The following is a 57,671-nucleotide window of genomic DNA, read 5'->3' as shown; positions in this document are numbered from 1 at the left end:
AACCTGCAATGCCCGAGTTTAAACCTTCACGATGTTGATCATATTCTAAATATTCATTATTATCATTACAATTATAGTTAGCTACCACTTCTGTTTCTTTCCAATCTACTACAATTCCATAATTAGGGTCTGCATAACCATTATTTCCAAAAATTTGATTTGAAAATGTATTTTCTATTCTTTTGATAAGTTGAGGACTTGTAACTGTATTAATATTGATAACCAATAAATCTGTATAACTATCAGCATACAAAGTATTACCAGCAATAGCAATATCTACATTTCCAATAATATTTAAGAAACCAACCTGAATAGGTAAAGAAGGATTAGAATTATCAATAACATGAATACCTTTATTTATTTCATTGACAAATAAATAATCATTATAAAAATATATTTTGCCTACTTTATCTAAAGAACGAGGACTTTGAAGCTCCACAGGAACACTTCTAAACTCATCATAACTCATAAAAATAGGTTCGTAAGCAGTATAAGAATAGCTACAGTCGTCTCGCTCACAACTAGATAAGAAAAAAACAGAAAAAATAGCAATAAAAAAATAGAGACTAGATAGACTGTATTTAGGAATGTAAGAGGATATTCTATACAAAGTAAATTTGTGATACATAGCTTTAGAGGGAAATTATTAGATATAGATTAATGGTAGTATTAATGTGTATTTAATCAGAATTTTGGGGAAATTCACAAGGGTAAAAAGAAAATTTTTTTTAAAATATTCTTTCTATTTGTCTTTACGCAAACTTTTACTAAAATGCTGCATCAATAAAGTAGATTAACTAAGAAAATAGAAACAGTGTGTTAAGCCTTCTGTGTTAAGAAAAACTAAAAATACAGAAAACAAAAACCTTATTACGGAACGAACGTTCTAAAAACATATCTTAATTGGAACGAACGTTCTGAAATTATATCTCACATTAAAATTGTTTTTATTTTTTTATTTAATTTTCAAATCAAAAAAGTTATGAGTAACTCATTGTCAGGAAAAATAGCAGTTGTTACAGGTGGAAACAGTGGAATTGGCTATGCCACAGCAGAAGAATTCTTGAAACAAGGTGCAAAAGTAGTCATCACAGGCAGAAATGCTGAAAAAGTAGAAAAAGCTGCAAAAGAGTTAGGTGTAGAAGGAATTGTAGCTGACCAAGCCAACCTTTCTCATCTTGATTCTTTGGTAGAAAAGATAAAAGAATTACATGGCAAAGTAGATATTTTATTTGTCAATGCAGGCGTTTTTATTCCTTCTTATCTAGGACAAATTACAGAAGAAGTATATGATAATCAAATGGACATCAACTTCAAAGGAGCTGTTTTTACACTTCAAAAATTTTTACCTATTTTGAGTGAAGGTGCATCTGTTATTAATCTTTCTTCTGTAAATGCATATACAGGAATGCCGTCTACTATCATCTATGCAGCTACAAAAGCTGCTCTCAATTCTTTCACAAGAACAGCAGCAGCAGAATTAGCTTCTAAGAATATTCGTGTCAATGCTATAAATCCTGGTGTTACTGAAACTCCTATTTTCAATAAAACAGGAATGAATGACGAACAGGTAGCTGGTTTTAAGGCTTCAGTAGTAGATGGGATTCCACTCAAAAGAATTGGTACTTCAGAAGGAGTTGCCAAATTAGTTACCTTTTTAGCTTCTGATGATGCTTCTTATATTACAGGTTCTGAATATAATATTGATGGTGGAATGACTCTTATTGGTGCATAAAAATTTGAAGGTATTTGTTTAGGCAGATTAGACAAATACCTTCTATTTTTAGAAATTACCATTTATCAGAATACAAAACTTCTCCATTCTGATTGTAATAATAAACGATTACACTTCCATTTTTCAGATAATCTAAGCGAGCAAAGCCATAGTTAGAATAAGCAAAAAAAGCATTCTTGTCTTTTTTATAGTTTCTACTTACAAATGTCTTCTTCGAACCTGCACCACTATTGATTTGTCGCCAATTTTTTTTCGGACTTTTTTCATTGAATCTATGATATTGAAGCGTGTGTTCGTGTCCACAAACATAAACTAAATTCGGATGTTCCTCAAAAATTGAAGATAGATTTTTTTTCATATCTTGATATCTAGGATTCGAAATATCTTGTTCTGAAAAACCTGCTTTTCGCATCAAAACATAAGCTGTACCCAAAATAGGTAAAGGAATATACAGATTTTTCTTCAAATCTACCAAAGGAAAAAGATGAGGACGCAAAGGAAATTTACCCCCATGCGAGCTCTCACTCTCTAACAAATGATGTGCTGCAACAATTACTTTTTTATTCTTATTTGCCATAATTATACTATCCAAACGAGTATAAATCTCTTCATTTGTTTCTAATTCACAGTCAGATAATTTATTTTTCTGAATTAAATACTGTGTATCTAAACAAATCAAAACTACACTGTCTGACAATGCAAGAACTGATGGCGTACTGCAACCATTTTTTGGTAAATAATTATATCCTTTTTGAGTTATATAATTTTGCTCTTCTATTACAAAGGTTTGTTTTTTATTTATTCCCCAATCGTGATTTCCTGATACAAAAATGATATTTTTTTTGTTGTGATTTTCTATAATTTTGAGTTGAGAATCAATATGTTTTTCAGCTTCTTTTCTTTCTTCAAGTAATTTTGGATTTCCTTTTATTTCATTCTTAGGAATTAATCCATAAGGATAAATATTATCTCCCAAAAAAATCAAGGCAGAAGAAGGATTTTTAGCTAATTCTTTTTTTAGAGATAAAAAAATAGGTGTAAGTGAATCGCTATTTCCTGCATCTCCTAACAAAAAAACAGTTTTATCAATTTCATTTTTATTGTAATCAATAGAAAAATCAGGAATAGGTAAAAGGTTAGAAGCACTTTTACAAGAAAAAAGAAAACTACACAGAAAGTAGAAAAAGTAAAGACGAAAGTTGGGTTTTAAAAACAAGAAGATTTTATTAGTTTAGTAAATTGAAAACAGTTAAATCTATATATTTCAATTTTGTTTTAAATATTTTTTGAATAAAAAAGCCTGATTTTAAATTTTCATTAAGAATTTAATCGAAAAGCGTACTATTCATTTGCTTTTTGTCAAAAAAATAAGAATATTGTTTGTATAATCGTAACCACGACTTAAAATAACCCACAACAAAAAAATAAATTATCGCATTATGGAAGCAATTTGGAAACAGCATTATCCAAAAGGAGTCAGAAAAGATATTAATCCAGACCAGTATAATTCATTGATAGAATTAATTGAAGAAAGTATAGAAAAATATGGAGATAAAATAGCCTATATTCACATGGGTGTAGAAATGACTTTTAAACAAATTGGTAATTATTCAGCTAATTTTGCAGCTTTTTTACAAAATGAAACTAATCTAAAAAAAGGAGATAGAATTGCGATACAGATGCCAAATGTAATGCAATATCCAATTGCGCTTTTTGGTGCTATTCGTGCAGGTTTGGTTGTTGTCAATACAAATCCACTTTATACAGTTCGTGAAATGGAACATCAATTTACGGATGCTGATGTAAAGGCTGTGGTTGTTTTGGCAAATTTTGCTGATAGCATTGAAAAAGTATTACCTCATACAAATATCGAAACAGTTATTGTAACAGAAGTAGGTGATATGATGGGCATTTTTAAGCGTTCGCTTACTAACTTTGTAGTAAAACGTGTCAAAAAAATGGTTCCTTCTTATAGCCTTCCTCGTGCAATTCCTTTCCGTTATGCACTTGCAAAAGGTAGAAAATATCCATTTACACCTATAAAAGTAAAGAGTTCGGACAACGCATTTATTCAATACACGGGAGGAACAACAGGCGTAGCAAAAGGCGCAGAACTGACACACAGAAATGTAATTGCAAATGCTGAGCAGATAAAAGAATGGATGAAACCACTTGCTAGAGAAGGGCAAGAGGTAGTTTTGACTCCTCTTCCAATGTATCATATTTTTTCTCTGACTGTAAACACATTTATTTTCTTTGCGTATGGTTGTAGCAATGTTTTGATTACAAATCCTAGAGATTTGCCTGCCTTGATTAAAGAAATGGCTACTCATAAGATTACAATTATGACAGGTGTAAATACACTTTTCAATGGACTTGCAAACCACCCAGATATTAATACTGTTGATTTTACACGACTTAAAGTAGCTGTTGCTGGTGCAACAGCTGTACAGAGTGCAGTAGCCAAAAAATGGAAAGAAGTTACAGGAAACTCTTTGGTAGAAGGTTTTGGTCTTACAGAATGTTCGCCTGTTGTGAGTTGTAATCCTGTTATTGGAGGAGTACAAATTGGAACAATCGGAATGCCTCTTCCAAGTACAGAAATAAAACTTATTGATGATGAGGGTAATGATGTAGAAGGATTTAACAACCCAGGGGAACTTTGTGTAAAAGGACCTCAAGTAATGAAAGGATATTGGCAAAAACCTGACGAAACTTCTAATTGTTTGAGTGCAGATGGTTGGCTCAAAACGGGAGATGTAGCAGTTTTACAAGAAGATGGTTTCCTCAAAATTGTGGATAGAAAGAAAGATATGATTTTGGTTTCAGGTTTCAATGTTTATCCAAATGAAGTTGAAGATACGATTGCAATGTATCCTAAAGTGATGGAAGTAGCTGCAATCGGAATTGAAAATGAGAAATCTGGAGAAGCTGTAAAAGTATTTATTGTCAAGAAAGATGATTCGCTTACAGAAGATGAAATCAAAAAATACTGCAAAGAAAATATGACAGGTTATAAAGTTCCTAAATATTATGAATTTAGAGAAGAGTTGCCAAAATCAAATGTAGGAAAAATATTGCGTCGTGTTTTGAAAGATGCAGAAAAAGAAAAAGCAGCAAATGTCTAATCTTAACGGTATCATATTATAATTTTGAAGAGCGATGCAAATCTATTTTGTGTCGCTTTTTTTATAAAAATAATTATTAATTCAAGTAAGAAAATATTAATTATTTTTTTTTATTTTTGTCAAAATAACTCATATATATTTATCCTTACAACAATGAAATTATTAATTATAACATTTTTAAGTATCTTGTTTTTGTTTACAAATACTAATTTAGCATTTTCTCAATGGAATGATACCTCTGTGGACACTATTTTTTATTCTTATGAAGCAGGAGAAATTACACTTCGTTCAGAAGCTGATTATTATAGAGTAATAGAAAAAATCCAAAAAGATTGGGAATATAGAGAATATTATATGAATGATGTTTTGAAGTATAAAGGCACCTATTCTGATAAAAAGCTTTCAAAACCAAAAGGTTCTGTTTACAAATACGATGAAAAGGGAGTTTTAAGAGAAGAATACAAATTAAATAAAGATAATACTAAAGAGTATGTACAAATTTATTCGAAAGAAGGAAAGCCTCTTTTGGAAAATGGAAGTGCTTTTGTTACAAGTGATGATGGAAAAGAAGGAACATTATATAAAGATTACAAAGTTGTGGAGAACTATACAGTCAATGAAGAGGGTAAAAAAATATATCTTAGAACAGCAGGAGAATCAGCCATGAATAAAACTGAAATAGAAAAATTTTACATACACATTTCTAATACAATGAATTATCCTTTAGAAGCTAGAAGAAAAGGAATACAAGGACGAGTATTTGTACAATTGATTATTGATGAAACAGGGAAGGTACAAGACACAAAAGTTTTAAAAGGAATTGGAGGAGGCTGTGATGAAGAAGCATTAAAAGCTGTAGAAAATTATACCGAATGGAAGGCTGCTACAAATCATACAGGAGAAAAAGTAGCTGTTAAAATTAATATTCCAATTGTTTTTCGCTTAGATTAAATAATTTAATACTCCATAAAAATAAGCACTGTCTCAAATAACGAAGGTTTTTAACTAGTTATTTGAGATTTTTTGTAGTGTAAAACTCTTCAAAAGTTCCCACCAAAATCAAAGAAAGTAGCATTAGAGAAATTCCACTCACAATAAAATTACCTACATGAAAACTCTCTTGAAAGTAATACATCAAAAGAATACGAATAAAAAATAAAAACACAAAACAACTAAAGACAGAAAACCAATAGTTGAAGGAAATAGAATATACAATTTCAGAGGTTTTAGGTAATTTATAAACCCATAAAGCAATACAAATCCCACCTAAGAGCGTACTCAAATGCTGTAAGATCTTAAAAACAGGAATAGAATAGAAAATAGTTTTTGTTTGTAAAACAGAAAAAAGTTCTACAAAAAATCCATAATGATGGGTAAATCCATCCCAAAAAAGATGAGAAAAAGCTCCCAAAAGCAAAGAGGAAATCACAACTAGAAAATGCTTTTTGAAATAATCTATAAAGTCAAAACCTAAGCAATCATTAAAACGAGTTTGCAGAAAAAAAGGAAGGTTTTTGAAAAGTGATTTTTTTACAAGCAAATGAAATACAAAACAGAGAGCAATCCCCAAAGGTAAATCAAACCAAAAAACACCAAAAAGAGTATGCGAAAAATCACTACGCACCCTCAAACGCAAAAAATATTCAAAATCAGGTGTTGTACTTCCAATAATAAGAGCTGTCAGAGAAAAATAACGTTTCCCAACAAAACCGAAAGGTAAAATGATTGCAGGGTGTGAAAATGTGAAGGGCATTTATAAATTTATTTTTCGTAATTAATTATGAAATTTATAAATTTACTTGCTTTATGCAAATAACTATTGGTTAGAAATCAATATATTTATCTACGATTAATGAAATTTAAAGAAAGTATCTCAATTATGCCATACCCTACCTACAATCACCCTTTTACATCTGAACTTATAAACCATAAAGATGAACTTCCAAAAGAAAAAATAGATGAGGGATTAGCTCTTCCTCGTCAAACTTTTATTGAAGATTTAGAAAATTTTATAACTGATTTACAAACTAGAAGAAATGACTACTATCAAGATAATGATTATAATTTGAATTTTCTCATTTATGCGTTGGGCTTTTTATATGTTTTGGAAGCAAAGCAAAGTTTTCCTAAAATTATTGAAGTTTTGGAAGAAGATGAGCAATTTATAGACTACTGGTTCGGACAATTTGTAGAGCCAAGTTATGTGACATTTCTAGCGTATCCTATATTTAAAGATGATTTTGAGACACTATTAGAAATTATAGAACACAACAATCATAATTATTTAGTAAAAAGTGGATTAATAAATATTCCTGCTCAAGTAGCTATTAATGAAACCAAAAGAAGAAAAGAAGCTATTGGTTTTTATGAAAAATTGATAGATTTTGTTTTAAAACAAGACAGGGAAAACCCATTTTTAGAAGGATTTGAAGTAGATGCCTTAATACATTCAGTTTTCTTAATAGAAGGAACAGAGTTAAGAGAAAAAGTTTTGAAACTTCACAATGAAAAATTGACTGATGAAGAAATATGGGATAAAAAATCAACGTTTAAAGAATTTCAGAATTTTGATTATTCTATAAGAAGCGACAAAAAAATAAATCTAGATCTTACTCCCTACGAAATATTTGACAGGTTACTAATAGGCTTTTTTACTTATCCATTGAATGAAGAAGAGCAAGAAAAAGTGAAGAAAGATTTTAGAGAGTCAGCAGCAAATAATGGATTTGTACTAGATGAAGATGATCAAATAATAGAAACAGATCAGCCTCGTAGTAGTTACGACCCAAAAACCAATAAACCTTTATACGGACGCAACGACAAAGTAACAGTCAAATATGAAGACGGAAAAGTGGTAGAAAATGTAAAATACAAAAAAGTAGAAAAAGATGTCAAAGAAGGTAAGTGTATTATTTTAGATGTATAAATTGAGCTTTAGTCTAAGATTATTTTATCTGTCAAGATATTTTAAAGTATCAGACAGATAAAATAATATTTAACTTTTTGGAATACTTCCGAATACTCCCATATTAAAGTTCTTCTTCTATCCATTTTATCATTATATCAATAAATTTTCCTTCTAAAGAAAGGGAAAAATCTTTATCATGATTAATCCAGTAAATAAATTGATTTTCTTTTTCTGTCTTTACAACAAAATAATTTCCAGATCCATCTAAAGCAATCGGAAATATATTTTCTGATAAAAGTTCTTTAAATTCGTATGTATTGTCAAACTCTTCTTTCATTTCTTTAATACCTAATAATCGCACACCCCTTCCATCACATGATATTTCTATTGAAGGATTGTAATCTTTTATAAAAGACCTATAAGGCTCAATTATAGAAGATTGAATATGGTGTTCTAGGTCTAAAATTTCTTTTTCAGAGCTAGACTCTATGCGAAAAAGGGGTTCAAATTCTTCATCATTTTTAAAGAGTTCATTATACTCATCATTCATTTCTTTTAATTTGGGTAGAAGTTTTTCAAAACTACTTTTTAGCTTTTGATAATCAGTATTCATAGGCTATACAGAAAATATAATTTTACTTTGATGTTTTTTTTGATTAAAATTAACGAATTATTTAAGAAACTCAATTTTATAAAATGCTCGTCTTACTCCTCTTCGCTTGTCTTTTTATTTTACTTCTCAAAGGCTATCCTGTTTCTTTTACTTTGGGAGGAGTAGCTGTTTTGTTTGGGATTTATCTTTTTGGCTGGGATTTTTTTAATTTGCTTCCTCTTCGCATCTATGGAACAATGACAAATTTTGTCTTGATTTCTGTGCCTTTATTTGTTTATATGGGCGTGATGCTTGAAAAATCAGGAATTGCAGAACGGCTTTTAGAAACAATGGCTTTGCTTTTGGGTCGTCTGCGTGGTGGACTTGCCATTGCTGTTGTGATTGTAGGTGCGCTTTTGGCTGCTTCTACTGGCGTTGTGGGTGCGACAGTCGTAACGATGGGACTTTTGAGCCTTCCGACAATGCTAAAACGAGGGTACAAACCCGAACTTGCCACAGGAACAATAGCTAGTGCAGGAACTTTAGGACAAATTATTCCTCCAAGTGTTGTGCTTGTTTTGCTGGGAAGTGTAATGAATGTTTCGGTGGGTGATTTATTTATTGGTGCAATTGTACCAAGTGTTTTGTTGGTGGCTTTGTACATTTTATATATCTTTTTTACTGCGTGGAAAAACCCAAAATCTGCTCCTGCTATTTCGAAAGAAGAACTAAAAGAATTTAATGACAAACTCACTTTTGGATTACTTTTTAAGGCATTTGTCTTGCCAATGGTTTTGATTTTGTCTGTTTTGGGTTCTATTTTTTCTGGAATTGCATCGCCTACCGAAGCTGCTGGAGTGGGTGCGCTTGTAGCAACTATCTTAACAGCTTTTGAAGGGAAATTAAATCTCAGAATCATTAAAGAAGTTAATAAAGAAACGATGTATCTTACCTGTATGGTCTTTATTATTTTGGTAGGAGCGACTGCTTTTGGACTTGTTTTTCGTGGAATGGGTGGCGATAAAATTCTGATAGATTTGATTGAAAGTTCGAATCTTAGTCCGTATGGATTCTTAGCATTAGTAATGATTTTGGTTTTTATAGCAGGATTTTTTATTGATTTTATAGAAATTGTCTTTATTTTTATGCCTGTCGTAACGCCCATTTTTGCAGCCTATGGAATGGATTTGGTTTGGATTGCCATTTTGGTTTCGATGAATCTTCAAACTTCTTTTCTTACTCCCCCTTTTGGTTTTTCATTGTTTTACCTTAAAGGTGTTGCTCCTCCAGAAATCAAAACAGGACATTTGTATCGTGGAATTATTCCCTTTATTATCATTCAACTTTTGTTGATGACTTTGATAATTTTATTTCCTCAATTAGTGAGGTTGTTTTGAAAATGTGGAAACATAAAAAAACGAAAATAAGAGTCTGTTCAAATAGATATAATGAATACTCTTTTTTCCGATATGGATTACTAGAAATCAAAAAAATACTCAATAATCCAATGAGTAAAGAAACTAAATTCAATCAGAAAATTAAAGTTTTGTCAATGGAGTGAGGAAATTTTTGTAAGGTCATTTTTAGTAAATTTCATTTTATAGAAAAGATGAAGATAAAAAAAATCCATTAGAAAATAATTTTTCTAATGGATTTCTATATAAACAAATGTCTCGTCCTAACATAGTGTTACACAACCAATTTTATTATGGAACGTACCTATGTAAAACGTACACAGAAAGACTATACCATGCAGTTCAAACTTCAAGTAGTTAAGGAAATAGAACAAGGTCTTTTTACAATAACTCAAGCACAACGGAATTATGGTATTCAATGTCGTCATACTGTTGTGAACTGGTTAAAAAAATACGGTAATTTTGATCATTCTTATAAAGTAATTCGTCCTATGAAAACAGCAGAACAACGTTTAATGGAACAAGAGCAGGAAATTCGTCTTCTTAAAAAACAAAATGCCACTCTACAAGAAGAATTATCTACCTTAGATAAGAAAGCCATTTTGTTTGACATGATGATTGACTTAGCCGAAAAAGAATATAAAATTTCTATACGAAAAAACTCCAACCCCAAGTAGTTAGTTCATTTAGTGAACAGCCTGCAACCAGTATTGAAAAGACCTGTAAATTGCTTGGGATATCTAGACGGGTATATTATTATTCTTTATTTCGGACAGATAAATACAAAGAATTAGCTCAAAAAGTAGTTGATTTAGTCAAAGAAGTTAGACATCGAATGCCACGAGTGGGTACTCGTAAACTTTACCACATTTTAAAAATTCCTTTAAAGGCTTTAAAAGTGGGACGAGATAAACTATTTCGTATTTTGGAAGCTAATCATCTTCTTATTTTACCTAAACGGAGGTATCATGTTACTACAGACTCCTTTCATCGTTTCAAAAAGCATAAAAATTTAATTGCAAACTTGAAGGTAGATGGAGCAGAACAAGTTTGGGTAAGTGATATTACCTATATTGGAACACGAGAAAATCCGATGTATTTGGCATTGGTTACTGATGCGTATTCAAAGAAAATAGTTGGTTTTGATGTTTCTAATAGCTTAGAGACTGTTGGTTGTTCAAATGCTTTAAAAATGGCATTGAAAAACAGAAATTATCCGTTACGAGAATTGATTCATCATTCAGATAGAGGTGTCCAATATTGTAGTGATGAATATCAGACGATTTTAACTAAAAATCGTATTCGTTGTAGTATGACAGAATGTTATGACCCTTACGAAAATGCAGTAGCAGAACGTGTCAATGGTATTCTCAAACAAGAGTTTTTACTAGAAACTCAACAATCGTATTTGACTTGGATGAAACAATTAGTACAACAAAGTGTACAAATATATAATCAAGAAAGACCTCATTTTTCTTTATATATGCAAACACCAGAGCAAACACATCAAAAGGAAAATATTGAAATAAGAACCTATAAAAAAGAAAAATCAGACAATCTTAAGACTGCCTGATATATATTTAATCTATCTAAAAAACTGTAACACTATTTCAGGACTAGACAAAATTTCTTTTGCATTTAAGCAAGTAAAGTAATTATGCTTCTTCTTCCGTTTCTTCTTCTGCACTAGTGTCCATACCACCACCTGTACGAAGTGTACGAGGAATAGTAACAGTTGCAATAGAAACTAAAGGACTATTCATAATTTCATACGGACGTTCTCCGATTTCAGAAAGTTTGATAGATTTTCCTAAGTCTAATTTTGCTACATTTACTTCAATAGTATCTGGAAGGTTAGCTGGCAATGCTTTAACTTTAAGTTTACGCATTTTCAAAACCATACGACCACCTTTTTGCTCGCCTACAGAACGACCAATAAGTTTTACAGGAACGTCGATTTTTACAGGCTTATCTTCTTTCATTGCAAGAAAATCAACGTGCATCATTACATCACTTACTGGGTGAGTTTGATAATCTTGAACGATAGCATTATAAATGTCACCTTCGATATTCAACTCAACTGTATGTACTTTTGATGTATAAATCAAGTCACGGAATAAGATATTTGGCACATAAAAGTGTTTGTTATCTCCTCCTGTTCCGTACAATACACAAGGAACATAGCCTTCTAAACGCAATAAATGAGCAGCTTTTGCTCCCATTTGATTTTCTTTTCGGTAATAACCGATGATTTCTAAAGATTTCATTTTTTGTATAAATTAAATTGCCTAAAGACGATTGCCGACCGTCTCATAAAAATAAAGATGTAAAGTTCCTCTTTTTTTGTCAGATAACCAAACTTTAACAAGCGAGAATTTTAGAATAAAAAACGAAATTTGAACTTTTATCAAATCATAATTGTAAAATTTTCTACTAACTTATCATTCAAATCAATACAATTATGAAAATTGCTTTATTTGCAGACCTTCATGGAAGAATTTTGCTTTCCTTTAAACTCATAGAAAGGCTAGAAAGAGAACGAAATATAAAAATAGACCTAATTCTTCAATGTGGAGATTTAGGAGCTTTTCCCAATCCGTCCAAATTAGACAAAGCTACATTACGACACGCAAGAAGAGAACCTTCTGAACTCGGTTTTTATCATCATTTTACCAAAAAAAATAAGAAGGTAGAACAAGTTTTAGATAAGGTAGAAGCTACCATGTATGCTGTAAGGGGAAATCATGAAGATCATGAGTTTTTAAATAACTTAGAGGGAAAATCTGTTGAGTCATCTTTTCCTATCGATATTTATGAAAAAATTAGAGTTTGTAAAACAGGTCATTTACAAACCTTTCAAAAAGATACTACAGAATTAAATTGGATAGGAATTGGAAGAGTTGGGAGCAGAAAAATATCACAAAAACAGCAAGAAAAATATATTCAACCCTATGAGATGGATGCTCTGAATAAATTACATTCTCAAAAATCCAAAAAACAAATTGATTTGCTCATTTCTCATGATAGTGCTTTGCATTTTACAACAAAAGATTTTGGAATGCAACAAATAAGAGATTTTCTGACAAGACATAAACCTTTATATCATTTTTTTGGACACACAGGTCAGCCTTTTTCACTTTTAGAAGATGAAAATAAGTTTACACAGTCTTGTAAAATAAAAGAATTAGAGTTTGAAAATGATGGTTCGCTTGCCAAAAACTCATTTGTAGTATTGGATTGGAAAACAAATACAGATTTTGATTTAGAAGTAATTTCAGATAAATGGATTAACGAATATACCAATCATAGTTGGGAGTATTTATAATTTGCTTAGATTCTGAATCATTCTGACAAACAAAATTTATTAAATGAGGAAATAATTAGTAAATTAGGCAAAGATAATTTTTTGCTTGTTGTAGCTATTTTGAATTTCTCCTATTTTTTATTTCCTATTTCTAGTTGTATGAAATTTCTGTCTTCCTTTATTTTTTCAAATTCATTTTTCTTTATATTATTTTTTAGCTTTTTATTAGGTACAGCCTGTACGCCTGATAAAATGGAAGAACCTCCAAAAGATTTGGAAAAGTTTATTAAACGTAATGTTTTTCATTCTGATACACTACTTCAAAAAATATATGATGCTGCTAACCGAAGAGATGCCGAAACGGTAGCTACATTTTTATCTCATCCACAAGAAAAATATAGAAAACATGCTGCTCTTACTTTTGCTTCTCTGCAAGATAGTAGCTTTCTGATGCCTTTATTGGAATTATTAAATGATGAAAAATCGTCTGTTCGCCAAGCTGCTGCCACATCAATTGGACAGTTTTGGGCAACAAGTAGTGAAACCTTATTGCTAGAAAAGACCACTCAACTACAAGCGAGTGGAAACTATGATGTAAATGTTCAGCAGCGACTTTTGGAAGCTATTGGAAAAAGTGCAACCCAAAAAGGATTGCAGTTTTTAGCTCTTAAAAATTATGAAAATGATACTCTTAGAGTAGGACAAGCTATCGGAATTTATCGTGCAGCAACCAAACCAAAAGTAAACGAGCGAGTAATTTCAGATTCAGCTACACTTTTAATGCTTGATTTCCTAACTCCTCCTAAGCAAAATTATACAGTTCGTTTGATGGCTTCTGCTTATTTTGCTCGCCTTGGCGATAAAATAATTCCTAAAACAGAAGCTGATTCTATTCAAGAAAAAAAACAAAGTGATTTCTTTGAAATACTAAAAAATAAGGCTGATAATGATTCTCAACTTTTTGTGCGTTCGAATGCTACTCAAGCTCTAGGAGCAATAAAAACAAAAGAAAATGAAGATTTCTTAATTAAAATTTTAAATAAAACAGCTGAAAATTATCTAGTTAAAATATCAGCTATTCGTGCACTTGGGCAGTTTGATGATTCTCCAAAAATCAAAAAAGCAATTGGAAATTATATCAATGCTAAAAATCCAAAGCTTCAAATTGTAGCTTCCGAAACCCTCAAAAACTTGGCTCGTCTGACAGACTATAAACTATATTTGGAATGGATAGAAAAAACAAACAATTACAGAACTCGTGCAAACCTTTTTGCAGGAGCAATCAAAACTGAAAGAAAGGAAAATATAGCTTCTCAAAAAGCAATTTCTGTGTTGGACTCTTCTCAAAATGTCTATGAAAAAATGGTTTTGTTGCAAGCTCTTTCTGAAAATCTTCAAAATATGGATTTGATTTTGGACACACTTCAAACCACACAAAATCACCTCTTAAGAACAGCAGCAACTGAAGCTATTTTTAATGTTTCTACAAAGTTTTTGTCAAATTCTGCTCAAAATATTTCTTCAAAACAAAAAGAACAATTAACCAAAGGTTTTGAATTTGCTATTAAGTCAGGCGATGTAGGAGCAATGGCATTGGCTGCTAATGCATTAATGAATGAAAATTTTAAGAAAATTTACAAATACAAAACAAATTCTCTAACCAAACTGCTTACAGAAGCAAGAAAAAAATTAGAACTACCCAAAGAAATTGAAACCTATCAAGAAATCAGTAAAACAATAGAGTTCTATACAGGTAAAACAGCTCAAAGTCCACCTCCTCCACCTACCAAAGAAATTGATTGGAAACTAATAAATACTTTGAATGCTAGAAATTCGATTATTTTGAATACAAATAAAGGAGAAATAATAGTTTCTCTTTTTACAGAAGAAGCTCCTGCAACAGTAGCCAGTTTTGTAACTCTAGCAGGAACAGGATTTTTTAATCAAAAGAAATTTCATAGAGTTGTTCCTAATTTTGTAGTACAGGGTGCAGACCCAAGAGGTGACGGTTGGGGAGGTATAGATTATACTATTCGCTCTGAATTTTCAACTTTCTATTATGATGATGAAGGATATTTGGGAATGGCTTCGGCAGGAAAAGATACAGAAAGTTGTCAGTTTTTTATTACACATTCACCTACTCCACATTTAGATGGACGTTATACCATTTTTGGAAAAGTAATAAACGGAATGGATGTAGTACATCAACTAGAAGTAGGAGATTATATTGAAATGGTTAGTTTTTGAGTTGAATCCAAGAAAATCAAAAAAAGCAAAACAAAAAAAGCAATTATAAAGGCTGTAATTGCTTTTTTTGAGAATTTATTCTAAAAAGTTGTTTAAGAATGGGATTTGTGGATATTTTTGTTGGTGTCGCTACGCTCAAACACCAACCTTTAGGTTTGCACTAGATAAATAGAATGAAATACTTATCTTGTATTTAAGTATTCATCAAGTAGGTAGAGAACCTGTAACACCAACAAGAACATAGATTCTATCCGTTGAATTAGCCTCTACCTACATTTATTCAATCGCATACTTATATAGAATTCGGAGAACTTTTATTACTCTAAATAATAAAAATTACCTCATTAGATAAGGTTTTAAGTTTGATTGACTAATTGATGAACTACTCTATTAAATAATCACTTAAAATTAACTTTTTATGCAAACTTATCAAACTTTTTTAGGAATCGATGTAAGTCGCAATCATTTAGATTGTACTTTATTGAAAGATGGTGTTATAGTAAGCCAAAAGCAAATTAAAAATAACTTAGCTTCAATAGAGAGTTACTTAGCAAAATTAGAAACTCAAATAGATATTTCTTTTTTATTAGTTTGTTTAGAGCCTACAGGCGTATATATAAATTTTTTATTGACTGCACTACTAGACAAAAAAATGAATGTTTGGGTAGAGAATGCCCTTCAAATAAAACAATCTATGGGCTTTACTAGAGAAAAAAATGACAAAGAAGATGCCTATAGAATAGCTTTGTATGCTTTTCGTTTTCAAGACCGTTGCAAACTGTATACCCCTGTAAGTCAGTCTATTAAGACCTTAAAAACATTGCAATTAGTTCGTAAAAATTTAATCAAATGCAAAAAACAACTGGAAACATTTTGGAAAGAATCTCAAAAATTTGAAACAGAACAACAAAATGAATACTTAACAGAACATCTACAAAAGCCAGTAGAGCAGATAAAAGAACAAATTATAGCAGTAGAAAAAAGCATGAAAAATGTAATTAGAAATGATGAGAAATTAAAAGAACTCTATCGACTCACTACTTCTGTTGTTGGAGTAGGAGATGTAACAGCTATAAAATTACTTGTTGTTACACAAGGTTTTACAAAGTTTAAATCTGCTAAACAACTAGCTTGTTATGCTGGTGTTGTTCCCTTTGAAAAATCATCAGGTAACCACAAAGGAAAGCCAAGGGTATCAAAAATAGCTGATAAATCACTTAAAACATTGTTACATATGTGTGCTTTAGCTGCTATAAAAGTAAAAGGGGGAGAATTAAGTGAATTTTATGAACGTAAAATAAAAGAAGGCAAAAATAAAATGAGTGTTTTGAATGCTTTACGAAATAAAATACTTCAACGTGTAGTAGCTTGTGTACAAAATAACAAAATCTATGAAAGACAAGGAGTAGGATTTCAAAATGCAGCATAAATTTATCCTAAATTTCTAAAGATTAGGCTTGACTTTGTCATAGAATTCAAAGGCTGTGTTATTTTTCCATAGAACTGGGTTTGCAAACCCAGTTCTATGGAAAAATGAAATTCTGTCCCTGTTCTGTCGCACACAGAACATATTTTTTCTATTCTTAAACAACTTCTAATTTTTATTTGAAAACTAAGCTGCTAATGACAATTGTCTTTCCAATAGATTTTTCTTATTTAAGAATAAAGACTGATTGAAAAGTTCATAATAAAAACTGTAGGCAGCAAAAAGAAGTCCTAGAGGAGTTTCATAATAATGATTATGGTCAAAATAAATCCATTCTTGAGACAGATAATCTTCTAATTGTTTTTTGTTTTGAGCAGTGTAAACATCTAAAAGATGAGGTTCTTTTTCTACAATTTCTTTCAAACGAGAACGCATTTTTCGCTCTTCAAAACGAAGTTGTGCCATGTGTTCTTCAATTTCATGAATTTCTAATTGCTGACCAATAAATTGTGATTTTTCTAAAAGAGCTTTATGAAGTAATTCATCAGCTTTCTTTATTTCATTTCTTTCAAAATAATTTTCATACAATTCTTTCAAAACTGTATCATTATTATTTGCTTGAGCTTTTTTATAGAAATAAATAAAAGCATTTTCTTCATTTTGTTGAATTAGCTTTTTGTTGGCTTGTGCTTCATCTTGTAATTCTTGTAAAATAAGTGGCGCATGTTTGACTGGATATTTTATTCCTTCAAAATCAAAAGTTTTGAGTTTGATTTGCTTATCAATAATAGCTTCCAAAATCAGGCAATCATTTTCTAATCCTTGTTGTTTTCGGATAAGCTCTGTATTTTTTTCATTGAAAATATCTTCTAACTCTGTATTTTCAGTAATCAGGACTTTTGAAGAATTCGAATTGATTCGATCAATAATTATTTCCATATTAAATTCTGAAATATCTTTTGAGTTATAAAAATCGTTGTAACGCTCATCAAAAGAATACTTTTGTTTGTAGGCAGAATATTCTTCTTTGAAATTTTCTAAAGAAAGTAGTTTTGGTGTCTGAGAAAATTTTACATCTGCAAAAATATCTTTTGTAAACTTATCTTGCCATTTCTGAGCATTCTCAAAAATACTCCATGCTGTATCTAAAGAAGGTTCTGCATCAAAACCCAAATCTTCTAAATGCTGTACTCTATCGACTGTACTTGGATGCGATTCCCATTGATTTTCAATAACTACCTTACTTCTATCAAATTTATTCAAACTCTCCTTCGTAACAACAGGCAAATTATTTTCTATATCAAGATGACTTTCTTTAGCCAAATAATTCATTAAATAATGATGTTGAGGATAAATATTTTCAGCTATTTCTTCTTTGGCGATTTGTTCTTGATAAAAATTGATTAAAGATTGAAGTGCGTCACTAGCCAATTGAAGACGTAAAAGTGAATCTATCAAAGGTTTTGAACCGACCACAGATGCAGCAATTTGATCAGCTTCAAATTCCATTTCTCTAGAAAGTTCCATATAACGAACATTGACAATGCCGTACATTTTTTGAAGAATCCATTGAATTCCTGTAATAATTGTGATTCCTATCCACGCACAAATCGCAAAACCCCACCAAAAATTTGCCCAGCGTTGTACTAAATTGCTATACGAATTATTGTCATAAAGCATATTATAAATTACTTTATTTACATTATAAACATAACTTCCTACTTTTAATGTTTTCTGACTAAAATGTCCGAATTCGTGAGCCAAAACAGCTTTAAGTTCAGTTTCAGTTACTGCATTGATTAATCCTAGACCAATTTGTAGATTCTTTTTGGTAGGAAAAAACATACTCCAAAAGCTAGAATCGTAAAAAACAGCAGCATTTACATCTCTAGTCAGATAGATTTTTTCAGGAAAATCTGTGCCTACTTCTCTAGTCAGTTCTCTAATTAAAGCAAAAAGACGAGGTTCGTCATTTTCTTTAATTTCTATCATATCCGAACGATCAACTTTGACACGTTTGAAAATAAATTTTATTAAGAAAAAGAAAACCAAACCTCCAATACTAGCCAATCCTATTCCTAGAAATAACGTAAAAAAAGAAGGGCGCATAGCAACAACTCCTATTCCTGCAAATCCAAAACCTATAGTAAGGGCAAAAGAAAGGGAAATAAGTAACAAATAAATAAATAAAAAGAAACCAATTGCCAAAAGTGTTTGCTTGGCTTTGTGTTCGACCTCTATAGTTTTCATAATGTATAAATAGACTGTAAAATAAGAAGAGTGGAAGTGATGATGATAAATGTAAGTGCGTATATTTTTACAAATATAATTATCTATTTCAGATAAACTTACTTACATCAAATAATAGTTCGAAAAATTAGATAAAAAAAGCCTTAGTAATTTCAAAATTACTAAGGCTTTAATTCAACTTTTTCATTTTTGCACAGACTGGGGGAAGTCTGTGATACGTAACTTGCTATTGTTGGTGTTCCAACCATAGCCGTAAGGTTAAAATTCTTATTTTAACTCTGTTCCGTAGGAACTTCATATTGGTAGAATTTATGATATTTAAAGACGAAATGCTACCATTATGAAACTCCTACGGAGTAAATGAGGATGTAGCTTTCTCTTTTTTCTACCAATATACAACTCCTAAAGGAGTAAATAATTCTACTTCATTTATAGACTTACGGCTATGGTGTTCCAACCAATAACATAATATTTAAACTAATTGCTCTAAGGCAATCTCAAAAGAAGTTTCTACTAATCCTGTCTTATTTTTGTTTCTTGAATGTGTTTTTTCAAGTGCATTTTTGATGATAGTTGAAGTATCTTCAAAGATTCCTTCATCAGACATATCTACATCATCGTTGCTCATAAGGTAAGCAAAAACACGAGCCATTCCACAGTTTGCAATAAAATCTGGAATAATTGCTACATTTTTATCAGCATATTCTAATGTTTTACCTAAGAAAATTTCTTTGTCAGCAAAAGGAACATTTGCACCACAAGAAACTACTTCCAAACCACCTTTTATCATTCTTTCAATTTGAGATTGTTGAACCAATCTTGATGCAGCAGCAGGAATAAATATTTCTACTCCAAAATCCCAAATTTTTTGTTCTGCTTCTTCGAAAGAAAACATATTTGTTGCGTTGAGCTGATTTCCGTTTTTATCTAAGAATAATTGCTTGATTTCTTCAAAAGAAAAACCTTCTTCTTTCAGAAGTGCGCCTTCTTTATCCAAAATACCAACAATTTTTACTCCTTTTTGAGCTAAATAAAAAGCTGCTGCACTTGCTACATTTCCCCAACCTTGAATGATTGCTCGTTTTCCTTTATAATCTGCTTCTCCTTTGCCCCAAATATCATAAAAATGAAAAACTCCACAAGCTACACCATAACCTGTTATCATATCAGCAACAGTGTATTTTCTTTGCAGAGAAGGTGTGTAATCTTCGTTTTCCAAAACTTTGACTACACCATAACGAAGTTGTCCGATACGGTTAATTTTTTGTGGTTCTGTTGGCTGAAAGTGTCCTGTAAAAACACCTTCTTGTGGATGCCAAATACCACAATCTTCTGTAATCGGAATTACTTCATGGATTTCATCGACATTCATATCACCACCTGTTCCATAATAATTTTTCAAAAGTGGTGCTACTGCTTTGTACCAACGATTCAACACTTCTTGCTTACGTGGGTCTTTTGGATCAAAATTGATTCCTGATTTTGCGCCACCAATAGCAGGTCCTGAAACACTAAATTTGATTTCCATGGTTTTGGCTAGTGACTCTACTTCACGCTTGTCTAATCCGACACGCATACGTGTTCCTCCACCTGCTGCACCTCCACGAAGTGAGTTAATGACTACCCAACCCACAGCTTCAGTGTGTTGATCGTGCCATTCAAAAACGATTTCTGGATTTTTGTTCTCAAATTTCTCTAGTAATTCTCTCATAAAATTTTGTGTGTTGTAAATTTAAAAAGGTCTTTTCTACTCTTTAGTATTAAATAGATTTTCAAAAATACGAATTTTAGTGGGAAAGAAAATATTAAAAAATATTTTGAGTTTAGCCACAATAATCTAAAAAAATAATAAGAAAGACCTATATTTGAAAAAATTAAGTATTAAAATTATTCTAATTACTTGTTCTGTTTGTTTATGTCTATAAAACAACTACTTCTTAAATATTTACCTTTTAAGATGCAAATCATGAAGCATTTTGCAACTTCTTATGATTTAAAAAACAATCATTTTCTAAGTCAGTTTTTGTCCAAACTTCATTATTATTACCCTCCTAAGATGCCTATAACTACTAATTTTGGTATCTCTCCTAACTTAAAATTAGTAGTTGAACCCTCATCTACAGTTAGTTCTGTATATTTATTTGGGACTCCAATGCAATATGATGGAGAAAGAGGTCCTCTTTATCTGTCTTTGTTATTAATGAACAATAAAAAATACTATTTAGATATAGGTTCTCACTATGGTTATTTTAGCTTCTTTTTGAGAACACATTTATCTGAAGATAAAATAATTCATTACTTTGAACCTAATGAATTGCTTTACTCATTCACAGAAAATGCCATTCAAAGTAATAATTTAAAAAATATTTATGGTCATAAGTTTGGAGTAGGAAAAGAATCTGGAGAAACCATATTTTATATCAATCATACTGATAGTTCTTGTTCTAGTTTAAATGATAATTACTCTGATAAACACCAGTTAGAACAGGTTAAGATAAACGTAATTTCACTAAATAATTTTGTTGAGCAAAGTGATATTAATGCATTTGACTGTGTCATCAAAATTGATGTGGAAAATGCTGAATACTTGATTGAAAAAGGAGCAACAAACGTATTCAAAAAAGTAGATTATCTAATTATGGAGGTATTAGGTCCTGCAATAAATGATAAGTTTATTTCACACATGGTAAATGAATATGGTTTTTATGCTTATTATATAAATGATTTTCAGTTAGAATACTGTCCTGATAAAGAGGAAAGTTATATCTATAGTTCTCCTCAATATAATTGGTTATTTACTAGGAGAAAACCAAATGAACTAAAACAAATCGTCAAAAATAGTCATTTTAGAATAAAGGATGATTATAATCAAAAATAACTTAAATATGAGTAATCATTTACTCTTGCAAATCTAGTGAGTATAGAATATTTTTCAATTCTTAATGCTACACAAGATCTTGTTATGATAAGTAAATTTGCAGATAATATTTTTATAAAAATGATATTTTGAAGAATTTTTTAAATTATGAATAACCATTAAACAATTTATTCACGCAAATTAAATCACAAAAATTGCTTTTGCTTCAATTCTTTACGAACTTTGCACCCAAATTCTAGTTAGTTTGTAATTAGTCTAAATAATTAATTTCTATTTAGAAAATACTTTAGACTTCCTTACTTTATAAATTAACGTTTTTCATAAAAAAGAAAATACTCAAAAATGCTCAATATAAACGACTTACAAGCTAGTATAGATACAGGAACTGGCGACAAAGAAATTCTTAAAGGACTTAATCTTGAAGTAAAAGCTGGCGAAGTTCATGCTATTATGGGACCAAACGGTTCAGGAAAAAGTACACTTGCTTCTGTTTTGGCAGGAAGAGAAGAATACGAAGTAACAGGGGGAAGTATCACATTTGAAGGAAAAGACCTTTTAGATCTTGCGCCAGAAGAGCGTGCAGGAGAGGGAATATTTTTAGCTTTTCAATATCCTATCGAAATCCCAGGAGTAAGCAATGCTACTTTTATGAAAACGGCTGTAAACGAAATTCGTAAATACAAAGGAAAAGAAGAATTAGACGCAGTTTCATTTTTGAAATTGATGAAATCAAAAGCTGCTGAAATGGAATTAGATTCTTCACTTTTGACAAGAGCTTTGAATGAAGGTTTTTCGGGTGGAGAGAAGAAAAAGAATGAGATTTTCCAAATGGCAATGTTAGAGCCAAAATTAGCTATCTTGGATGAAACAGATTCAGGACTTGATATTGATGCGCTTAAGATTGTTGCAAATGGCGTTAATCGTTTCAAAAATAAAGATAATGCAGTTATTGTAGTAACTCACTATCAACGACTTTTAGATTATATCGTTCCAGATTTTGTTCACGTTTTATATCAAGGTCGTATCGTAAAATCGGGTACAAAAGAACTCGCTTTAGAATTGGAAGCAAAGGGCTATGATTGGATAAAAGAAGAAGTTAATTCAGTTACCAGTAAGTAGTAATCAATTACCAGTATTCAGAATTTTACCTCGTTGATAGTTTCATTTGAACCTCAACGACGGTTTATTTAACAAACTTCAAATTTTCCTGCTGTTGTTGGTGTTTTAGCGAAGCGACACCAACAACAAAAAACCACCATTTATGACAACTACTTTAGACGATATAAAATCTACTTTTTTAGCTCCTTTTGAAGAGTTGGCTGAAAAAGTAAGTGAAAGTAACGAGACAGATAAATTTTCTGTAACCAAAAAGTCAGCTTTAGAAGCTATCAAAAACAATGCTTTTCCGACAACAAGAAACGAAGAATGGAAATTTACAGATATAAAATCCATTCTTTCTAATAAATTTGAATTACAAAGTGAAAATAGTTCTTTAAATTCTGATTTAGATTTGAATGAATTAAACTATTATTTGAATAGTAATAAAGATTTAGACTCTCATGTTCTTGTTTTTATTAATGGTCATTTTTCTGATAAACATTCTAATATAAAAGAAACTAAAGATAAAATTTCTATAAAATCGCTTTCAAATACTGAAACTTCTAGTTCTGCTTTTGAGAAATTTCTTGATAGGTTTCCAAGTACATTTGATAAGGATTCGGTTAGTATTTTTTCTGATATCAATGCAGCTTTTGCTACTGATGGTTATCTTATTGAAATTGCTAACAATCAAGAATTAGAGCTTCCTGTTTTTGTTTATTTTGTAAATGATGCAAGTCAGAAAAACATACTTTCACAGGTCAGAAATTATATTTCTGTGGGAGAAAATAGCCGTTGTACAGTTGTAGAAAACTATATTACAAAAGGCGAAAATCCAAATTTGACAAATGTTTTGACTTCTGTAAATGTAGAGAAATATGGAAATGTAAAGCATTACAAAATACAAGCAGACGCAAAAAGTCAGTTTCAAATAGGAAGCACACATGCAAAGCAAGCTGATAATAGTAGTTTTACGAACACCACAATTTCTTTGGCAGGAAAATTAATCCGTAATGATTTGAGAATTATTTCTGGAGAACATTGTGAGTCGTTTATGAATGGACTTTATTTGTTGAACGAAAAAACACACGTTGATAATCATACCGTTATTGACCACACAAGACCAAATTCGTACAGTAACGAAACTTACAAAGGCGTTTTGGATGGCAAATCAAGAGCTGTTTTTAACGGAAAAATATTTGTTCGTCAGGCTGCACAAAAAACAAATGCTTTTCAGTCTAATAAAAATGTTTTGCTTTCTGATGATGCTATTCTGAATACAAAACCACAACTTGAGATTTGGGCAGATGATGTAAAATGTTCGCATGGCGCAACAACTGGAAAACTAGATGAAGAGGCTTTATTTTATTTGCAAGCTAGAGGAATTCCAAAACAAAAAGCAAAATCATTATTATTACAAGCCTTTGCAGAAGAGGTTTTGAATAGTATCGAAATTGATGTTTTGAGAGAGTTTTTGGTTGGTGAAATTGAAAATCGTTTGAGCGTTTAATATATTTTAAACACAGAGTTCATACAGAACATGAAAAATAAAAATTCCTTTTTGAATATATTGTTTTGAGCAACTTATTTGAAAAGGAGTTTTTTATCATTAATTATAAAAAAAGAGGTAAAATAACAATTAGGACTTTCATAAAGTTAAATTCATAGGGAATAAAATTTGACTTTTTCTAATTGAACAGGGTTTCAACCCTATTTATTTCAGATTTTAATTATCAAAACAAATAAAATTTTGTCTGTAATACAGTTTGCGAAAATCCTAACAATGATAATCGGTATTTTAATTTTCTGTTTAGTATCTTATTTTTTGATTGATTGGCTCTATTTTCTCACCATGCGATCTCATTATAATGAAATTAGGAACAAAGTTATCGAACTTGGTTTTACTGTAACTAAAATAGAGAATAGAAAATTCAAAATCATGAGGGATAAAGAAAAGTACACTTTAAAACTAATTCCATCTAAGCATCTGAATTTAATTCTAACTTCTGAAGACGATGGAATAAGCATTACAATTGATTCTATGAATGAATTGGTAATACTCCTTTATCAGACAAATAAATCACAAATACCTTTTGAATAAATTGCTCAAAACAACATATTTAGAATTGAGCATTTGGTTAATTTAGAAAAAAGTCTCTCTCAACTAGACAACTAAAAAAAACAGCAGTACAAAAAGCCTAAGAATTACTTTAAAATTCTTAGGCTTTTTTTAAAACTAAAATTTTGTGTTTTCTAACTTCTCACACTAGAGCGCAAATAAGCGTGACGAATTTCTACCTCTTTTTCAATTACTTTACAAAAACTAGCAAAAGGTTCATGTTCATTGTCTATGAGTTTAGAGACTGTATTGAAAAACTCTGAATGTTCTTCGTTTTCATATTTAGCTTCTGCTACCGAAACTTCATATTTGCCTTCATTATACATGCGAAGTGATAGACAATCCAAATTATCATCTACTAGTACGACTGCACCACCATGAAAGCTTTGCTGTTCAACTGTATCAACAACCCAACCTCCATCATTGTATACTTTTACAGCTTGTGGAAATCCTCCAAATGTCATCATTTTTTCAAAAGGTTTGTGAGTATGTCCAAAAATAAAGCTCAAATAAGGAGGGATTTGTCCCATTTCATCTTTCATTTGTGATAACACAGGCTTTTCAATAAAATCGGTTAATCCTGCTTTTGTTTTGTCGTCTAATACTTTATGAGGCACTCCACGTTCAGAGTTTGCAATTTTTTCAAAGACTTCTCCCAAAATCCATTTTAATGCTCCTTCTGTTGCTATTTCTTTGATTTTGTTTTTCTGCCAACGTTCTGCAATACTTTCAGATAGATTATCAGTTAGCTTTCGGACTTCTTTTGGGTCTTGCATTTTGTTATAAATTGCTTCAATATCTTTTCCTACTTCTCCAGAACGACCCATTGTCGACCAAAAAAAATCTATCCAAGCAAAATTTTCAGCTTCGATATCCCACATATCTTGAGGACGCAAACGGTCAGGAAAAATCATTGTTTTTAGGTCTGACATAAGCGTATAAAGCGATTCTATATAATGCCCGTGTGAAAAAATTACGCCTTTACTTTTATTTTCATTGGTTACAATATAACTTGGATAGATAGTCGAAACACAAACACATGCCTCTTTCAAATGTGGTTGTCTGTGCATAATTCCATTCATAAAATAATCAGGAATGGGATTTGGGTTATACATTTTGGTAGTGTGCCAAGGAATAGGCAAATAACTATCTGGTGTTAACGTTTCAATATAATTAATATATTGGGTTTCTCTAGCTTTTTCCCACAAATGATGGTCATGATTTCCAGGTAGAAAATGCAATTCTGTATCAAAAACCCACTCTTCTTGAGCTTTATCAGCAGGAAAAATTAGTTTGATAAACTGTTCGAAAGCCATTGCTGTTTCATTTGTATTGGAAAGAGCAAGTTCCATTATATCTCCATTCAAAATGAGTTTTGGCTTTTTTGTACCCTTTGGATTGGTTTCAGAAATAATTTTATCCATACATTTTACCCATTCTGCAAGCGTTGGACTGGGTTTTTGTGGGTCAATTCGAAAGCTATTTGGATTGACATAAGTCATCAAACTTGAAGCAGCACCTAAATGTAGGTCAGAAACACAAACATAATTTATCATTGTAATAAGGTAGTTAAGTAATTGAATGCTAATTTTATTTTCCTTGTAAAATCCAAAAATAAAATGAGTTTTGCAAGATTTTGAGTGAAGTCATTTCTTATAGATTTTTTTTCGATAAAAATTAGATTTTTAATGAAAAAATACTTGTTTTTTGATAGAAAGCCGTATCTTTGTGGTCTTAATCAAAAAGTTAAAATCAAGTGAAAGACTTACGCACTTTCGAAATTGACATTATTGCGCTCAAATTAGGTTCGCATTCTTTTACATTCAAATTAGACAATGAATTCTTTGCTTATGTCAAGGAGCATCTAAATGGATTTATTGAAAAAGGAGATTGTAATGCAGAAGTCATTCTCGAAAAAAACGAACAACTTATTCGTGCTACTTTAATTATTGACGGTACTGTAGAGCTGGTCTGTGACCGTTCTTTAGACGAGTTTGATTATGAAGTAGATGTCGAAGATACAATTCTCTATAAATATAGTGAGGAAGAGCGAGAACTTACTGAAGAGATTGTTTTGATAACTCGTAGAACACCAAGCATTAATGTAGGTGAGCTTTTGTATGAGTTTTTGATGTTGGATATTCCAATGAAGAAGTTGCACCCTCGTTTTTGGGAGGAAGAAGATGGATATTCGGATGATGATTCAGATGAATATACAGAAAGTGGAGATTTGGATAATTTGGATGACGAAGAGTCAGACAAAAAAGCAAAAAAAATCAATTTCATTTACTCTTCTGAAACAGATAAAAAATCAGAGGACAAATCAGGAGATAAAAAGGATAGTAAGAATAAAACTACACCTTCTTCTGAAGACGAAAAAATAGACCCACGTTGGAGTATTTTGAAAAACTTAAAGAATAATCAAAATTAGATTTTTGATGTTTTTCAAGATATAGAAACAGGTCTTTAAAAATATTGTTGAACCTTAAATAGAAAGATATAGATGAGAAAAAAAGTGAAAATAGAGAGAAAACTAGCTTTTAATTCTGTTTTTACACAAAAAATTTTCATCTTTGCAGTCTTTCTTTAAAAATTTAGTAAAAATCTTATGGCACATCCTAAAAGTCGAATTTCTACAACACGCCGTGATAAGCGTCGTACGCACCACAAATGTGAGGCTAAATCAATCTCTATTTGTCCAACTACAGGCGAGGCGCATTTGATGCACCGTGCTTATTATCACGAAGGTAATCTTTATCTTAAAGGTAAAATGATTGCAGAATTTGCAAAAGAAGTAGTAGTAGATGAAGACGAAGATTAATATCTAGTCCTTATTTTATTATCTCAAGAAGCTAACCTTATTTTTTATTGAAACAAAACAATAGAAAATAAGGTTTTTTTGTGGATTCTAGTTTTTTAAAATTACTTACCATTTCTTTAAATTAAAATGCTCAAAATTGCTTTTGCTCCTATTTATGCACATCCATTACCTCAAAGTCATCGTTTTCCAATGGAAAAGTATAATTTGTTACCCAAACTACTTCTTGAGGAAGGAACTATAATCCAAGAAAATTTTTTTGAAGCAATCCCTATTTCAGAAGAAAAAATTCTCAGAGCACATACTTTAGAGTATTGGAACAAATTAAAAAATGTTTCTATAACACGAAAAGAAGAACGATTGATTGGTTTTCCAATCTCTAAAAGGCTAATCAGGAGAGAAATTACAATTGCAGGAGGAACAATCCAAAATACAGAATTTGCCTTGAAATATGGTATTAGTATGAACATTGCAGGAGGAACACATCATTCTTTTACCGAACATGGAGAAGGTTTTTGTCTTCTAAATGATATTGCCTTAGGGGCATATCATTTGATGGACGAGCATAATTTTGATAAAATTTTGGTGGTAGATTTGGATGTGCATCAAGGAAATGGAACAGCAGAAATTTTTGAGAATGAAAAACGAGTTTTTACTTTTAGTATGCATGGTGCAAAAAATTATCCTTACAAAAAAGAAAAATCAGACTTAGATATTGAGCTAGAAGATGGGACAGATGATAAAACCTATTTAAAAATTTTAAAAGAAATTTTACCCAAACTTATCGAAGAACAAGAACCTCAATTTATATTTTTTCAATCAGGTGTAGATATACTTGAAACTGATAAATTAGGGCGTTTGGGAATGACTTTGAAAGGCTGCCGAGAACGAGATTTGTTTGTTTTTGAGCAGTGTAAAAAGAACACTATTCCTGTTTGTGTCAGTATGGGAGGAGGATATTCACCAAATATTACTGATATTGTAGAAGCTCATGCAAATACATATAGATTGGCTCAAGAAATTTATTTTTAACAAAGTAGAGCTTTCAAAAAGCTATTCGCTTAGGAACAATTACGAATTAAAAATTACGAATTGTGAATTTAATGCATTGATTTTCAGTAAGTTATTTGTTGTAAAATAGTTGTTTATTTAATTTCTATTAGTTATCAAATTTTATGTCGTTATTTCTTTGGTATACTATATCTGACCGATTTATCAATTCTAAATCTCAATAAGTTTGAATACAGGATTTAGTTTTGTGCTAATTTTCTACTAAAACAAAATGAAACAATTTTATTTTGAAAACTGCTCTTATTTTTCAAACTTTGGATAAAATATAATCTTTTTACTCAGATTATAAAAAAGTTACAAACAAACACGTAAATAAACATTAAAAATGAATAAAGTCTATCCCAACGCAGAGGCTGCCCTTGAAGGCATTGAAGACAACATGACACTTATGTTAGGTGGTTTTGGTCTTTGTGGAATTCCTGAAAATTCTATTACTGCCCTTGTTAAAAGTGGCGTAAAAGGTCTTACTTGTATCTCAAATAATGCAGGTGTAGATGATTTTGGTATTGGACTTATGCTCCAAAAACGCCAAGTAAAGAAAATGATTTCTTCGTATGTAGGAGAAAATGCCGAATTTGAAAGACAACTTCTATCAGGCGAATTAGAAGTAGATTTAATCCCACAAGGAACTCTAGCCGAAAGATGCCGAGCTGGTGGCGCAGGAATTCCTGCATTTTTTACGCCAGCAGGATTTGGAACAGAAGTAGCCGAAGGCAAAGAAACTAGAGAATACAATGGTAAAATGTATGTTTTGGAGGAAGCTCTTTATGCAGATTTTGCTTTTGTAAAAGCGTGGAAAGGTGACAAGCAAGGAAACCTTATTTTCAAAGGAACAGCCAGAAATTTTAATCCAATGATGGCAATGGCTGGAAAAATTACGGTTGTAGAAGTAGAAGAATTGGTAGAAAATGGAGAATTAGACCCTAATTTTATCCATATCCCAGGAATTTTTGTACAACGCATTTTTGAAGGAAAGAATTATGAAAAACGTATTGAAAAGCGTACAGTTAATGAAAAATGATGAATTGAGAATGGTAAATTATGAAAGAATTACTATTCTAGTATCATTTATAAATTAGTTTCTCAATTATCAATTTTCAACTATCAATTAAAATATTATGTTAGATAAATTTGGAATCGCAAAACGCATTGCACAAGAGTTGCAAGATGGTTTTTATGTCAATTTAGGAATCGGAATTCCTACTCTAGTTTCTAATTATGTACCAGAAGGAATTGATGTAGTTCTTCAATCTGAAAATGGGCTTTTAGGAATGGGACCTTATCCAACTGAAGAAAATGTCGATGCAGACCTTATCAATGCAGGAAAAGAAACGGTTACAACACTTGCAGGTTCTTCAATTTTTGATTCTTCTATGAGCTTTGCCATGATTCGTGGTGGACATGTCGATTTGACTGTTTTGGGAGCTATGGAAGTTTCTGAAAATGGAGATATTGCCAACTGGAAAATTCCTAAAGTAATGGTAAAAGGAATGGGGGGTGCAATGGATTTGGTAGCTTCTGCTCAAAATATCATTGTTGCTATGATGCACACCAACAAAAAAGGAGAATCAAAAATCTTGAAAAAATGTAGCTTGCCTATTACAGGATTAAATTGTGTCAAAAAAATTGTTACTAATTTGGCTGTGTTAGATGTTACAGAGGAAGGGTTTGTTTTGCGTGAGCGTGCGCCAGGTGTAAGTGTAGAAGAAATTAAGGCTGCAACAGAAGGGAAGTTGATTATTCTTGATAATGTGCCTGAAATGAAGATATAGGTTGTTATTATTGACATTTCATCAATAAAAATAATATGGTCAGTTTTTTTCTATTATTTTTGTAAATAATTTGGAGAAAAACTGACTTTTTTTGATAGTTTTATTTACAATAATATTTTATTTTTTTTCTATGAAAAATATTTTCATACTACTTATTCTCATTTCATTTTTATTGCAATCTTGTGATACAAATAATTCTACCCAAAATGAAAGTCAGTTGATCGCAAACATTACTGACAATGAAGATACTATAAAGGATGAAGATACTACCAACCTTTCAAGTACAGAAAAAGCAATAAAAAAAAATAAAGCTTTAGACAAAAGGCTAATTCCTCCTACCTTTGAGAGCAAACTACCTTGGCATCCAGCAGGAGAAAGGCATAATTATTCTATGCCTGATTTTAATAGAATATTTATCAATCCTTACCTAAAGTTTGTAGAATTTACCTTTTCTATTTCAGAAGCAGTAGAGGATTCTCTCAGCACGAAAAATCTATTTCTTAAAGAGAAAGGAACAACAAAATTACCAGATGATATTATAAAACTCAAAAATCTTGAAAGATTAACTGTTGTGGGAGCTAATTTTTCTGATTTTAGTAAGGATATTGAAAAATTAGCACAGCTTCCAAATTTAAAAGCATTGAGCTTAAAGAGTTGTAATATAACTTCACTTCCTTCCAATATTAATTTACTACAACAAGTAGAAGCGATTGGCTTAAACTTCAATAATATAAGAGTTTTGCCTAACGAAATATGTGAACTCAAAAATTTAGTTTATATAAGTTTACTCAATAATCCTTTATACAAACTGCCTGATAATATAGGAAATTTAAAAAACTTAGAAGTTCTTGAAGTTGGGGGAACAAAAATAAGTACCTTTCCAGAATCTATAGGTGATTGTGATAGGTTATTACACATCACAGCAAATGCATGTAGATTAGAAAAACTACCTGAGTCATTTGGAGATATGGAAAACCTAATGGATTTCAATTTTGGTTATAACAAAATAAAAGAATTACCTAATACTTTCGTGAATTTGCCACGTCTTAGAATTGCTGACTTAGGAGGCAATAAACTAAAATCGCTCCCTGAAAATTTTGCTAAATTAGAAAATCTAATTACTTGTAATTTAAATGATAATCTATTTACAGAATTTCCTATGCAGCTTTTGGAGCTTAAAAATCTTTTGGGAATGAGTTTTAATAAAAATCAAATTAAATATATTCCTTTGCAAGTAACTGAAATGAAATATATGGATCAAATAATTTTTGATTCTGTGGATATTCGTCAGAGTAATTTAGATAGTATTGCTGTTTTGAATCCAAACATAAGATTGTGGAAACATTAATATAATTTGATAAATCAAATTACTACATTTGCTATACGAACATATATTTCTGATAAGTTTAAAAGAAAGAAAACTCAATGAAACAAAAATCAGTAGAACCCTTACGCCCTCTTGTACTTCTTTTTTATATTACTTGCATTTCACTCGTAATAATGGTGCTTTCGCCTGTCGAAATTCCTATGAGTGAGAGTTTTACAATGAATATTTTTACGCTTGATGATTTAAGTCCACTTCCTGATACAACTAAAAAAGAACTTGATTTTATTGCAGATATTCAGAGTAAAGTAGAAAATGCAGAAACTGTTCTTGTCGATACATTAGATTTTTCAGATGAAGATTCATTAAATTATGTCCAAGTAGAAGATACTGTTTTGCAAGAAGAGCGTTATGAGCCAGTTGTTCCTGCTCGTCAGGCAATAGAATTTCCACCCAATAATCCTGATGCACTAAATGCTTTTTTTGCTTCTTTGCAATCTCTTTCTAAAAAGCCTAATCTGATTCGAATTCTTCATTATGGAGATTCACAGATTGAAGGTGACCGTATTAGTTCCTATTTAAGAGAACGTTTTCAACATCGTTTTGGAGGTTGTGGTGTGGGACTTGTTCCTGTGTATGTTCGTGGAAATGTACGTGCTACACTTTTTACTAGTTATTCTCCCAATTGGACAAAATATGCTTATATAGACCAAAAGAAAAATCCTCGTCATAATAAATTAGGACTTCTGACAGAATACGACCGTTTTACAAATCCTACTGCTCATGAAGATTCTCTGCATTCAGAAATGAAACACGCTTGGGTTCGTTTTACTGATCCAAAACTAGGACACAAAAAAGCAACAACTATTGAAAATGTAAAATTTATTTATCGTTCTCCTTCTGCACCTTTGGCTTTTCAACTCAACTTGAATGGAGATGAAGTAATTGATAAATTAGACCTTCCAACAAATGAAAATTTGGCTATTCATAAAGTTCCTTTAAAAACTAATTTTAATAAAATACAGGTTCATTTGGGAAGTAAAGGAAATCCTGAAATTTTGGGAGTTGCTTTTGATTGTAATACAGGGGTTGCTTTGGATAATGTTTCTATTCGTGGAAGTTCGGGCTTTGAGATTCCTCGCATGAATCGTGATTTTATGAAGCAACAAGTAGAAGCTCTTCAAGTAAAGTTGATTGTTGTACAGTTTGGTGTCAACATTAGTGGAGAAGGGAATTATAGTTTGTCGTATTATGAAAGAATGTTTTATCGTCAGTATAATTATTTAAAATCTTTGCATCCTGATGCTTGTGTTTTGGTGGTAAGTGTTTCGGATAGGGCCAGAAAAAAAGGAACTCATTTTGAATCATATCCAAGTGTAGAAGTAATCAGACAAGCTCAAAAGAATGCAGCTATGAAAGCAGGATGTGCATTTTGGGATTTGCGTGATGCTATGGGAGGGCAAAATTCGATGAGTTCTTGGGTAAATAATAAACCTTCATTAGCTCAAAGTGATTATACACATTTTAATGCAAGAGGCGCAAAACTAGTAGGCGAAATGCTTTACAATGCTCTCAATAATGCCTATGATGATTATAAAAAGCAAGTTCAGTAAAAAGTAGGAACAAATCGTATTGCGAAACAAAAAACATTTCATAGATTCCTATTTTTTGAGTTTGATAATTGACTGAATCTACTTTTCAATATCCTTCTGTTCCTCTAAAAGTAGGAATTCTAATTTCTAATTTCATATTTTAACCGTAAACGAGGCTTGAAACCGTCGTTTAGGAGAGGTAATGGCTTTTGAAATTACAGCAGCAAATAAGGCTGATAATAACCACAATCTACTCAAAAATTTATTAAAAAATTTGAAAGGAAATTGCTTTGGTGATAAAGGGTATTTGACAAAACTTTGGGAACAACTCTATGAAAAGGGAATTAAAATGATAACTAAAACAAAAAAAAATATGAAGAATCAACTCATCACATTGAAAGAAAAATACACACTTAGAAAAAGAGCCATTATTGAATCTGTAAATGATATTTTAATTTCCGTTTTTGACGTAGAACATTCTAGACATAGGAAGCCTATAAACGCATTTACGCATATGGCAGCTACAATAGTAGCTTATCATTTCTACCCAGAAAAACCTAGAATATTTGTACCTAAATAATACCGAGTTCACGTTAAATAACAAATCACTCTCTATCCTTCAAATATTTAAGCAAATCCACCAAATGCTGTTCAGCATGACTACGCATAAATAATTCAAAATACCATAAAGCTTCCTCTACATTTGTATTTTCAAAATACCATTTTACTTTCAACATATCTATAATTATATCTTTCAAATCATCAATGGCATCTCCTATTGCTAGATTACTTTCTTTCCATGTTTCATTTATTTCTATCGTAGTGCTATACCAACCCAAATTTGGAAAGTTACTCTCTACAATTTCTCTTGTTTCTTTGTAATCAAAATTAGGTGGTTCAATTTCATTATCATCTTTATCATCTTCTTCCAGTTGAGAAGAATTACTATTTAGATAATGAGCATAAATTTCTACCAATAATTTTTTGAGTTCAAGAATTTTATCTTCACATTCTACTTTTGGATTTGTTCCAAATTCTGTAAGTCTATTGATTAAATTTGTAAGGTTATTTAGATTCATTTTTGTAAAAACTAAATTGGTAGAAAAAAAATAAATAAAGGAAAATGGAAAGGCTTCAAATCACAATACGAACAAGCGCATTATTTGTATTTGGCTGACTACCTTTCAGGAATAAAGGGATAACTAAATATACCTATTTTCGTATCTAATAATTTTACAGTTGTGCCAAAATTCAATAAAACAAGTCAAGAAAATGAAAGAGTTATTTAGATATATATACAAGAATAAAGTTGTTTCTGTACTCTTTAAGTTATTTGTTGTAGTTTTTTTATTGTATGCAATTTGTGTAATCTTATTATATACGATAGGAAATCAAATTCCAGATATATTATGTGTAGGATTACTGTATATTGGATTTTACTCTTCTTTCGCAGTTGCAGGTTTTCTACTATTACTAATTATAGCTGTAATTTTCAGAATAGTTCGATATAAAATAGTTAAAAAACCGTGTGGTGGATTGCCTGAACATAGAATGTTAGATATTGAATAATTTTCATAAAAACTTTGTCAGTAGTTTTTCGGTAATCCGAAATAACTCTGACAATAGTTTAAAAACACTACAATTCATACGAAAAATGAATTACATCAGCAGCTTTTCCACCTGTCTTTTTATAAAAATCAATGGCATGTTCATCTTCCAAATCTGCTTGTACAAAAAGTTCTTTATAGCCTAAATTTTTAGAATATTCTTTCAGGTTTTCCATTAACTTCGTTCCAATTCCTTTTCGTTGAAAATTTAGATGCACGCCCAAATCGTATAGATACATTTCAGAACTAGCATAATAAACTGAAGGCAAAATATAACCTCTCAATCCTCCAATTACTTTTTTAGTTTTATGTTCTTCTAACATAACTACCCAAAAAATCATACTTTCATTGTCTAAAAGACTTTGTAAATGTGTATCATTTGGTAAAACAAAATCTTCCATTTCAAATACGACTTCAAAAATTTGGATGAGTTCTTTCAGTAAAGGTAAATCTTGATTTGTGAGTTTTTGATAATTGATGCTCATAGAATTTGTATTTTTTTAGAATTGTAAACTGATTTTCAAAACGGTATCTTTGTAATTTAATTCTTAGTTCAAACGTCGACGCTTGAACCAGACATATAATACAAACCCAAAAACATGTCTTTACATTCCCTCAAAAAAAACAAAAAACAGTTTTTCTTAGCTGTTTTTTTACTTTTTAGTTTGAATATCTCGTGCATTCAAGCGCAAGATAAAATTAATAACACTACAAAAGTAGCTTATCATTTTGATTTTTCTAATCGTGTGCATCACGAAGCAAAAGTTACTTTGTCTATTCCTAAAGTTCCAAAAGAAGAGTTTTTAAAATTGCGTATGAGTAGAAGTTCGGCAGGACGTTATGCGCTTCATGAGTTTGCTAAAAATGTCTATTCTGTAAACGCTTTTGATGCAAAAGGAAATAAATTAGAGGTAACTCGTGTTTCGCCTTATCAATGGAATGTAATGAAACCGACTGATAATATGAAAGTTGAATATACACTTTTTGCAGATTATGCAGATGGTACTTATTCAGGAATTAATACCATTCAAGCACATTTAAATGCTCCTGCTACTTATTTATTGGTTGATAATTTTTATAATGAAAACTTTGATAAAGATGCTTCTATCAGAAGAGCTAAGGAAAATAAATCAGCTAAGACAATACAAGTTACTTTCTCATTGCCTCAAAACAACAATTTTCAAGATAAAAATACTGATAAATGGACAGTTGCAACACAGTTACCACAAATCAATGATTCTACTTTTTCTGCACCCAATTATTATTATTTGTTAGATTCTCCTGTTTTGATAGGAAATTTATTTTGGAGTGAATGGAAAGAAGACAATCAAAACTTTAGAGTTGCCTTAAATAAAACAGGCACAGAAACAACAGACCAAGAAGCAAATGAATTTGTAGAAAATATCAAGAAAATTGTAAGAGAAGAAATTGCTCTTTTTGGCGAAGCTCCTACTTTTGATTATGGAACGTATACTTTCCTGTTGAATTATCAGCCAACAGCACATGGCGATGGAATGGAACACCGAAATTCTACCATCATTACTGAATCTGAAAAATTAGATTTTCAACATTTGTTTACAGTTGCTCACGAGTTTATTCATGCTTGGAACATCGAACGTTTAAGACCACAATCATTAGAGCCATTTGATTTTTCTAGTACAAATATGTCTTCTGAACTTTGGTTTGGAGAAGGTTTTACGACTTATTACACGTATGTAGTTATGCGTCGTGCTGGTCTTGTCGATGATGCTATGTTTGCAGATTTAATGAACGGACAATTAAATTATGTTTTGAATTCACCAGGTCATAATTTTCATTCTCCTGCACAGATGAGCCAACAAGCAGCTTTTGCTGATGCAGCAACGGCAAATGATCCACTTTCTCATCATAATACATTTATTTCTTATTATCCGTATGGCGCAGTCATCGGTTTGGCTTTAGATATGGAAATGAGAAAACGTTTTGATAAAGGACTTGATGAATATATGCAGGCAATGTGGAAACAGTTTGGAAAACCTGAAAAGCCTTATACTATGGCAGACCTTCAAAATATGCTCTATGAAGTAATAAAAGACAAAGAATTCTCAGAGCAGTTTTTCAAAAGATATATTTTGGGACACGAATTACCAAATTATAATGAGCTTTTAGCTACTGTTGCTATAGACAATCAACTCAATCAAAAAGGTAAAATGTGGTTTGGAAAATTAGGACTTGACATCATTGATGAAGATAAAAAAGAATCAACAAAAGCAGTCATTTCAAATTATATGCTTTTTGATTCTCCGTTTTATAATGCAGGATTAGAAAAAGGCGATATTTTGATAAGTATCAATGACAAAATGATTACTTCAATAAATGATTATAGAGAAGTTATTCCTACTTTAGAAGAAGGAAAAAAGGCGACTGTTACCTTTGAAAGATTTGGTAAAAAACATGTGGTAGAAGTTTTGCCTACTCAAATTCCTTATCGTTCACTTGTATATTTGAATGCAAATGATACCAACTCCAAACAAATAGAAGAACGTAAAAAATGGCTTTCTACCAAGCAGAAGTAAAAATGGTAATTTGCCATAAATTAGGGTTTTCAAATCTTACTTTATACTAAAATAGCACTTCTAAACAAACATTATTGACACAAAAAAAGTTAGAGATTTAGATGGTACAATTGTACTATCTTATTTTTCTAACTTTTATTTTTTACCTCAATTTTAAGATTATGAGTGTCAATAATTTGTATAATAACGAAGCAAAAGCAAAAATTAAAGAACTCGCAAAGTCAATTGATTTTGCCATGTTAGCAACAGATTTGAAATCTGAACCTTTTCATACTATTCCTATGAGTACAAAAAAAGTAGATGACAATGGTTCTATTTGGTTTTTGAGTGGACAAGATAGCGACCACAATGCAGACATCAGAAAGGAAGGACGAGCGCAACTTATTTATTCACAACCAAAAAATATGGAATTTATGACCGTTTATGGTCAGGCTGTCATTACAAAAGATAAAGCAATTTTGAAAGAATTGTATCAATCTACTGACGATAATTGGTTTGATGGAGTAGATGACCCAAATTTGACAGCTATCGAAATCAGACCTCAAGAAGCACATTATTGGGACACTAAACACGGAAAACTTGTTTCGATTTTAAAAATGGGTGTGGGTGCAGTTACTGGAAATGAACCTGATTTGAGTGAAGAAGGAGATTTGAAAGTATAAATTTTATGTTTCCATAAAATAGTTCCTTTAACGTTTTTAAAGTTTTGAATTAAACCTTTGGGTTTTAGTAGTATCTAAGTGAGAAAAAATATTAAATTCTTACTTATTTTACTACCAAAACCTTTTTTTTATGAACTATTCAAAGTTAAATCTTCAATTTCTTTCTAAAGCTATTTTTTTATTTTCTCTAGCTTTATTTTTTACATTTTCTTCTTGCAAAAAAGACGAAACTGAGCCAGATGATAATACTGACACAGAAATAACAGAAGTTCCAAGTGTCTATAAAAAAATATATGGAGCATCAGATATTTATTTGGAAGGAGAGTTTGTAGTTATCAAAACTAATGGAACACCTGACCATACATCACCCTATTATACAGATGCTTCTAAATACGAAGAATATAATGGCACAAATCCAAATTGGAATCAAAATCCAAATAAGATTGCTTCCTTTAATCTTACTTTCAAAATCCCTTTAAATCCTGTAAAAGCAAGCAATAATGCAGCAACTCCTTTGGGAATAATGGGAGTTTCTTTGAATGGAGTAGCCTTTTTCAATCAATATGCAGGACCAAATAATCAACCTCTGACAAGTGAAATAAATTCTTTTGACCAGTACAATGGACACCCAACAGGAACGAGTATGTATCATTATCATGTAGAACCTCTTTTCTTGACGGCTGCAAAAGGTAAAGATGCACTTTTAGGCTTTCTTTTAGATGGGTTTCCTGTTTATGGAGTTATTGAAAATGGTGTTGCTGTTGATAATTCGGATTTAGATGAGTTTCACGGACATACTCACACAACAGAAGATTTTCCAAACGGAATTTATCATTATCATATTACAGATGCAGCTCCGTATATCAATGGAAATGGTTTTTATGGAACGGCTGGAACGGTTACACAGTAAAATTTTATGTTTAATTTGAAATTTCCTTTTTTCTTTTTTGTCATACTATTGAATTTATCCTTGTTGATTTTTTCTTGCCAAAATTCTGTGTCAGTTAATTCTGTTTCCCTTACAGAAAAGATTTTTTCTGATAGAAAAATTGATGCAGAAGGCAAGAATATCAAATCTATAAAGTCAAAGCAAGGTTTCCTCTATATCAATGATTCTATTTTCTCAGGAATGATTTATTATTTGTATCCCAATTCAACAGATACATTGAAGATTGAAAATTATTCGAATGGAAAAGAAAATGGATATTGGTTTCACTATTATCCAAACCATATTTTGAAAGAAAAGCGTTTTTTTACTAATGGAAAGAAAGAAGGGGAACATATTGGTTTTTATAAAAATGGACAAAAAAAGTTTCTTTATCATCTCAAAAATGATGTTTATGAAGGAAATAATAGAGAATGGACAATTGATGGTATGTTGGTAAAAGATATGAATTATCAGTTGGGACAAGAACAAGGTTCTCAAAAAATTTGGTATGACAATGGAAAAATTAAAGCAAATTATGTTATCAAAGATGGAAGGCGATATGGATTACTTGGCACAAAAAACTGTCAAAATGTTTCAGATAGTGTTTTTAATGTTATTACTAGGAGGTAGTTTGTTTTTTATTTCTTGTCAGAATAAAGAGAAAAATAAGCAAGAAGAAAATACTAACTCTACTCAAAATATCAATTTACCCTATTACAACACGCCTGATTTTACCCCTATTTTTTTAGATAATAAAGCAGAAATTGATTTAAAAATTCCTCATAAAATTTCTAATTTTTCATTTCTCAATCAAGATAGTTTACTTATTTCTGAAAAAGTGATTGAAGGAAAAACTCATGTAGCAAATTTTATTTTTACTTATTGTGGAAGTATTTGTCCGATGATGACAGAAAATATGAAAATAGTCGAAGAGCAATTTTTAGATGATGAAAATGTAGTTTTTCTATCTTTTTCAGTTACGCCTTGGATAGACAAACCCCACGTTTTGAAAGCCTACACAGAACGAAAAGAGATAAGAAATAAGAATTGGCACTTTCTGACAGGCGATAAAGCTACTATTTATGATTTAGCTAGAAAATCTTATTTTGCAGAAGAAGACATCGGTTTTACCAAAGACAGTACCGAATTTTTACACACCGAACATTTTATTTTAGTTGACCAAAACAAACGCATCAGAGGGATTTATAATGGAACACTTCCTTTAGAAATGAAACAACTTGCTAAAGATATTTTGGCTTTGAAAGAGGAGGATAGTAAACAAACTAGATGATTTTTTATAAAATAAAAATTTGTTTTGAAATTCTTAACTTACTATGTATTTGATTGATGAAGTAATTTAGGATAGTTGTATCTAAAAGATGAATAGTATATTTGAAATAAAGTAAGGCAATAATTCCTAAGCAAAAACAAAAATCTCGTTTAAATCATTTCCTTTTTTAGAATTTACACTTACCTTATTTTGATTTGGAATATAAACCGAAAAAGTAGTTTGTACAAAAGGAGTAGAGTTACAAAAAACACTTCCTTCTAATTTATTAACAGCTTTTTTGACAAGATAAAGTCCTAAACCACTTCCTATTGAACGTTCCGAAGAGCGAACAAACATATTAAAAATAGAACTCAATAAATCAGCAGATATTCCTTCTCCATTATCACTTACTTCTATCAAAACTTGTTCTTTTTCTACTTTAATAAATAATTCTACAATAGGTTTAGTATTCATATTATAATAAATAAGAGAATTTCGAAGTAGATTAATTATAATCAAACGCAGCCATTTTTTATCTGTAATAAATGGCGCATGGGTTTCAATTGTTGCTTTTATAGATATTCCATTAGGTGCATAATCATAAGCAGCTGTTTTTGCTTCTTCTACAAATAAGTACAAATCATCTATCTCTGTAAAATAAGATTCTTCTTCTATAAGGTCATGAAGTTGCATCAACCTTCGAAGCATAGTATCCATTTGCTTTAAAGTGGCATCAAATAATTCTATGTAGGTATGAACTTCGTAAATAGATTGCATATTCTCATCATTTTCTAACCCTTTTGTAGACATCTTTAAAAGATTATTTAATCCTTCCAAACGCACTAAAGGCGCACGTAAATCATGTGAAGCTCTATACATAAAACTATCTAATTCGTGTCTTACATCAGCTAAGTTTTCTATACTTCTTTCTAATTCTTGTGTCCTTTTTTCTACTTTATCATTAAGTTTTAAATTAAGAGCAGCAATTTTTTCTTTTTGGGTAATAAGTTGAGTGTTTTGGTCTGCTGTTTCTTTATTTTTTTCAAGTAATTTTTTATTGAGTTGCTTTTTTTGTTGATTTTGATATAATAAGAGTGTGAGGAAAAATATGGCTGCAAAAAGCCCTATTGTAGTTGTCCAAATTGTTATTTGTTTGTTTTTATTCTCTTGTTCCAATATTTTTACTTGTGTTAGTGCTTGTCCATTCTCAAAAGCTGATTGTACGGCTGCTAAATTAATAGCTATTTCACGGTGTGTAATAGAATCAAGAATTGACTTTGCTTGTCGTTCTAAATAAAGAGCTGTTTGAAAACTATCTTTTTTTACAAATAATTTAGCTTGTTCCTCATAAATAGAAGCAATTGTTTTACGTAAGTTATTTTTTGAAGCAATCTTATAAGCATTATCTAAGTACACACTAGATTGAGAAATATTTTCTTTCTCTCTATATATTCTTCCTAACAAAACCAAAGCATTAGCTGCACTCCCCCAGTTTTTATATTGGCTACTCAAACGAACATCTTCTTCTAATAAGAAAACAGCCTGCTCATAATTTTTCTTTTTATAAAAAATTTCGCCAATATTTCCAGAAGCCAAAGCCAAGGCAATTGTATCTTGTGTCTGTTTAGCGACTTGTTTGGCAATATTATAATAATAAAGTGAAGAGTCTAATTTTTGGATTTCTCTATACGCCACCCCCAAATTATTAGCTATATAGCGTTGTTCCCACACAAAATTATTTTTAATAGCATAATTATATCCGTAGTTATAATTTTTTATAGCTTCCTGATAATTTTCCACCTGAAAATAAATATCTCCAATTGTATAGAGCAAAACTACTTTATTTACTTTATCATCTATCTTTGTAAAAATCTGTGAAGCATCTAAGGCATAAATAATGGCTTGTTCTTCCAAACCAAGCCGAATATAATTACTAGCCAAAAACTTGGCTGAAAAAGCTCTTTCTTTGAGTAAATTATTATCTTTGGCTAGTTTATATGCTCTCAGATTTCGCTCTAATGAAAGTCCTCGCTTTCCAATGTTTTCATAAAAATCTCCTTCTAGCCAATGACTATAGATTTTTATAGCCATTGGGGTTGTTTCCTTTATTTTTTCTTGTAAGGAATTGATTCTTTTTTGATTTAACTTTTCATTTCCTTCACTGATTAAATCAGAGAGCTTTTCGTATGGTGTTATATCTTTTGGCGAAGAAAGAAAAATCAACTGTGTTTTGTTCCACTCTTCATCTGCTGTCTCTGATTGAGCAAATAAAAAGGGGAATATAATAAACCAAAAAAATAGCAATAGAAGCCATTTTTTCATAGTAACCTCAAAAAATTTGGAATAAAAAAAATAAGTGGAATAATACGTTGTATTTTAAGCTCTACAAGTTACTAATTTAAGAAACAATTACTTATTTTCATAAGAATAATTATTTATCTTTTTGAATATTACCTCTTATTACTTATTTCTGTATCTGGTCTAATTGGAATAAACAAAAATTACATTTAACTCTTCAAAATTAGAGAACAATTTTGAAATCTCTATTTTTTTGAGAATATTTGTATTCTCTTTCCTTGATTTCTTTTGATAACATCTAAAAAAGATATGTATAAGTTCAGAATAACTACCCCATAAATACAAAAATTATCCCTTCAAGAAGTATATCAAAGCCTGTTAATTCCTCTATGAAAAAAATCTACTTTTCTATTTAATTATTTTAGTTGCTCTTCATAAATACATTGGTCTAATATTATCTAGCTACCAAAATTTGAATTTAGTTTGTTTTAAATTCTAAAATGCTAATTTTGTAATTGGCTTATTATTTATCAATGCCTTTTATTCTGAAAGTTGTTGGTGTACTCACTGATGATGGATTTGAAAAATATGATTAAATAGAAATTCTATTTCAAACTATAAAATTGAATAGAATCAATACGATAAAATACGATAACTCTTTTAGATACAATTACTTATGCAGCGAACCCATTTCGCCCAATCCGTTTATAGTTTGCGTTCTGCAAATTTTATATATTTTCGTTTTCTTATTCATAGTATAACATTGCTATTTATTTTTGGTGGTATTTCTGTTTTTTACTCCTCTGTAAATAGTGTTTTTGCCCAAGATACGACGGTAGTAAATAATATAGATTCACTTCTATTTTATGACCAACAAATAAAATCAAGCACTACTGAAGGAGAAACTCAAAATCCGATGTTAGAGCCTGATTTGTCGTCGCCACTTTTACAACTTCCAGACCCAAGAAGTCTTGATGCTGTCTACCGATTAGATGATACAGGAGAATTTTATGATGTTTTACGTCGTGATGGACCTAATTCTTACACACCTTTGGGTAGAATTTCAGTTGAAGATTACACAAAGCTCAAAACCTATTACGATGACGTAGCTTATTATAAAGAAAAAATACAAGAAGAAAGCAATGAACAAGCAGCCGAAACCAGTAAAGTTCCCAAAATTGAAGTGGCTTTACCTTCTGGTTTGGGAAGAGTTTTGGGAGGAGATAAAATTGAAATCCAGCCAACAGGTTCAGTTCTTTTAGATTTTGGAGGAAAATGGCAAAGAATCGATAATCCACAAATTCCTGTTCGCCAGCAACGCAATGGAGGAATTAATTTTGACCAACGTATTCAGTTTTCAATTTTAGGAAAGCTAGGCGAAAAAATGCAACTCAATGCAAACTTTGATACAAAAGCAGCTTTTCAATTCGAAAATCGTTTTAATCAAGGATATACAGGTTATGAGGAAGATATTGTTCAGCAAGTTCAGTTTGGAAATGTGAGTTTGAATACTACCAATACACTTATTACAGGAAGTCAGAATCTAATGGGTGTAACTACTCGTCTTCGTTTTGGTAGATTATGGCTCAATACACTTATTGCAAATCAAAGAGGAGTTTCTGAAAGTATTACCATTAGAAATGGGGCGCAGGGAAAAGAATTCGAAATTCGTGCAGACCAATATGAAGCTAATCAACACTTTTTCTTAGGACAATTTTTTAGAGATAACTATGAAGAGGCTTTGCGTGCTGTTCCAAGTGTTGTTTCAGGAGTCAATATTACTCGTGTTGAGGTATATGTAACCAATCGAAATAATGATACACAAACACTGCGAAACATTATTGGTTTTATGGATTTGGGAGAAGGTGCGCCATACAGAGAACGATTTAATGGAATAGGAGGAGCAGCTAGAAATGGTGCAAATAATTTATTTCAACAAGTAAAAGACCTTACAAGAACACCAGACCAATTAACACAAATCTTAGAAAGTGGTGCTTTCAATCTTGAAAACGGAACAGATTATTCTTTCCTTCGCTCAGCAAGAAAATTAAGCAATAATGAGTTTACTTTCCACCCACAATTAGGTTATATTTCATTACAACAACCCCTTAGAAATGATGAAATTTTGGCTGTTGCATACGAATACACCTACAATGGACAAGTTTTCAAAGTGGGAGAAATGACAGAAGACTACCAAAATAGAGATGCAAATGCAGCTATTTTTATGAAATTATTAAGTCCTCCAACCATCAGAACTGATTTGCCTTTGTGGGATTTAATGATGAAAAATATTTATTCCTTACAAGCCACACAATTACGTCCAGAAAACTTTCAACTTCAAGTTATTTATCGTGATGACATTACAGGAATTGATAATCCAAGTTTACATGAAGGTTTAAGAACTGAAGATGTTCCCTTAGTTCAATTGACCAATATGGATAGATTGAATCCAAATCTTGACCCACAAGTAGATGGAAATTTTGATTTTTTAGAAAATATTACTGTTCAGTCTGACCAAGCAAGAATTATTTTCCCAGTTGTTGAGCCATTTGGAGATAAACTTCTTACTTATTTCGACCCTATTTCTGAAGTGCAATTCATTGATAAATATGTCTTTAATGAACTTTATGACGGTACACAAGCTGATGCCGTTTTGTATGCCAATAAGAGTAAATATTTCTTGAAAGGTTCGTACCAAAGTGCAGGAGGAAATGAAGTTGTTTTACCAGGAATTAATATTTCGGAAGGCTCAGTTATGGTTCGGGCAGGTTCGGTTATGCTTTCAGAAGGCGCAGACTATACTGTTGATTATCAGTTTGGTAGAGTTCGTATTTTGAATGAAGGAGTGTTGGCTTCTGGAAAAGATATTACCATTCAGTATGAAAGAGCCGATTTATTTAGTGTTCAGCAGCGAAATATTATGGGGCTTGATGCCGAATATATTTTGAATAAAGATGTTAAATTTTCAGCTACACTTTTACACTTAAATGAACGTCCTATTATCACTCGTGTTACAACAGGTTTAGAACCTGTCAGAAATACAATGATAGGTGCAACAGCAAGTATTCAGAAAGAATCAGGGTTTTTGACAAGAATGATAGATGCAATTCCAGGGCTTGATACAAAAGAAAAATCGACAATTACGTTTAGAGGAGAATATGCACAGCTTATCCCAGGAGAAAATAATGTTATTAAACGAAATGGAGGAGAAGCAGCTTCCTATGTAGATGATTTTGAAAGTAGTGAAATTCCGTATGACCTTACTCGTCAGCCTGTTACGTGGAAGTTGGGAAGTACACCAAGACTTTTCCGTCCAGAAACAGGTTTTGATGGTCTCAATTATTCTTATAAAAGAGCTAAGCTCTCATGGCATACAGTAGATGTAACAGCATTTTTTACAGGTGGTTTGGCAAGTCAAGTTCCTGATAATATTACTGACCAAGACAAGGAAAACCATTATGTTCGTCAAGTTGAATTTAATGAAATTTTCCAGCAGCGTGATAATCAGCAAATCAATCCACCCGAAATTACTTTTGATTTGGCTTATTATCCTTCTTATCCAGGACAGTATAATTATAATCCAGAACTAAATGTAGATGGAACACTTCGCAATCCAAAAGAAAACTTTGCAGCCATCTCCAAAGGAATTACTTACAATGTCGATTTTGATAATATAAATATTCAATATATCGAATTTTGGTTAATGGATCCATTTATTCAAGGTCAGAATGGACGAGTAGAAACGCCAGACGGTGCAGGAGTTTCGAATACAACAGGAGGAAAATTTTATATCAACTTAGGAAATATCTCAGAAGATGTAATTCCTGACAGAAGACACGGTTTTGAAAACGGTTTGCCTGTCACTGATGCAGATTTGAACGATGTAGAAGAAACTATTTGGGGAAAAGTAACCAATCAACAATATTTGACAGATGCTTTCTCAGCAGAAGATGGAGCAAGAGCTAAACAAGATGTTGGACTTGATGGACTTAGCGATGAAGACGAGCGTTTTCAATTTAGAGATTACTTAGCAGCCGTTCAACCTCGTTTGAGTGCAGCAGCTTTTCAGCGTTTACAAGCCGATCCATCAAAAGATAACTTTAGATATTATTTGGGAGGAGACCAAGATGATGCCAATAGAAAAATTCTAGGACGTTATTTTGATTTTAATGGAACAGAAGGAAATTCGCCTGAAAATGCAGGTACAGCTTCTTCGACAACATTACCAGACAATGAAGATTTGAATAGAGATAATACACTTTCAGACTTAGATGGGTATTATCAATATGAGGTAGATTTGAGACCCAATCAATTAGAAAATAACAAATATGTAGTTGATGAGGTAACTGTTGAGCGAAATGGCGATAGAGTGAAATGGTATCAATTCCGTATTCCGATTCGTGAATTTGATGATAAAATTGGAAGTATTGATGGCTTTAAGTCTATTCGTTTTATTCGTTTGTTTATGACAGATTGGGAACAACCTGTGGTGATGCGTATGGCACATTTTCAGTTTGTAGGAGCGCAATGGAGACCTTATTTTGCGTCATTGCAAGATGAAGGTTTAGCTCGTCCTGTTGAGCCTTACGACCCTCAGTTTATTATTTCTACTGTTAATATTGAAGAAAATGGAAGTGATGCAGGAGCAAATTCGAATGGAATTTCATATTCTGTTCCTCCGAATTTTCAGCGTGATACTGACCCAACTTCAATTACTCAAGCTCGTCTGAATGAACAATCTTTACAGCTTTGTGTAGAAGATTTACAAGATGGAGATAGCCGTGCAGCCTATAAAAATATTATTTATGACTTTGTTTTTTATAAGCGTTTGAAAATGTTTTTGCACGCAAATAGTGCAACAGCAAATGACGGAGAAGTTACAGCATTTTTACGTTTAGGAACAGATTTTAAAGAAAATTACTATGAAATTGAAGTTCCTTTAAAAATGTCAGCAGCAGGTTCTTCTCTTCCAAATCAAATTTGGTTACAAGAAAATGAAATTGATTTGCCTTTTGATGCACTTTACGATACCAAAACAGAACGTAATGCAAGTGGACTTAGTGTAAGAGTTCCGTATGAGCGAATTTTTGAAAAGTATAAACTTAGGGTTGTAGGTAATCCAGATTTGAGTAGTGTTCAGCTTATTATGATAGGAATTCGGAATCCAAAAACAGCAGACGAACAGCCAAAATCAGTTTGTGTGTGGGCAAATGAACTCCGTGTAACCGATTTTAATAAAGAAGGTGGTTGGGCTACAAACTTACAACTACAAACACAATTAGCAGATTTTGCCACTGTAAATGCAGCACTACGATACAGTACGCCATTTTTTGGAGGAATTCAAGACCGAATTTCTGATCGTTCAAGAGAAACAAATTTATTTTATGATGTTTCGGCTGCTACGCAATTAGATAAAATATTTTTGAATCGTTTGGGAATTGCACTTCCTTTATTTGTAGGTTTCGAACAGACACGAGTAACACCACTTTTCAATCCTCTTGATCCAGATATTCGATTAGAACGTTCTTTAGAAACTTCTTTTGATAATGAAAATGCAAGACGAGATTATAGAAATTTAGTCCAAGATAGACTCACAAGGCGAAGTATAAACTTAACCAATATTCGAAAACAGAGAGTAAATCCAGATGCAAAAGAAGATTTTTGGGATATCGAAAACTTTGCTGCTTCAGTTTCTTATACCGATTCGAAACGAACAAATATCAGACTAGCAACCGATGAACTACGAGAAACCAAAGTAGGCTTAGTCTATAATTATGGATTTGATGTAAAACCATTTGAGCCATTTAAGAAAAATGAATTATTAAATGCTCCTTATCTTAAATTTATCAGGGATTTTAATTTCAATTATTTACCAAATAATATTACAGTTGCAGGACAGGTAAACAGACGTTTTGCCAAAACTCAATATCGAAATGCTCAGTTGACAACAGATGGAGTTTTACCATTCTTTCAAAAGTCATTTTTCTTTGATAGAAATTATACGGTTCAATGGAATTTCACCAAAAGTTTGTTAGCAGATTATAATGCGACAGCTTCGGCAATTATTGATGAGCCAGCAGGCGAACTCAATACACAAGAAAAACGAGATTCTGTTTGGTCAAATATTCAATCTTTGGGTAGAATGAAGTATTTTACACAAGCTACCACACTGAATTATCGTATTCCTTTAGATAAATTTCCTGCAATAGATTTCTTGAATGCAGATGTTCGTCGTTCTTCCAATTATACATGGACGGCAAATGCTGTTGGTATAGCTGATACACTTGGAAATATGGCAAGGAGTAGCAATCAGTTTTTGATAAATGGACAAATTGATATGCAAAAATTGTATAATAAAAGTCCGTATTTGAGAGAAGTAACTGCGCCAAAACGACAAGGCAGAGATAATCAAAATAATGCTACTTCTCGTCCGACCGAATCGCCAAAGCAAAAACGTTTGGAATATAGAATTAAGAAATTTAGAGATAAAAAAGAACGAAAAAATAAAATTCGTAATATCAAACTAGATAGATTGGTAGATTCTGTTTTTATTGATTCTGTAATGATTGCTCAAATAGATTCTTCAAAGCAAGAAAAAATCAATGAAAAATATGATAGAAAAGTTGCCAAACTAGACAAAAAGCAGCTTCGTATTCAAGAAAAGCTAAAGGCTGAAATGGAAAAGCAAAAAGGCAAAAAAGGAAGTTCTTCTGGTGGTGGAGTTGGAGAAGGTGCAGTAAAAGCACTTTTATCTGTCAAACGAATAACAATTAATTATTCTGTCAATGGAAATACCATGCTTCCAAATCTTTTGACTACACCAAAATATTTTGGATTAGACCAAAATTTTGCTGCCCCTGGTGTGCCGTTTGTTTTGGGAAGTCAGAGCCGAGATAATATTTTGGATATGGCAAATAATGGTTATCTATCAAGGTCACAATCACAAACAAATCCGATTGTTCAAGACCAAGCCAAAACGCTAAGTATTCGTATGGATATTGAACCGTTGAAAGATTTTCAGTTACAGATAGAAGGACAACGAACACAAGGTGCAAATTATTCGGAAGTGCTGCGTTACGATCCTTTTAGTGATGATTATGTTTCTGAAACTGCTGTAAGAACTGGTAACTATAATATTTCATATTTTAGTTTATCAACTGCTTTTTCAAAAGATGATGAGTTTGGAAACTCTCCTTTGTTTGATGACTTTATAGCCAATAGAGCGACTGTAAAAAGTGCTTTAGATGCCGAAAATCAAGCAGGAGACTATGATATTGGTTCGCAAGATGTTTTGATTCCTGCCTTTTTATCAGCCTATTCAGGTAGAAATACGACTTCAGAATTTCCAAAAATTCCATTACCAAATTGGCGTTTGACATACAATGGCTTGACTAATTTGGGGATTTTCAAAGACCGTTTCCGTTCTATTAGCATTACTCATGGTTATCAATCTACGTACGCAGTTGGAAGTTATACATCTTCACTTTTGTATGATTTCTCCTATCTGAATTTGGGAATAACGGAATACAATGTTCCTTTGGCAGACCTAATTGACCCAGAAACTGGAAATTTACAACCTGTTTTTGTTGTCAATCAAGTGAGTATTAGTGAGCGTTTTAGTCCACTTATCGGAATTAATATTCGTACAAATAATGATATTACCTTCCGTTTCAATTTCAATAAAGACCGTACTTTATCTTTAAATCTTTCAAACTCTCAACTTGCCGAACAGAAAAATAATGATTTTGTTTTTGATGTTGGTTTTGTCAGAAAAGGCGTGAAAATTCCGTTTACTGATGTAGTTTTGAAAAACGATTTGACGTTCCGTTGTGCTGTAACGCTTAGAGATACAAAAGTGATTCAGCGCAAAATAGACACTGACGGAACACAAGACAGCGATTTTACAGGTGGAAATTTCAATTTACAGTTCAAACCAACACTTGCCTATATGGTCAATAAGCGTGTGAACTTGACAGCTTATTTTGATAGAGCAATTAATAAACCACGTCTTAGTAATTCCTTTCCAAGATATAATACAGCGTTTGGTGTGCAGGTAAGGTTTAATTTGGCGCAGTAGTATTATTTCCAAACCTATAAGGTTTTCAGAAACCTTATAGGTTTATTTGCTATTTATTTTTTATTTTTAGAAATGAAATATCAAGATGCTTTCGAAGCTGATACATTTTATCACGTTTTCAATCATGGTGTGGGAAGCGAAAATCTTTTTCGCAATGATGATAATTTTCGGTATTTTCTCAAACGTTATAGTCATTATATGAGTCCAGTTTGGGAAACCTATTGTTATTGTTTGATGCCCAATCACTTTCATTTTTTAGTGCGTATAAAAGAGGAAAGCGAACTTGCTAAACTTCCAAAATACAAAGGAGACACACACAAGCTAGTAATGCAACACCTTAGCAATTTTTTGAATAGCTATGCTAAATCTTATAACATAAAATACCAACGAAAGGGCGCACTTTTCTTAGATTTTACCAAACGCAAAGCTGTAAGAGAAGAAAGCTATTATACTACGCTTATCAACTACATTCATCAAAATCCTGTCCACCACAAATTTTGTAAAACTACTGATGAATGGATATATTCGTCTTACGATGCTTTTGTATCACAAAAATCTACCAAAATAAAGAGAGATGAAGTATTAGATTGGTTTGGAGACAAAAAAGCCTTTCAATAATTTCATAAAGAACACACAGCAGCATTAAAAGAAGAACTAGAATTTGAATAAACAAACCTATAAGGTTTCTGAAAACCTTATAGGTTTAATTTGCCACAGTAGTTTTTTTATTTGTTAGTGTTCTTGTGTATCACAGAACAGAGAGGTAGAATAAGAATTTTAAAATTAATTTGCTTAAAGTACACTCTATAATAACTATATAAAAAAAGTTTTACTATCATAGTATTTAATTCATTTTGTTTAGGATCTTTTTCTTCTAATTCTTTTGGTCTAGGAAATAAACTTGATACTTTCTTTCCAATAATATTACGATCAAATGAAGATGCTGTTTCTTTTACTGACTTAATATATATATAAATTAGCAAGTCAAACTCTCCAATAATTCTTATATCATCACTATTAATTGAATCATTATCTGTTAATGGTAGTTTTAGCCTTCTTTCCAAGTCTTTAATTTGCTGATTCTCTTGATTATTTTTTAAATCAAGCATAATAGTTTCAGAAACAACAGTTGCGACTAAGACTATCTCTACAGAATCGGAAAGTAAAAAAGTAGTAGATTTACAAAATGAGGTAGAGCGATTAAAAGCCATGATAGCTAAACTGCAAAACTTTTCAGATAGAGATAGCACAGATGTTACACTATTAGAAGATGGTGACTATCTTACAGAGATTAAAGAACGGAGCGAAGCATATTTATATGACATACTCCAAAAATTATATCCTTCACATATAGTAAAATGGTTAAATTATAATTCTGACACACGAAGTTTCAATGAAAGCTACCAGCATCATGATTTTGAAATTTTAGATAACAATAGAAATGTTGTACATTATATTGACTGTAAGGCTACACCACATCAAAAAAGGACTTTCTATTTGACTACTAATGAATGGGACTTTTTTTTGGATTGTGTAGCAAAAAGAAAAAGCTATCAAATTTATAGAGTTTTTAATTTAACGTGAACTCGGTATTATTTAGGTACAAATATTCTAGGTTTTTTTGGGTAGAAATGATAAGCTACTATTGTAGCTGCCATATGCGTAAATGCGTTTATAGGCTTCCTATGTCTAGAATGTTCTACGTCAAAAACGGAAATTAAAATATCATTTACAGATTCAATAATGGCTCTTTTTCTAAGTGTGTATTTTTCTTTCAATGTGATGAGTTGATTCTTCATATTTTTTTTTGTTTTAGTTATCATTTTAATTCCCTTTTCATAGAGTTGTTCCCAAAGTTTTGTCAAATACCCTTTATCACCAAAGCAATTTCCTTTCAAATTTTTTAATAAATTTTTGAGTAGATCGTGGTTATTATCAGCCTTATTTGCTGCTGTAATTTCAAAAGCCATTACTTCTCCTAAATGATTGATGACTAAGTGAAGTTTAAATCCAAAAAACCACCCCATTGACCCTTTTCCTCGTTTTGCAATGTCTTTGAACACTTTATGAGAGTGAATACGACGATTATCAGAAACAACTATTTTCTTAGAATCAATGAAGTAAGTACCTGTTTCTTCACTTTTAGCACACAGGAGTTTGGCGAGTACATACATAGGTAAACTTACTCTTTTTATTAATTCTAAAAATCGGTTATAGGAGCAAAGTTTAGGAAAATAAGGGACTAAATCGTTACACACAAAACGTTGATACTAGTATTGAAAATTCTTATAACCTGAGTAATTATAATATACTAAAATAGTCATTATTTCACTAGCTGATAACTGGGGAACACGAGTAGGAGAAGGGGTGAAAGTGGAACTGCTTTTTGTTCCCACCCATTTACTAGATACATAAGATTGAGCTTGTAAACAGAACTCATCTACTAAATAAAAAATACCAATTAGGTGGTCTTCGTCGAATTTTATAGTTTTGTCAAACATAAGGCTAAAGAGGTTAAAGTTGAGTAGAGCTATTCAAAAATAACCTTTTTTAGCCTTTTTTGACAAAAATAACTGAAATAAGTAAATAAAACACTGAAAGTCAATTAGTTAAAACCCGAGTTCACGTTATTTATGAAGTGGATTTCTCCATAAACCATTCCCATAGAAACATCAGCATTTTCAAGTTTAGTTGTGCCAATTAGTTCATTATTCAGTTTAACAAAATACATAGTAAATTTGCTTAAATAGTTGAAAGGTAAAGAGTGATTTAATATCTTTTGCTGAATATTTATTTTTCATTATTTGTGTGGTTTGGTAGGTTAAAGGCTTGCCTTTAACAAAATAATATAAAGTAATCAATATTTATCAAGTCAAAGGCAAGCCATTTGACCTACAAGTAATACATTTTATGGTGTAAAAAATCTATCATCTTCCCAATTTTCAATATTTTTTTGAATATAATTTGCAATTTGTTGATATGACTTTTCATTTCTAATAATATGGTCATAAAAACGAATTTGCCAAGCAGATTCTAACCCTAAACGATTGACATTTTTGGTAACACCAGATTTAAAACCTCCAATGATAGATGAAATAGTATCTTTTCCTTGATTTTGAAAACGCCCTGTCGTAAAATCATTATTTTGCAGTTCTTCGATTAACTCTGTTTCTACAGGTTTGTCTATAGTAATTATTGCGTGCAAATGGTTTGGCATTATCACAAACTCTTCTAATTCTAAATAAGGTCTATACATTGGAAGTTGATGCCAAAGCACATCTACAATTACTCCAACATGAGAAAGATACATTTTTTTATTTTTTATTTCTCCAAAGAAATGCTCTTTATTTTTGGTGCAAATGGTGATAAAGTATGCTCCATTCCAACCATAATCCCACCATCTAGCTCGTATAATAGGTTTTCTATAGTTTTTGTTTTTCATTCTGTATAGCAAGTTATAATATTAATGTAGGTTAAAGGCTTGCCTTTAACAAAAACATTTACAGATAAAATCTAATGTTTATAAGGTCAAAGGCAAGTCTTTTAATCTACAAATAATATGTTTTCTTTATTTCTCCACATAATCCAATCCAAGTTCTAAAAGAAAATCCAACGTAAAACCAAACACCATCCCAAAACCAAAACCATACTGAACAAGTCTGTCAAAATATTTCTTAGCAAAAGAATTAAATAAGGCTTCTATTTCTTTTGGTGGCATCTGCGAAACTTCGGCAATAACAATGTCTTTTATCGGAATAGAAGCTAAAATATGAGGTAACTCTTCTTGTAAAGCCTCCAAACCTGCATTCAATAAAAGCTCAACTACAAAATCTTTGCTTTCGTTTGGAATATTTTTGAGTGTTGGAAGAAGATTTTTTTGGATAAAATGAGATAAGGCTTCCTCAAAAAGCTGTTTGTTTTTGGGTTCGTCTAGCTGTTTTTGAATAGCTTTTGCAAGATCTTGTTCCAAAATCTGCCAATCTACAAACTCATCAGCAGGAATTTTCTTTATTCTTTCAAATAAAAGTGCTATCACTCTTCGTCCTTGTGCATCTAGCGCAGCCGAATTTAAAATCTGTTTACTGACTTTTTCAATGGTTTGATTGAGTGCATTTTTATCGATTCGTTGCCATAAAGCTGTATTCGAACTCAAATTATTTTCTTGATTTTCGAAGCTATTTTTTTGTAAGATAGATTCAATTACACCAATAATAAGTTCATTTGGCTTTTCTTGTAACTGTGTTCTGTGAGAAAAATAATGCGTTCTTAGATGTTTTCCTGCTAGTTTTAATTCTGTTTGAAGCAAGTTTTGTAAATCTTCTAGCGAATGAATATCAGTAACAGAAATAAATGTTGAAACTTTGGTTTGAAAAAGAGTATTCAAAAGTTGATTTGTCAAATCTCTCACAGCTTTTTGAGTCGTTTCATTTCCTAAAAGATTAGAAACTGTTTTTTCTAAATACGAATTATTGAGTTTTATGCCTACTTCTCCTAAAGAAACTTCTCCAATTCGTTCTACTTCATTATGAACCAAACGGTTTACACTTTCAATTTCTTTTAATAAAAATTTCGGAATTCCTTCTGTGGCAAGTTCTTTCGCTGTTTTTTTGATTGCTTTTTTATAAATAAAAGCTGCTTTTTGCTCAGAATAGACTTTTTCATACACTTGATTTGCCACTTCTTCACTATTGGAAGTGAGCCATTCTGCGCCTGTTTCTATCATTTTTTGAATAATAAAGTCAATATTATTTGTCAGAAGACTAAGCAAAGAGCCATCGAAGAGTTGACCTATTTTTTTCTCATCAGCAATTTCTGTCGAAATATGTTTATCAATAAATTCAAATACTTTTGCTTGTGTTTTGGTATCTTGAAGCTGCTCAACTAAATAATCTGATAATTTTGTTTCTAAATTACGAGTTTGTTTTTTACTCAAATAACTCTGAATAGTTCTTTCAGTTGCTTTTTCTGCAAATTCTGAATTAAGCTGTTTTATTAAATAATTGATTTGCTCGTCGCTATCTATTTTTTCAAAAAACGAATCCATTTCTAAGCTAATCCAGTTTTTGATTTTGTCATACAAAACTGTTCTTACAGATTGTGGCAGCGCATCGCCTAATGTTTCGTGGCTTTTTAAATAACTTTTAATTTGCTCAAAAGCTGTTTCTGAAACCAAACTAGAAAGCGAATCATCTTGAATATATTTTAAAACGGTACTTTCGAAAGAAGAAGTATCAATGTCTTCTAAAGTAAATTTCTGATAAGGCTGAATTCCTTTTTTTAATAAATTAGATAATTTACTTTCTTGATTTATCGTATTTTTATCATTTTCTTTTGTGAAGTTTTCTACCAAATTCCAACCCAAACCAGCCCCTTTTTGAGCAATGAAAGCCTTATAATCTTCTGTATATTCATAAATTTTGGCATAATTATCAGACTGAATCCAATTTTTAGCACCGTTTAGAATTTTATCTTTATTTGTATCAAAGGAAGTTCTCAAACCTTCTTCATTCATCAATTTATTACCCACAAAATTTCCCATATTCTCAGCAAAACGACCTCTATTTTTGATGACAATCCCTGGAGTAAGAGGAACAGAAACAGTTTTTCCAGTCAGAGGAAAATATTTTTTTTCGTAAGGTTTAAAAATCATTTGCAGTGCAATCCAATTTGTACCCAAACCAGTTGCGCCATACGCAAGTGCAGGAACAGTATATTTCAATGCTAAATGATTAATTTCAGGCATTCCAGCCAAAGCACCACCAGCAATTCCACCCCAAAGTGCACCCAAAGCTGTAATTGGTTTGAGTTCTTTTCCCATAAATTTTTCTACCATCGTTCGGATAGTTTCAGGCGATTGTTGGCTCAAATTAAGCTGAACAACCTCTTCTATTCTCCCCTCAACAAGTGTATCCAAATTTTGAACTAAAAATTTGTGTAGCGTTTTGGATAAATCTTCCGAAATACTAGGAAACTGTTTTAAAGAAGTTAAATAATTTTTGACCTCATTATTTTCTACATTTTTCAGAAATTCTATAGTATATGAATCTGCTCTTTCTGTAAGTGCAATGGCTAACTCTTCGATTTGGTCTGCCGAAATAAGGCGACTAATTGGTTGCTCATTTACTCTTGCCGAAATATGTTTTGAAAGAAATTCAGCTATTTCGGTATGATGATTTTGAGACTTTTCTACTGCCCACTTTTCAAAATTGATAGCTAGTTTTTTGCGCTGTTCGGCTGCAATAAGTTCATTTAAAGGTGTTTCTAAAACTTTATCTACCCTTTTTGTGAGTTCATTGGTAAGACGCTGAGAAAATTTAGGATTAAAAATAAGAGTCTGAACAGAATCTTTTCTAAATTTATTCAGATTAGCAAGCAAAAATGGAATTAGCTTTTCAGTAGGAATAAATTCTCCAATTTCTTTTTCTAAAAATAGATTTGCTAGTGGCATTACATCCATACGATTGAGTGCATCGCCCACATTTTTACGTAAAATTTTGGTCAGAGAAACAACTGTATTTTGGGTTTTGAGTCCTGATACAATTTCGCCTATACTTTTGCTTTCCAAATATTCGACAACTTGCTGGGTAAGTTCTTTTG

General features: G+C 31.4%; 47 protein-coding genes (2 of these 47 running past the window's edge). 30 read left to right on the top strand and 17 right to left on the bottom strand.

Annotated elements, in window-relative coordinates; all coding sequences use genetic code 11:
* A protein-coding gene (locus V9L05_RS02730) for a hypothetical protein (RefSeq protein WP_338814290.1) crosses the window boundary here: on the bottom strand, positions 1 to 628 show its 5' end (the start). Its footprint begins 650 nt before the window's first position; only the first 628 of its 1,278 coding nucleotides appear in the window; its start codon is at positions 626 to 628; its stop codon lies beyond the left edge, outside the window.
* Between the two features lie 354 nt (positions 629 to 982).
* On the opposite strand from V9L05_RS02730, the gene V9L05_RS02725 reads away from it, so the two are divergent.
* The gene (locus V9L05_RS02725; RefSeq protein ID WP_338814289.1) at positions 983 to 1,735 is read left to right on the top strand and encodes a glucose 1-dehydrogenase; all 753 of its coding nucleotides are present in this window, start codon (positions 983 to 985) and stop codon (positions 1,733 to 1,735) included.
* Positions 1,736 to 1,790: 55 nt separating this feature from the next.
* Here the strand turns inward: V9L05_RS02725 and V9L05_RS02720 are convergent, their stop codons facing one another.
* Positions 1,791 to 2,951: a metallophosphoesterase gene (locus V9L05_RS02720; protein ID WP_338814288.1), complete on the bottom strand. Its 1,161-nt coding sequence runs from the start codon at positions 2,949 to 2,951 to the stop codon at positions 1,791 to 1,793.
* A 223-nt stretch (positions 2,952 to 3,174) separates the two neighbouring features.
* Between V9L05_RS02720 and V9L05_RS02715 the strand changes: the two genes are divergently transcribed.
* Together V9L05_RS02715 and V9L05_RS02710 are read left to right on the top strand one after the other, a co-directional pair.
* Positions 3,175 to 4,863: an AMP-binding protein gene (locus tag V9L05_RS02715; RefSeq protein WP_338790455.1), complete on the top strand. Its 1,689-nt coding sequence runs from the start codon at positions 3,175 to 3,177 to the stop codon at positions 4,861 to 4,863.
* A 153-nt stretch (positions 4,864 to 5,016) separates the two neighbouring features.
* Entirely contained in the window at positions 5,017 to 5,814 is a 798-nt protein-coding gene (locus tag V9L05_RS02710) for an energy transducer TonB (protein WP_338790456.1), read from the top strand.
* Between the two features lie 58 nt (positions 5,815 to 5,872).
* Here the strand turns inward: V9L05_RS02710 and V9L05_RS02705 are convergent, their stop codons facing one another.
* The gene (locus tag V9L05_RS02705) at positions 5,873 to 6,616 is read right to left on the bottom strand and encodes a DUF4184 family protein (RefSeq protein WP_338814287.1); all 744 of its coding nucleotides are present in this window, start codon (positions 6,614 to 6,616) and stop codon (positions 5,873 to 5,875) included.
* 126 nt (positions 6,617 to 6,742) lie between these two features.
* Here V9L05_RS02705 and V9L05_RS02700 point away from each other — a divergent pair, with 126 nt between their 5' ends.
* Positions 6,743 to 7,789 (top strand): DUF1186 domain-containing protein, encoded by a 1,047-nt coding sequence (locus tag V9L05_RS02700; RefSeq protein WP_338814286.1) that lies wholly within the window; start codon positions 6,743 to 6,745, stop codon positions 7,787 to 7,789.
* Positions 7,790 to 7,892: 103 nt separating this feature from the next.
* Here the strand turns inward: V9L05_RS02700 and V9L05_RS02695 are convergent, their stop codons facing one another.
* Positions 7,893 to 8,384 carry an SMI1/KNR4 family protein gene (locus V9L05_RS02695; RefSeq protein WP_338814285.1) on the bottom strand — a complete coding sequence of 164 codons (492 nt, stop codon included), beginning with the start codon at positions 8,382 to 8,384 and terminating at the stop codon, positions 7,893 to 7,895.
* Positions 8,385 to 8,467: 83 nt separating this feature from the next.
* Between V9L05_RS02695 and V9L05_RS02690 the strand changes: the two genes are divergently transcribed.
* From V9L05_RS02690 to V9L05_RS02680, 3 genes are all read left to right on the top strand, one after another.
* Entirely contained in the window at positions 8,468 to 9,760 is a 1,293-nt protein-coding gene (locus V9L05_RS02690) for a TRAP transporter large permease subunit (protein ID WP_338814284.1), read from the top strand.
* A gap of 311 nt (positions 9,761 to 10,071) precedes the next feature.
* Positions 10,072 to 10,455 carry a transposase gene (locus V9L05_RS02685; RefSeq protein WP_338811880.1) on the top strand — a complete coding sequence of 128 codons (384 nt, stop codon included), beginning with the start codon at positions 10,072 to 10,074 and terminating at the stop codon, positions 10,453 to 10,455.
* Between the two features lie 50 nt (positions 10,456 to 10,505).
* Positions 10,506 to 11,351, top strand: a complete 846-nt coding sequence (locus tag V9L05_RS02680) for an IS3 family transposase (RefSeq protein ID WP_338811879.1) — start codon at positions 10,506 to 10,508, stop codon at positions 11,349 to 11,351.
* Positions 11,352 to 11,433: 82 nt separating this feature from the next.
* On the opposite strand, the gene V9L05_RS02675 is transcribed toward V9L05_RS02680, so the two are convergent.
* Complete coding sequence (locus V9L05_RS02675) at positions 11,434 to 12,045, bottom strand: 50S ribosomal protein L25 (protein ID WP_338790461.1); 612 nt, start codon at positions 12,043 to 12,045, stop codon at positions 11,434 to 11,436.
* 194 nt (positions 12,046 to 12,239) lie between these two features.
* Here V9L05_RS02675 and V9L05_RS02670 point away from each other — a divergent pair, with 194 nt between their 5' ends.
* The 3 genes from V9L05_RS02670 (at position 12,240) to V9L05_RS02660 (ending at position 16,758) form a co-directional block, all read left to right on the top strand.
* Positions 12,240 to 13,103, top strand: coding sequence for a metallophosphoesterase (locus V9L05_RS02670; RefSeq protein WP_338814283.1), 864 nt, complete (start codon positions 12,240 to 12,242; stop codon positions 13,101 to 13,103).
* Positions 13,104 to 13,241: 138 nt separating this feature from the next.
* A complete protein-coding gene (locus V9L05_RS02665) occupies positions 13,242 to 15,329 on the top strand; it encodes a peptidylprolyl isomerase (RefSeq protein ID WP_338814282.1) in 2,088 nt (695 codons plus the stop codon).
* A gap of 418 nt (positions 15,330 to 15,747) precedes the next feature.
* Positions 15,748 to 16,758 (top strand): IS110 family transposase, encoded by a 1,011-nt coding sequence (locus tag V9L05_RS02660; RefSeq protein ID WP_338789949.1) that lies wholly within the window; start codon positions 15,748 to 15,750, stop codon positions 16,756 to 16,758.
* Positions 16,759 to 16,941: 183 nt separating this feature from the next.
* On the opposite strand, the gene V9L05_RS02655 is transcribed toward V9L05_RS02660, so the two are convergent.
* Both V9L05_RS02655 and V9L05_RS02650 read right to left on the bottom strand, forming a co-directional pair.
* Complete coding sequence (locus tag V9L05_RS02655; RefSeq protein WP_338814281.1) at positions 16,942 to 19,005, bottom strand: M48 family metallopeptidase; 2,064 nt, start codon at positions 19,003 to 19,005, stop codon at positions 16,942 to 16,944.
* Positions 19,006 to 19,477: 472 nt separating this feature from the next.
* Positions 19,478 to 20,716 carry a Glu/Leu/Phe/Val dehydrogenase dimerization domain-containing protein gene (locus V9L05_RS02650; protein ID WP_338814280.1) on the bottom strand — a complete coding sequence of 413 codons (1,239 nt, stop codon included), beginning with the start codon at positions 20,714 to 20,716 and terminating at the stop codon, positions 19,478 to 19,480.
* Positions 20,717 to 20,971: 255 nt separating this feature from the next.
* On the opposite strand from V9L05_RS02650, the gene V9L05_RS02645 reads away from it, so the two are divergent.
* From V9L05_RS02645 to V9L05_RS02630, 4 genes are all read left to right on the top strand, one after another.
* A complete protein-coding gene (locus V9L05_RS02645) occupies positions 20,972 to 21,883 on the top strand; it encodes an FkbM family methyltransferase (protein ID WP_338790466.1) in 912 nt (303 codons plus the stop codon).
* Positions 21,884 to 22,225: 342 nt separating this feature from the next.
* Entirely contained in the window at positions 22,226 to 23,002 is a 777-nt protein-coding gene (gene sufC, locus V9L05_RS02640) for a Fe-S cluster assembly ATPase SufC (protein ID WP_338790467.1), read from the top strand.
* 142 nt (positions 23,003 to 23,144) lie between these two features.
* Positions 23,145 to 24,491 carry a Fe-S cluster assembly protein SufD gene (sufD, locus tag V9L05_RS02635; RefSeq protein ID WP_338814279.1) on the top strand — a complete coding sequence of 449 codons (1,347 nt, stop codon included), beginning with the start codon at positions 23,145 to 23,147 and terminating at the stop codon, positions 24,489 to 24,491.
* Positions 24,492 to 24,833: 342 nt separating this feature from the next.
* On the top strand, positions 24,834 to 25,082 hold the full coding sequence (locus V9L05_RS02630; protein WP_338814278.1) for a hypothetical protein: 249 nt from the start codon (positions 24,834 to 24,836) through the stop codon (positions 25,080 to 25,082).
* A 152-nt stretch (positions 25,083 to 25,234) separates the two neighbouring features.
* Here V9L05_RS02630 and V9L05_RS02625 read toward each other — a convergent pair whose 3' ends face one another.
* Complete coding sequence (locus V9L05_RS02625; RefSeq protein ID WP_338814277.1) at positions 25,235 to 26,656, bottom strand: metallophosphoesterase; 1,422 nt, start codon at positions 26,654 to 26,656, stop codon at positions 25,235 to 25,237.
* 200 nt (positions 26,657 to 26,856) lie between these two features.
* Between V9L05_RS02625 and V9L05_RS02620 the strand changes: the two genes are divergently transcribed.
* The 8 genes from V9L05_RS02620 to V9L05_RS02585 all read left to right on the top strand — a co-directional run bounded on the left by V9L05_RS02620 (position 26,857) and on the right by V9L05_RS02585 (position 34,257).
* Positions 26,857 to 27,531 (top strand): YceD family protein, encoded by a 675-nt coding sequence (locus V9L05_RS02620; protein WP_338790471.1) that lies wholly within the window; start codon positions 26,857 to 26,859, stop codon positions 27,529 to 27,531.
* A 177-nt stretch (positions 27,532 to 27,708) separates the two neighbouring features.
* On the top strand, positions 27,709 to 27,921 hold the full coding sequence (gene rpmF, locus V9L05_RS02615; protein WP_338790473.1) for a 50S ribosomal protein L32: 213 nt from the start codon (positions 27,709 to 27,711) through the stop codon (positions 27,919 to 27,921).
* 126 nt (positions 27,922 to 28,047) lie between these two features.
* Entirely contained in the window at positions 28,048 to 28,950 is a 903-nt protein-coding gene (locus V9L05_RS02610) for a histone deacetylase (RefSeq protein ID WP_338814276.1), read from the top strand.
* Positions 28,951 to 29,314: 364 nt separating this feature from the next.
* Positions 29,315 to 30,010: a CoA transferase subunit A gene (locus tag V9L05_RS02605; RefSeq protein ID WP_338814275.1), complete on the top strand. Its 696-nt coding sequence runs from the start codon at positions 29,315 to 29,317 to the stop codon at positions 30,008 to 30,010.
* Between the two features lie 94 nt (positions 30,011 to 30,104).
* Positions 30,105 to 30,761 (top strand): CoA transferase subunit B, encoded by a 657-nt coding sequence (locus V9L05_RS02600; protein WP_338815408.1) that lies wholly within the window; start codon positions 30,105 to 30,107, stop codon positions 30,759 to 30,761.
* Positions 30,762 to 30,891: 130 nt separating this feature from the next.
* Positions 30,892 to 32,109 (top strand): leucine-rich repeat domain-containing protein, encoded by a 1,218-nt coding sequence (locus tag V9L05_RS02595; RefSeq protein WP_338814274.1) that lies wholly within the window; start codon positions 30,892 to 30,894, stop codon positions 32,107 to 32,109.
* A gap of 77 nt (positions 32,110 to 32,186) precedes the next feature.
* Positions 32,187 to 33,698: a GDSL-type esterase/lipase family protein gene (locus V9L05_RS02590; protein WP_338814273.1), complete on the top strand. Its 1,512-nt coding sequence runs from the start codon at positions 32,187 to 32,189 to the stop codon at positions 33,696 to 33,698.
* A 181-nt stretch (positions 33,699 to 33,879) separates the two neighbouring features.
* The gene (locus tag V9L05_RS02585) at positions 33,880 to 34,257 is read left to right on the top strand and encodes a transposase (protein ID WP_338814272.1); all 378 of its coding nucleotides are present in this window, start codon (positions 33,880 to 33,882) and stop codon (positions 34,255 to 34,257) included.
* A gap of 25 nt (positions 34,258 to 34,282) precedes the next feature.
* Here the strand turns inward: V9L05_RS02585 and V9L05_RS02580 are convergent, their stop codons facing one another.
* Both V9L05_RS02580 and V9L05_RS02575 read right to left on the bottom strand, forming a co-directional pair.
* Positions 34,283 to 34,756 (bottom strand): hypothetical protein, encoded by a 474-nt coding sequence (locus V9L05_RS02580; RefSeq protein WP_338814271.1) that lies wholly within the window; start codon positions 34,754 to 34,756, stop codon positions 34,283 to 34,285.
* A 557-nt stretch (positions 34,757 to 35,313) separates the two neighbouring features.
* Complete coding sequence (locus tag V9L05_RS02575) at positions 35,314 to 35,769, bottom strand: GNAT family N-acetyltransferase (RefSeq protein WP_338814270.1); 456 nt, start codon at positions 35,767 to 35,769, stop codon at positions 35,314 to 35,316.
* A 114-nt stretch (positions 35,770 to 35,883) separates the two neighbouring features.
* Here V9L05_RS02575 and V9L05_RS02570 point away from each other — a divergent pair, with 114 nt between their 5' ends.
* From V9L05_RS02570 to V9L05_RS02550, 5 genes are all read left to right on the top strand, one after another.
* Positions 35,884 to 37,839, top strand: a complete 1,956-nt coding sequence (locus V9L05_RS02570; protein WP_338814269.1) for a PDZ domain-containing protein — start codon at positions 35,884 to 35,886, stop codon at positions 37,837 to 37,839.
* 161 nt (positions 37,840 to 38,000) lie between these two features.
* Positions 38,001 to 38,501, top strand: coding sequence for a pyridoxamine 5'-phosphate oxidase family protein (locus V9L05_RS02565; protein ID WP_338790487.1), 501 nt, complete (start codon positions 38,001 to 38,003; stop codon positions 38,499 to 38,501).
* 130 nt (positions 38,502 to 38,631) lie between these two features.
* On the top strand, positions 38,632 to 39,411 hold the full coding sequence (locus tag V9L05_RS02560) for a YHYH protein (RefSeq protein ID WP_338814268.1): 780 nt from the start codon (positions 38,632 to 38,634) through the stop codon (positions 39,409 to 39,411).
* Positions 39,412 to 39,498: 87 nt separating this feature from the next.
* On the top strand, positions 39,499 to 40,059 hold the full coding sequence (locus V9L05_RS02555; protein WP_338814267.1) for a toxin-antitoxin system YwqK family antitoxin: 561 nt from the start codon (positions 39,499 to 39,501) through the stop codon (positions 40,057 to 40,059).
* Entirely contained in the window at positions 39,944 to 40,720 is a 777-nt protein-coding gene (locus V9L05_RS02550) for an SCO family protein (protein WP_338814266.1), read from the top strand. The genes V9L05_RS02555 and V9L05_RS02550 overlap by 116 nt, the downstream gene beginning before the upstream one ends.
* A gap of 126 nt (positions 40,721 to 40,846) precedes the next feature.
* Here the strand turns inward: V9L05_RS02550 and V9L05_RS02545 are convergent, their stop codons facing one another.
* Positions 40,847 to 43,021: a tetratricopeptide repeat-containing sensor histidine kinase gene (locus V9L05_RS02545; RefSeq protein ID WP_338814265.1), complete on the bottom strand. Its 2,175-nt coding sequence runs from the start codon at positions 43,019 to 43,021 to the stop codon at positions 40,847 to 40,849.
* A gap of 652 nt (positions 43,022 to 43,673) precedes the next feature.
* On the opposite strand from V9L05_RS02545, the gene sprA reads away from it, so the two are divergent.
* Both sprA and V9L05_RS02535 read left to right on the top strand, forming a co-directional pair.
* The gene (gene sprA, locus V9L05_RS02540; RefSeq protein WP_338814264.1) at positions 43,674 to 51,074 is read left to right on the top strand and encodes a cell surface protein SprA; all 7,401 of its coding nucleotides are present in this window, start codon (positions 43,674 to 43,676) and stop codon (positions 51,072 to 51,074) included.
* A 72-nt stretch (positions 51,075 to 51,146) separates the two neighbouring features.
* Complete coding sequence (locus V9L05_RS02535; protein ID WP_338814263.1) at positions 51,147 to 51,692, top strand: hypothetical protein; 546 nt, start codon at positions 51,147 to 51,149, stop codon at positions 51,690 to 51,692.
* Positions 51,693 to 51,799: 107 nt separating this feature from the next.
* Here the strand turns inward: V9L05_RS02535 and V9L05_RS02530 are convergent, their stop codons facing one another.
* Positions 51,800 to 52,285, bottom strand: coding sequence for a hypothetical protein (locus tag V9L05_RS02530; protein ID WP_338814262.1), 486 nt, complete (start codon positions 52,283 to 52,285; stop codon positions 51,800 to 51,802).
* Between V9L05_RS02530 and V9L05_RS02525 the strand changes: the two genes are divergently transcribed.
* Complete coding sequence (locus tag V9L05_RS02525; protein ID WP_338814261.1) at positions 52,284 to 52,658, top strand: DUF3883 domain-containing protein; 375 nt, start codon at positions 52,284 to 52,286, stop codon at positions 52,656 to 52,658. The genes V9L05_RS02530 and V9L05_RS02525 overlap by 2 nt on opposite strands.
* A gap of 8 nt (positions 52,659 to 52,666) precedes the next feature.
* Here the strand turns inward: V9L05_RS02525 and V9L05_RS02520 are convergent, their stop codons facing one another.
* The 5 genes from V9L05_RS02520 to V9L05_RS02500 all read right to left on the bottom strand — a co-directional run.
* Positions 52,667 to 53,332 carry an IS982 family transposase gene (locus tag V9L05_RS02520; RefSeq protein WP_338814260.1) on the bottom strand — a complete coding sequence of 222 codons (666 nt, stop codon included), beginning with the start codon at positions 53,330 to 53,332 and terminating at the stop codon, positions 52,667 to 52,669.
* A 12-nt stretch (positions 53,333 to 53,344) separates the two neighbouring features.
* The gene (locus tag V9L05_RS02515; RefSeq protein WP_338814259.1) at positions 53,345 to 53,575 is read right to left on the bottom strand and encodes a hypothetical protein; all 231 of its coding nucleotides are present in this window, start codon (positions 53,573 to 53,575) and stop codon (positions 53,345 to 53,347) included.
* Between the two features lie 104 nt (positions 53,576 to 53,679).
* Complete coding sequence (locus V9L05_RS02510) at positions 53,680 to 53,805, bottom strand: hypothetical protein (protein ID WP_338814258.1); 126 nt, start codon at positions 53,803 to 53,805, stop codon at positions 53,680 to 53,682.
* A 177-nt stretch (positions 53,806 to 53,982) separates the two neighbouring features.
* On the bottom strand, positions 53,983 to 54,516 hold the full coding sequence (locus V9L05_RS02505) for a transposase (protein WP_338814257.1): 534 nt from the start codon (positions 54,514 to 54,516) through the stop codon (positions 53,983 to 53,985).
* 126 nt (positions 54,517 to 54,642) lie between these two features.
* Positions 54,643 to 57,671 carry the 3' portion of a DUF445 family protein gene (locus V9L05_RS02500; RefSeq protein WP_338814256.1) on the bottom strand. It continues 1,165 nt past the right edge of the window, so 3,029 of the gene's 4,194 nt are visible here — the last part of the coding sequence; the start codon falls outside the window, past its right edge; it ends in the stop codon at positions 54,643 to 54,645.

Origin of the sequence: Bernardetia sp. Wsw4-3y2 (assembly GCF_037126295.1) — a bacterium.
In the GTDB taxonomy this organism is placed as follows: domain Bacteria; phylum Bacteroidota; class Bacteroidia; order Cytophagales; family Bernardetiaceae; genus Bernardetia.
This window is presented reverse-complemented; position numbering and strand designations above follow the sequence as displayed.

Excerpts from the sequence above, each read along its gene's own strand:
- V9L05_RS02690 (WP_338814284.1), top strand. The coding sequence starts at position 8,468 with ATGCTCGTCTTACTCCTCTTCGCTTGTCTTTTTATTTTACTTCTCAAA.
- V9L05_RS02590 (WP_338814273.1), top strand. The coding sequence starts at position 32,187 with ATGAAACAAAAATCAGTAGAACCCTTACGCCCTCTTGTACTTCTTTTT.
- V9L05_RS02705 (WP_338814287.1), bottom strand. The coding sequence starts at position 6,616 with ATGCCCTTCACATTTTCACACCCTGCAATCATTTTACCTTTCGGTTTT.
- V9L05_RS02715 (WP_338790455.1), top strand. The coding sequence starts at position 3,175 with ATGGAAGCAATTTGGAAACAGCATTATCCAAAAGGAGTCAGAAAAGAT.
- V9L05_RS02685 (WP_338811880.1), top strand. The coding sequence starts at position 10,072 with ATGGAACGTACCTATGTAAAACGTACACAGAAAGACTATACCATGCAG.
- V9L05_RS02515 (WP_338814259.1), bottom strand. The coding sequence starts at position 53,575 with ATGTTTGACAAAACTATAAAATTCGACGAAGACCACCTAATTGGTATT.
- V9L05_RS02695 (WP_338814285.1), bottom strand. The coding sequence starts at position 8,384 with ATGAATACTGATTATCAAAAGCTAAAAAGTAGTTTTGAAAAACTTCTA.
- V9L05_RS02670 (WP_338814283.1), top strand. The coding sequence starts at position 12,240 with ATGAAAATTGCTTTATTTGCAGACCTTCATGGAAGAATTTTGCTTTCC.
- rpmF (WP_338790473.1), top strand. The coding sequence starts at position 27,709 with ATGGCACATCCTAAAAGTCGAATTTCTACAACACGCCGTGATAAGCGT.
- V9L05_RS02645 (WP_338790466.1), top strand. The coding sequence starts at position 20,972 with ATGAAGCATTTTGCAACTTCTTATGATTTAAAAAACAATCATTTTCTA.
- sufC (WP_338790467.1), top strand. The coding sequence starts at position 22,226 with ATGCTCAATATAAACGACTTACAAGCTAGTATAGATACAGGAACTGGC.
- V9L05_RS02665 (WP_338814282.1), top strand. The coding sequence starts at position 13,242 with ATGAAATTTCTGTCTTCCTTTATTTTTTCAAATTCATTTTTCTTTATA.
- V9L05_RS02580 (WP_338814271.1), bottom strand. The coding sequence starts at position 34,756 with ATGAATCTAAATAACCTTACAAATTTAATCAATAGACTTACAGAATTT.
- V9L05_RS02725 (WP_338814289.1), top strand. The coding sequence starts at position 983 with ATGAGTAACTCATTGTCAGGAAAAATAGCAGTTGTTACAGGTGGAAAC.
- V9L05_RS02575 (WP_338814270.1), bottom strand. The coding sequence starts at position 35,769 with ATGAGCATCAATTATCAAAAACTCACAAATCAAGATTTACCTTTACTG.
- V9L05_RS02610 (WP_338814276.1), top strand. The coding sequence starts at position 28,048 with ATGCTCAAAATTGCTTTTGCTCCTATTTATGCACATCCATTACCTCAA.
- V9L05_RS02560 (WP_338814268.1), top strand. The coding sequence starts at position 38,632 with ATGAACTATTCAAAGTTAAATCTTCAATTTCTTTCTAAAGCTATTTTT.
- V9L05_RS02675 (WP_338790461.1), bottom strand. The coding sequence starts at position 12,045 with ATGAAATCTTTAGAAATCATCGGTTATTACCGAAAAGAAAATCAAATG.
- V9L05_RS02650 (WP_338814280.1), bottom strand. The coding sequence starts at position 20,716 with ATGAGAGAATTACTAGAGAAATTTGAGAACAAAAATCCAGAAATCGTT.
- V9L05_RS02550 (WP_338814266.1), top strand. The coding sequence starts at position 39,944 with ATGGAAAAATTAAAGCAAATTATGTTATCAAAGATGGAAGGCGATATG.
- V9L05_RS02630 (WP_338814278.1), top strand. The coding sequence starts at position 24,834 with ATGCGATCTCATTATAATGAAATTAGGAACAAAGTTATCGAACTTGGT.
- V9L05_RS02570 (WP_338814269.1), top strand. The coding sequence starts at position 35,884 with ATGTCTTTACATTCCCTCAAAAAAAACAAAAAACAGTTTTTCTTAGCT.
- V9L05_RS02625 (WP_338814277.1), bottom strand. The coding sequence starts at position 26,656 with ATGATAAATTATGTTTGTGTTTCTGACCTACATTTAGGTGCTGCTTCA.
- V9L05_RS02710 (WP_338790456.1), top strand. The coding sequence starts at position 5,017 with ATGAAATTATTAATTATAACATTTTTAAGTATCTTGTTTTTGTTTACA.
- V9L05_RS02535 (WP_338814263.1), top strand. The coding sequence starts at position 51,147 with ATGAAATATCAAGATGCTTTCGAAGCTGATACATTTTATCACGTTTTC.
- V9L05_RS02660 (WP_338789949.1), top strand. The coding sequence starts at position 15,748 with ATGCAAACTTATCAAACTTTTTTAGGAATCGATGTAAGTCGCAATCAT.
- V9L05_RS02605 (WP_338814275.1), top strand. The coding sequence starts at position 29,315 with ATGAATAAAGTCTATCCCAACGCAGAGGCTGCCCTTGAAGGCATTGAA.
- V9L05_RS02595 (WP_338814274.1), top strand. The coding sequence starts at position 30,892 with ATGAAAAATATTTTCATACTACTTATTCTCATTTCATTTTTATTGCAA.
- V9L05_RS02505 (WP_338814257.1), bottom strand. The coding sequence starts at position 54,516 with ATGAAAAACAAAAACTATAGAAAACCTATTATACGAGCTAGATGGTGG.
- V9L05_RS02655 (WP_338814281.1), bottom strand. The coding sequence starts at position 19,005 with ATGAAAACTATAGAGGTCGAACACAAAGCCAAGCAAACACTTTTGGCA.
- V9L05_RS02565 (WP_338790487.1), top strand. The coding sequence starts at position 38,001 with ATGAGTGTCAATAATTTGTATAATAACGAAGCAAAAGCAAAAATTAAA.
- V9L05_RS02545 (WP_338814265.1), bottom strand. The coding sequence starts at position 43,021 with ATGAAAAAATGGCTTCTATTGCTATTTTTTTGGTTTATTATATTCCCC.
- V9L05_RS02530 (WP_338814262.1), bottom strand. The coding sequence starts at position 52,285 with ATGGCTTTTAATCGCTCTACCTCATTTTGTAAATCTACTACTTTTTTA.
- V9L05_RS02510 (WP_338814258.1), bottom strand. The coding sequence starts at position 53,805 with ATGTATTTTGTTAAACTGAATAATGAACTAATTGGCACAACTAAACTT.
- V9L05_RS02700 (WP_338814286.1), top strand. The coding sequence starts at position 6,743 with ATGCCATACCCTACCTACAATCACCCTTTTACATCTGAACTTATAAAC.
- sprA (WP_338814264.1), top strand. The coding sequence starts at position 43,674 with ATGCAGCGAACCCATTTCGCCCAATCCGTTTATAGTTTGCGTTCTGCA.
- sufD (WP_338814279.1), top strand. The coding sequence starts at position 23,145 with ATGACAACTACTTTAGACGATATAAAATCTACTTTTTTAGCTCCTTTT.
- V9L05_RS02525 (WP_338814261.1), top strand. The coding sequence starts at position 52,284 with ATGATAGCTAAACTGCAAAACTTTTCAGATAGAGATAGCACAGATGTT.
- V9L05_RS02585 (WP_338814272.1), top strand. The coding sequence starts at position 33,880 with ATGGCTTTTGAAATTACAGCAGCAAATAAGGCTGATAATAACCACAAT.